General features: G+C 51.4%; 54 protein-coding genes, 1 riboswitch and 1 other annotated feature (1 of these 56 running past the window's edge). Of the genes, 41 read left to right on the top strand and 13 right to left on the bottom strand.

Translation table 11 applies throughout. The features are described from left to right. The 4 genes from BLP63_RS13705 to BLP63_RS13720 all read left to right on the top strand — a co-directional run. Positions 1 to 206: hypothetical protein (locus tag BLP63_RS13705; RefSeq protein WP_139159837.1), on the top strand; the 206-nt coding region annotated here is incomplete at its 5' end. Between the two features lie 335 nt (positions 207 to 541). Beyond that, positions 542 to 1,027 carry an FtsB/FtsL family cell division protein gene (locus tag BLP63_RS13710; RefSeq protein WP_092592538.1) on the top strand — a complete coding sequence of 162 codons (486 nt, stop codon included), beginning with the start codon at positions 542 to 544 and terminating at the stop codon, positions 1,025 to 1,027. Positions 1,028 to 1,372: 345 nt separating this feature from the next. Continuing rightward, positions 1,373 to 3,754 (top strand): N-acetylmuramoyl-L-alanine amidase, encoded by a 2,382-nt coding sequence (locus BLP63_RS13715; protein ID WP_170829465.1) that lies wholly within the window; start codon positions 1,373 to 1,375, stop codon positions 3,752 to 3,754. A gap of 42 nt (positions 3,755 to 3,796) precedes the next feature. Beyond that, positions 3,797 to 5,170: a cobyrinate a,c-diamide synthase gene (locus BLP63_RS13720; protein WP_170829466.1), complete on the top strand. Its 1,374-nt coding sequence runs from the start codon at positions 3,797 to 3,799 to the stop codon at positions 5,168 to 5,170. An 80-nt stretch (positions 5,171 to 5,250) separates the two neighbouring features. Here the strand turns inward: BLP63_RS13720 and BLP63_RS13725 are convergent, their stop codons facing one another. Continuing rightward, a complete protein-coding gene (locus BLP63_RS13725; RefSeq protein ID WP_092592544.1) occupies positions 5,251 to 6,432 on the bottom strand; it encodes a pyridoxal phosphate-dependent aminotransferase in 1,182 nt (393 codons plus the stop codon). Between the two features lie 431 nt (positions 6,433 to 6,863). Here BLP63_RS13725 and carB point away from each other — a divergent pair, with 431 nt between their 5' ends. The 3 genes from carB to BLP63_RS13740 all read left to right on the top strand — a co-directional run bounded on the left by carB (position 6,864) and on the right by BLP63_RS13740 (position 11,776). Next, on the top strand, positions 6,864 to 10,085 hold the full coding sequence (gene carB / locus BLP63_RS13730; RefSeq protein ID WP_092592546.1) for a carbamoyl-phosphate synthase large subunit: 3,222 nt from the start codon (positions 6,864 to 6,866) through the stop codon (positions 10,083 to 10,085). 192 nt (positions 10,086 to 10,277) lie between these two features. Continuing rightward, positions 10,278 to 10,634, top strand: a complete 357-nt coding sequence (locus BLP63_RS13735; RefSeq protein ID WP_330387168.1) for a PadR family transcriptional regulator — start codon at positions 10,278 to 10,280, stop codon at positions 10,632 to 10,634. After that, a complete protein-coding gene (locus BLP63_RS13740; RefSeq protein WP_092592548.1) occupies positions 10,631 to 11,776 on the top strand; it encodes an HAAS signaling domain-containing protein in 1,146 nt (381 codons plus the stop codon). Before BLP63_RS13735 ends, BLP63_RS13740 begins: the two co-directional genes overlap by 4 nt. A 179-nt stretch (positions 11,777 to 11,955) precedes the next feature. Here BLP63_RS13740 and BLP63_RS13745 read toward each other — a convergent pair whose 3' ends face one another. Beyond that, positions 11,956 to 12,690 carry a lysophospholipid acyltransferase family protein gene (locus BLP63_RS13745; protein WP_092592550.1) on the bottom strand — a complete coding sequence of 245 codons (735 nt, stop codon included), beginning with the start codon at positions 12,688 to 12,690 and terminating at the stop codon, positions 11,956 to 11,958. Between the two features lie 378 nt (positions 12,691 to 13,068). On the opposite strand from BLP63_RS13745, the gene BLP63_RS13750 reads away from it, so the two are divergent. From BLP63_RS13750 to BLP63_RS13770, 5 genes are read left to right on the top strand one after another with little or no spacing between them, the layout of a single operon-like run. Beyond that, the gene (locus tag BLP63_RS13750) at positions 13,069 to 14,082 is read left to right on the top strand and encodes a metal ABC transporter solute-binding protein, Zn/Mn family (protein WP_092592552.1); all 1,014 of its coding nucleotides are present in this window, start codon (positions 13,069 to 13,071) and stop codon (positions 14,080 to 14,082) included. Continuing rightward, positions 14,075 to 15,025: a metal ABC transporter ATP-binding protein gene (locus BLP63_RS13755; protein ID WP_242870923.1), complete on the top strand. Its 951-nt coding sequence runs from the start codon at positions 14,075 to 14,077 to the stop codon at positions 15,023 to 15,025. Before BLP63_RS13750 ends, BLP63_RS13755 begins: the two co-directional genes overlap by 8 nt. Continuing rightward, positions 15,022 to 15,846, top strand: a complete 825-nt coding sequence (locus BLP63_RS13760) for a metal ABC transporter permease (protein WP_207646478.1) — start codon at positions 15,022 to 15,024, stop codon at positions 15,844 to 15,846. Before BLP63_RS13755 ends, BLP63_RS13760 begins: the two co-directional genes overlap by 4 nt. Positions 15,847 to 15,881: 35 nt before the next feature. Next, positions 15,882 to 16,376 carry a Fur family transcriptional regulator gene (locus BLP63_RS13765; protein ID WP_170829467.1) on the top strand — a complete coding sequence of 165 codons (495 nt, stop codon included), beginning with the start codon at positions 15,882 to 15,884 and terminating at the stop codon, positions 16,374 to 16,376. Further along, positions 16,373 to 17,320 carry a DUF697 domain-containing protein gene (locus tag BLP63_RS13770; RefSeq protein ID WP_092592556.1) on the top strand — a complete coding sequence of 316 codons (948 nt, stop codon included), beginning with the start codon at positions 16,373 to 16,375 and terminating at the stop codon, positions 17,318 to 17,320. Before BLP63_RS13765 ends, BLP63_RS13770 begins: the two co-directional genes overlap by 4 nt. A gap of 183 nt (positions 17,321 to 17,503) precedes the next feature. Here the strand turns inward: BLP63_RS13770 and BLP63_RS16920 are convergent, their stop codons facing one another. After that, on the bottom strand, positions 17,504 to 17,656 hold the full coding sequence (locus BLP63_RS16920; RefSeq protein ID WP_170829468.1) for a rubredoxin-like domain-containing protein: 153 nt from the start codon (positions 17,654 to 17,656) through the stop codon (positions 17,504 to 17,506). 43 nt (positions 17,657 to 17,699) lie between these two features. Further along, positions 17,700 to 18,629 carry an EamA family transporter gene (locus BLP63_RS13775; RefSeq protein ID WP_092592558.1) on the bottom strand — a complete coding sequence of 310 codons (930 nt, stop codon included), beginning with the start codon at positions 18,627 to 18,629 and terminating at the stop codon, positions 17,700 to 17,702. A 102-nt stretch (positions 18,630 to 18,731) separates the two neighbouring features. On the opposite strand from BLP63_RS13775, the gene BLP63_RS13780 reads away from it, so the two are divergent. Beyond that, positions 18,732 to 19,319, top strand: a complete 588-nt coding sequence (locus BLP63_RS13780; protein ID WP_092592560.1) for a nucleotidyltransferase family protein — start codon at positions 18,732 to 18,734, stop codon at positions 19,317 to 19,319. 46 nt (positions 19,320 to 19,365) lie between these two features. After that, positions 19,366 to 19,938 carry a GNAT family N-acetyltransferase gene (locus BLP63_RS13785; RefSeq protein WP_092592562.1) on the top strand — a complete coding sequence of 191 codons (573 nt, stop codon included), beginning with the start codon at positions 19,366 to 19,368 and terminating at the stop codon, positions 19,936 to 19,938. 129 nt (positions 19,939 to 20,067) lie between these two features. Here BLP63_RS13785 and BLP63_RS13790 read toward each other — a convergent pair whose 3' ends face one another. Beyond that, positions 20,068 to 21,471: a sensor histidine kinase gene (locus BLP63_RS13790; protein WP_092592564.1), complete on the bottom strand. Its 1,404-nt coding sequence runs from the start codon at positions 21,469 to 21,471 to the stop codon at positions 20,068 to 20,070. After that, positions 21,468 to 22,160: a response regulator transcription factor gene (locus BLP63_RS13795; protein ID WP_092592566.1), complete on the bottom strand. Its 693-nt coding sequence runs from the start codon at positions 22,158 to 22,160 to the stop codon at positions 21,468 to 21,470. Before BLP63_RS13795 ends, BLP63_RS13790 begins: the two co-directional genes overlap by 4 nt. Positions 22,161 to 22,322: 162 nt before the next feature. On the opposite strand from BLP63_RS13795, the gene BLP63_RS13800 reads away from it, so the two are divergent. The 5 genes from BLP63_RS13800 (at position 22,323) to BLP63_RS13820 (ending at position 26,645) form a co-directional block, all read left to right on the top strand. Beyond that, the gene (locus tag BLP63_RS13800) at positions 22,323 to 23,345 is read left to right on the top strand and encodes a branched-chain amino acid aminotransferase (protein ID WP_092592568.1); all 1,023 of its coding nucleotides are present in this window, start codon (positions 22,323 to 22,325) and stop codon (positions 23,343 to 23,345) included. Positions 23,346 to 23,552: 207 nt separating this feature from the next. Then, a complete protein-coding gene (locus BLP63_RS13805) occupies positions 23,553 to 24,950 on the top strand; it encodes a D-serine ammonia-lyase (RefSeq protein WP_092592570.1) in 1,398 nt (465 codons plus the stop codon). A 14-nt stretch (positions 24,951 to 24,964) separates the two neighbouring features. Then, positions 24,965 to 25,537, top strand: coding sequence for a DNA-3-methyladenine glycosylase I (locus BLP63_RS13810; protein WP_092592572.1), 573 nt, complete (start codon positions 24,965 to 24,967; stop codon positions 25,535 to 25,537). Then, positions 25,534 to 26,187, top strand: coding sequence for an RNA 2',3'-cyclic phosphodiesterase (gene thpR / locus BLP63_RS13815; protein WP_092592574.1), 654 nt, complete (start codon positions 25,534 to 25,536; stop codon positions 26,185 to 26,187). The genes BLP63_RS13810 and thpR overlap by 4 nt, the downstream gene beginning before the upstream one ends. After that, positions 26,184 to 26,645 carry a COG2426 family protein gene (locus tag BLP63_RS13820; RefSeq protein ID WP_092592576.1) on the top strand — a complete coding sequence of 154 codons (462 nt, stop codon included), beginning with the start codon at positions 26,184 to 26,186 and terminating at the stop codon, positions 26,643 to 26,645. Before thpR ends, BLP63_RS13820 begins: the two co-directional genes overlap by 4 nt. A gap of 280 nt (positions 26,646 to 26,925) precedes the next feature. Here BLP63_RS13820 and BLP63_RS13825 read toward each other — a convergent pair whose 3' ends face one another. Then, a complete protein-coding gene (locus tag BLP63_RS13825) occupies positions 26,926 to 27,126 on the bottom strand; it encodes a cold-shock protein (protein WP_092592578.1) in 201 nt (66 codons plus the stop codon). Positions 27,127 to 27,393: 267 nt separating this feature from the next. Between BLP63_RS13825 and BLP63_RS13830 the strand changes: the two genes are divergently transcribed. From BLP63_RS13830 to BLP63_RS13855, 6 genes are all read left to right on the top strand, one after another. Then, a complete protein-coding gene (locus BLP63_RS13830) occupies positions 27,394 to 27,984 on the top strand; it encodes a GNAT family N-acetyltransferase (RefSeq protein ID WP_092592580.1) in 591 nt (196 codons plus the stop codon). Further along, positions 27,974 to 28,378, top strand: coding sequence for a DUF1667 domain-containing protein (locus tag BLP63_RS13835; protein ID WP_092592582.1), 405 nt, complete (start codon positions 27,974 to 27,976; stop codon positions 28,376 to 28,378). Before BLP63_RS13830 ends, BLP63_RS13835 begins: the two co-directional genes overlap by 11 nt. A gap of 104 nt (positions 28,379 to 28,482) precedes the next feature. Further along, positions 28,483 to 29,112 carry a cobalamin B12-binding domain-containing protein gene (locus BLP63_RS13840; RefSeq protein ID WP_092592584.1) on the top strand — a complete coding sequence of 210 codons (630 nt, stop codon included), beginning with the start codon at positions 28,483 to 28,485 and terminating at the stop codon, positions 29,110 to 29,112. Next, positions 29,109 to 30,332, top strand: coding sequence for an ABC transporter permease (locus tag BLP63_RS13845; RefSeq protein WP_092592586.1), 1,224 nt, complete (start codon positions 29,109 to 29,111; stop codon positions 30,330 to 30,332). Before BLP63_RS13840 ends, BLP63_RS13845 begins: the two co-directional genes overlap by 4 nt. After that, on the top strand, positions 30,325 to 31,032 hold the full coding sequence (locus BLP63_RS13850; protein ID WP_092592588.1) for an ABC transporter ATP-binding protein: 708 nt from the start codon (positions 30,325 to 30,327) through the stop codon (positions 31,030 to 31,032). The genes BLP63_RS13845 and BLP63_RS13850 overlap by 8 nt, the downstream gene beginning before the upstream one ends. Positions 31,033 to 31,172: 140 nt before the next feature. After that, a complete protein-coding gene (locus tag BLP63_RS13855; protein WP_092592590.1) occupies positions 31,173 to 31,772 on the top strand; it encodes a 5' nucleotidase, NT5C type in 600 nt (199 codons plus the stop codon). Positions 31,773 to 31,834: 62 nt separating this feature from the next. Here the strand turns inward: BLP63_RS13855 and BLP63_RS13860 are convergent, their stop codons facing one another. Then, a complete protein-coding gene (locus BLP63_RS13860; protein WP_092592592.1) occupies positions 31,835 to 32,161 on the bottom strand; it encodes a 4a-hydroxytetrahydrobiopterin dehydratase in 327 nt (108 codons plus the stop codon). A 105-nt stretch (positions 32,162 to 32,266) separates the two neighbouring features. Here BLP63_RS13860 and BLP63_RS13865 point away from each other — a divergent pair, with 105 nt between their 5' ends. The 12 genes from BLP63_RS13865 to BLP63_RS13920 all read left to right on the top strand — a co-directional run bounded on the left by BLP63_RS13865 (position 32,267) and on the right by BLP63_RS13920 (position 45,645). After that, positions 32,267 to 32,665 (top strand): RbsD/FucU domain-containing protein, encoded by a 399-nt coding sequence (locus BLP63_RS13865; protein WP_170829470.1) that lies wholly within the window; start codon positions 32,267 to 32,269, stop codon positions 32,663 to 32,665. A gap of 109 nt (positions 32,666 to 32,774) precedes the next feature. Next, a complete protein-coding gene (locus BLP63_RS13870) occupies positions 32,775 to 33,332 on the top strand; it encodes a biotin transporter BioY (RefSeq protein ID WP_092592596.1) in 558 nt (185 codons plus the stop codon). A gap of 84 nt (positions 33,333 to 33,416) precedes the next feature. Further along, on the top strand, positions 33,417 to 33,761 hold the full coding sequence (locus BLP63_RS13875; protein ID WP_092592598.1) for a hypothetical protein: 345 nt from the start codon (positions 33,417 to 33,419) through the stop codon (positions 33,759 to 33,761). Further along, positions 33,758 to 34,672 (top strand): DMT family transporter, encoded by a 915-nt coding sequence (locus tag BLP63_RS13880; RefSeq protein WP_092592600.1) that lies wholly within the window; start codon positions 33,758 to 33,760, stop codon positions 34,670 to 34,672. The genes BLP63_RS13875 and BLP63_RS13880 overlap by 4 nt, the downstream gene beginning before the upstream one ends. Next, positions 34,672 to 35,214: an isopentenyl-diphosphate Delta-isomerase gene (gene idi, locus BLP63_RS13885; protein WP_092592602.1), complete on the top strand. Its 543-nt coding sequence runs from the start codon at positions 34,672 to 34,674 to the stop codon at positions 35,212 to 35,214. The genes BLP63_RS13880 and idi overlap by 1 nt, the downstream gene beginning before the upstream one ends. 541 nt (positions 35,215 to 35,755) lie before the next feature. Then, positions 35,756 to 36,301, top strand: coding sequence for an NADH-quinone oxidoreductase subunit NuoE (nuoE, locus tag BLP63_RS13890; RefSeq protein ID WP_170829471.1), 546 nt, complete (start codon positions 35,756 to 35,758; stop codon positions 36,299 to 36,301). Next, the gene (locus tag BLP63_RS13895; RefSeq protein WP_092592604.1) at positions 36,301 to 38,031 is read left to right on the top strand and encodes an NADH-quinone oxidoreductase subunit NuoF; all 1,731 of its coding nucleotides are present in this window, start codon (positions 36,301 to 36,303) and stop codon (positions 38,029 to 38,031) included. Before nuoE ends, BLP63_RS13895 begins: the two co-directional genes overlap by 1 nt. Positions 38,032 to 38,052: 21 nt before the next feature. After that, positions 38,053 to 41,628, top strand: a complete 3,576-nt coding sequence (locus BLP63_RS13900; protein WP_092592606.1) for an FAD-dependent oxidoreductase — start codon at positions 38,053 to 38,055, stop codon at positions 41,626 to 41,628. 252 nt (positions 41,629 to 41,880) lie between these two features. Then, positions 41,881 to 42,573: a Crp/Fnr family transcriptional regulator gene (locus BLP63_RS13905; RefSeq protein WP_092592608.1), complete on the top strand. Its 693-nt coding sequence runs from the start codon at positions 41,881 to 41,883 to the stop codon at positions 42,571 to 42,573. Between the two features lie 144 nt (positions 42,574 to 42,717). Further along, a complete protein-coding gene (locus BLP63_RS13910; RefSeq protein WP_092592610.1) occupies positions 42,718 to 43,122 on the top strand; it encodes a single-stranded DNA-binding protein in 405 nt (134 codons plus the stop codon). 363 nt (positions 43,123 to 43,485) lie between these two features. Further along, a complete protein-coding gene (locus BLP63_RS13915) occupies positions 43,486 to 44,310 on the top strand; it encodes a histidinol-phosphatase HisJ family protein (RefSeq protein ID WP_170829472.1) in 825 nt (274 codons plus the stop codon). Between the two features lie 72 nt (positions 44,311 to 44,382). Beyond that, entirely contained in the window at positions 44,383 to 45,645 is a 1,263-nt protein-coding gene (locus BLP63_RS13920; protein WP_092592614.1) for an MFS transporter, read from the top strand. A gap of 110 nt (positions 45,646 to 45,755) precedes the next feature. On the opposite strand, the gene BLP63_RS13925 is transcribed toward BLP63_RS13920, so the two are convergent. The 4 genes from BLP63_RS13925 to metF form a co-directional block, all read right to left on the bottom strand. After that, positions 45,756 to 46,508, bottom strand: a complete 753-nt coding sequence (locus BLP63_RS13925; protein ID WP_092592616.1) for an epoxyqueuosine reductase — start codon at positions 46,506 to 46,508, stop codon at positions 45,756 to 45,758. A gap of 182 nt (positions 46,509 to 46,690) precedes the next feature. Then, the gene (locus BLP63_RS13930; protein ID WP_092592618.1) at positions 46,691 to 49,276 is read right to left on the bottom strand and encodes a homocysteine S-methyltransferase family protein; all 2,586 of its coding nucleotides are present in this window, start codon (positions 49,274 to 49,276) and stop codon (positions 46,691 to 46,693) included. A 115-nt stretch (positions 49,277 to 49,391) separates the two neighbouring features. After that, complete coding sequence (locus BLP63_RS13935; protein WP_092592620.1) at positions 49,392 to 50,063, bottom strand: hypothetical protein; 672 nt, start codon at positions 50,061 to 50,063, stop codon at positions 49,392 to 49,394. A gap of 1 nt (position 50,064) precedes the next feature. Next, the gene (gene metF / locus BLP63_RS13940; protein WP_092592622.1) at positions 50,065 to 50,964 is read right to left on the bottom strand and encodes a methylenetetrahydrofolate reductase [NAD(P)H]; all 900 of its coding nucleotides are present in this window, start codon (positions 50,962 to 50,964) and stop codon (positions 50,065 to 50,067) included. 154 nt (positions 50,965 to 51,118) lie between these two features. Further along, positions 51,119 to 51,218, bottom strand: a riboswitch (SAM riboswitch). A 241-nt stretch (positions 51,219 to 51,459) separates the two neighbouring features. Beyond that, positions 51,460 to 51,702 (top strand) — a binding site (T-box leader). A gap of 195 nt (positions 51,703 to 51,897) precedes the next feature. On the opposite strand from metF, the gene ilvA reads away from it, so the two are divergent. Then, positions 51,898 to 53,133: a threonine ammonia-lyase gene (gene ilvA / locus BLP63_RS13945; protein WP_092592624.1), complete on the top strand. Its 1,236-nt coding sequence runs from the start codon at positions 51,898 to 51,900 to the stop codon at positions 53,131 to 53,133. A 135-nt stretch (positions 53,134 to 53,268) separates the two neighbouring features. Here ilvA and BLP63_RS13950 read toward each other — a convergent pair whose 3' ends face one another. Further along, a complete protein-coding gene (locus BLP63_RS13950; RefSeq protein WP_242870924.1) occupies positions 53,269 to 53,991 on the bottom strand; it encodes a coenzyme F420-0:L-glutamate ligase in 723 nt (240 codons plus the stop codon). A gap of 275 nt (positions 53,992 to 54,266) precedes the next feature. Between BLP63_RS13950 and BLP63_RS13955 the strand changes: the two genes are divergently transcribed. The 3 genes from BLP63_RS13955 to BLP63_RS13965 form a co-directional block, all read left to right on the top strand. Continuing rightward, positions 54,267 to 55,019: a response regulator gene (locus tag BLP63_RS13955; RefSeq protein WP_092592626.1), complete on the top strand. Its 753-nt coding sequence runs from the start codon at positions 54,267 to 54,269 to the stop codon at positions 55,017 to 55,019. 128 nt (positions 55,020 to 55,147) lie between these two features. Continuing rightward, positions 55,148 to 56,827: a two-component system histidine kinase PnpS gene (gene pnpS / locus BLP63_RS13960; RefSeq protein ID WP_408605876.1), complete on the top strand. Its 1,680-nt coding sequence runs from the start codon at positions 55,148 to 55,150 to the stop codon at positions 56,825 to 56,827. Positions 56,828 to 57,012: 185 nt separating this feature from the next. Then, positions 57,013 to 57,671, top strand: the 5' portion of a protein-coding gene (locus tag BLP63_RS13965; RefSeq protein WP_092592630.1) for an EFR1 family ferrodoxin. The gene runs 142 nt beyond the window's last position; the window shows 659 of its 801 coding nt (coding positions 1-659); it begins with the start codon at positions 57,013 to 57,015; its stop codon lies beyond the right edge, outside the window.

The raw sequence follows: 57,671 nt of genomic DNA on the forward strand, positions 1-57,671 counted from the left end.
CGTTGGAACAAAAGATTGAAAAGGCCCAATTGGATGTGGTAAAGGCAAAGGCGAAGTACGATGCGGCGCTTGCAACATTAAAAGATTTGATGGACAAACGCGATGGGTTAAAGCGTGATGAACTTATCGCTGCTATTATGAAAAGTGATAAATCCTACGACCAAATCCTTCAATTTATACAACCAACTGATCAAGAAAAAGGATAGGCTGGAAACAACAAAAAACTCCTGCATCGAGACCTGTGCAGGAGTTTTAGTCACATTTTTTCTGGAAGTTGACAATATCATTTCCTCCTATCTTTTACTTTTCCAAAAATTATTTAGATTTTTATTATAAATATAGATATATATTCAATAAATGTGATAAAATATATATGTAAACACATAATAACAAAAATGTTAATAATAACTAAACATTGCCAATTGAGCTATAAATACACATTTAATTCACGTTTCAAAAACCTACATAGTCAAATTGAAGAATAATATCTTATTTCATCTCACGCTTCTTTTACCAGATCGCATCTGAAGGAGGCTTGTCAGTGTCAAATCACAAATCTGAAACGGACTTTATCTTTTATGATGATTATTGGAAATATATCACTGAAAGGAATCTGAAAGAATCTCAAGAGCGTTATAAGATCGAATCAAAGCAGCGTCATGAAATGCGCCGCTTTAGTTCTGCGTTTCAAATTATTGCGTTATGTGCCTTTCTCTGTTTGGGTTTTTCCGGGATGGTGGTTCAAAGCGCAGCAATCTACCAAACTAAATATGAAAATCATGTTTTAAAGAGTGAGATCCGAGACCTGCAGCTTGAGATTGAAGAATTAAATGCTCACATTGATAATGCTGTTTCGCTGCATCACGTTGAAAGCGTTGCGCTAAATGAACTAAAAATGCAATACCCTCAGCAGCATCAAGTCGTCTATATTGCTTTAAATTGGGATTACACCCTGGAAGAAAATTCGGATGAAACTCAAATGGCAGTGGTGGAGAAAGTTCCGGCCTTTGCTGCCAAATTCAATTAAATGGAAATCTATAAAATGAAATAGCGCGGATCTGCCATATCACAGTAATGGCAGATCCGCGCCTTTTATTTGCAAAATAGAGAGAAAAATTGAATGAATTTTGAAGATGACAATCACACTAAGTTTGGCTTAAAGGAATGGTTGTGCTTGGTGGAACCATTACCAGGGTTTGGGCGTCTAAGCATTTGTGCTGCTTTCTTGCAGTGTTCTTTTACAATCTCATGGCACTGACATTAAAACATAATTACAATTGATCAGGATCAGCCCGATTTCGACAAAATACGAGTATAATGAACGTGTGAGACTGACAACGACGTAGCTGCATTGACGAAAGGGGTAATGACTATGAAAAAATTTCGTGCCATTTGGGTACTGATGATAATTATGCTGATGGTAATCGCGCAACCAACTTTAGCTGGTGAAGCGCGGCCGGATTTTAATATAGAAGTGGATGGAAAAGTTCAAAGCTATGAAGCAAAGACAGTGACAATTGAAGTAAAGGACAAGGAAATTGAAATAGGGGATATGCCTGCGATCATCTTGGAAGGACGAACCTTGGTGCCAATCAAGGAGGTCTTTCAAAGCGAAGGCATTGGGGCTGATGTGGCATGGAACCATGAGAAGAAAGAGGTTACGGTTACTTATGATGGGAATACCATCGTCGTCGCGATTAATAGCCCCGTGGCTTATGTGAACGGCAAGAAAATACAAATCGATCCTGACAACGAAAAAGTTGTACCTAAGTTGATCAGGGATACCAAGAAAGAGTATGCTAAAACAATGATTCCACTGAGGTTTGTGTCAGAGGCGCTCGGTTATGAAGTTGCTTGGGATCCTGTCACTTATACAGCTGCTATCATAACGCCTGAAGCAGCACCTGCTCCAGAGCCGGAGCCGGAACCTGTTCCGAAGCCAGTTCCGAAGCCAGTTCCAACACCAACACCAACACCGACACCAGTACCTACACCAGTTCCAACACCTGATCCAGAGCCAGAGCCGGAAGTCTCCGAGCTTCCAGACAACAATTCTGACATCGAGGATGAAATCAACACAAATAATGATTTTTTGCTTGAAACGGATGGGTCAGTGCCTTCGTTACCAACGGCCCTTAAAAGAAATCCAATTCTTTGGACAGATGGAAATCCTGACAATGCGATTACCCTGAAGATGCCGGAAGCAAAGGTCAAATTTGAGGCCATAAAAGGCGAAACGGTCAGGATCCAGTCACTTAAGTATGAAGCAGCTGAAGGTGTCCTGAAATTTATCATCACAGCTTCGGGTCCAATTTCGGACGTGGCGGTTGATACCATGGAGAAGAAGCTTGTGATGGATGTCATAAATGCTGAGAACGGGTTGTCCCAAGTGACTTATAAGGATAACCCAGTGGCGGCCGGCTACCGAACCAGCCAATTTTCACAGGATCCTATGACGACCAGAATAGTCCTTGATCTAAAGAGCAATAATGAGCGTTGCGACGTTAGCTTGAGCGAGGACCGCAGGAGTCTGATCGTTGAGTTTGAGCCAAAGTCAATTCATACCATTGAGCTTGGGCAAAGTCACCTTGGTGATTTTATAAGGATTGCCGGGATGTCGCCTACGTCCATAAAAACATTTAGAATGTCTGATCCGAATCGGATTGTTATTGATCTGGTTGGGACGCGCACGACTATCGGCTGGAAAGAAGCGACAGCGGAGGGGCAGTTCGTGTCGGGGATCCGTACGGATCAATTCAATGCCACTACAACTCGGGTCGTCGCCGTAATGGATGGACTTGCGAATTACGAGGTATATCAAAGTGGTGCGGAAACCTGGGTGCAGTTCACTGCGCCTGACCTGAAAAACCTGGAATACAACGGCAGCAAAACAAATCCAATAATCCGGTTCAACAAACGCAGCCTCGGTTTTGAGAGTGCTGATGTGGAGGTCATTGATGATTATCAGAGCATGACCTATACTTTCGTGCTGCCGGAGGACGTTTCTGCGAGCTTTGGCAAGGGCGAGCTGGTCATTGACGATTACGCGATCGATAAGATTGAGCTCAAGCAGGATAGCCAGGGTCGGACGAATATAGTTATCAAGCAGCTTGAATACTATGAATACCGTTTGAATGTGACCTCAAAGGGCATCATGATTGCAGGCTTTAAGCCTAAGGCGCTTTACGACAAAATTGTCGTTATTGACGCGGGCCACGGCGGCACAGACCCTGGTGCGGTTTCCGGCGGATACCAGGAGAAGGCTATCAACTTGGCTATGTCGACTTATGTCAAAGCCTTATTTGACAATTCCGAGGACTTTAAAGTTTACTATACGCGGACATCTGATGTGAACAAGAGCCTGAAATACAGAACAGATCTGGCGAATACCCTTGAGGCGGACATTTTTGTCAGCATTCACAACAACGCTATGAGCACGCCTGCTTTTGAGGGCATGGAGACGCTCTACATGCCGGGCGGTTCAACGGAGAAGCTCAGCTCTATTTCTATCGCTAAAATTTTCCATGAGACACTGCTTCCAATTGTGGATGTCGCGGACCGAGGTCTGAAGCCGAGGGATGGCTTGTACGTGATCCGGCACACCAAAATGCCGGCGATCATTCTTGAACTGGGCTTCATGACTAATCCTGGTGACCTGGCTAAGATTACGAATCCAGAAGTGCAAGAGCGTGTAGCCAGAGGTATTTACACTGCAACCGAGGCCGTCTTTAATAGATTTCCAACTGAGAGGTAGATTCATCTGCTAATCAACTAATTTTGTAAAATGGGGTGCGACATGGAGGTTATACAAAGCAAGCTGCCACGACTGATGCTGGTGGGAACCGGCAGCGGCGCGGGCAAAACAACCGTGACCTGCGCGGTCATGAAGGCTTTTCAGCTGCGAGGCAAGCACGTCGCCGGCTTCAAATGTGGGCCGGACTTCATCGATCCCATGTTTCACAGCAGCGTCCTTGGCGTCAAATCCCGCAATCTCGATATTGTTCTAAGCGGTGAGGAGGGCGCTCGATTCCTCATGGCCAGAGCCGCGGCTGGTGCTGACCTTTCCATAGTCGAGGGCGTCATGGGGATGTATGATGGACTCAGCATGACCTCGGATGAGGCCTCATCTAATCACCTCGCGCTTCTGACCGGAACCCCTGAGGTGCTCATTGTCGAAATTGGCGGCATGGCCCTCTCTATGGCGGCCATGATCCAGGGCTATCTGAACTTCAGGCCAAACCTGGTAAAAGGCATTATACTCAACCAGTGCTCTGAGGGGATGTACCCGTACTACAAGGAAATGATTGAGGAACAGCTGGGCATCCGTGTCTACGGCTTTATGCCGATGGTCAGGGAAGCCATCATAGGCAGTCGCCACCTTGGCCTGGTCACAGCAGAAGAAATTGAAGACCTTCAGCATAAAATGAACAAGCTTGCAGAAGCTGCTGAAAAATTTATTGACCTGGATGGTCTGGCTGAGATGGCAGCACAATCTGATGCACTGGAATGGACAAACCTATGGGCGCCTTTACTGGCAGATCACCAGATGGAACATAAGAAGCGTATTGGCATCGCAAAAGACAAAGCGTTCTGCTTTTTTTATCAGGACAACCTGGATTTGCTTGAAGCCCTGGGTGCTGAGCTCGTCTATTTCTCGCCTTTGGAAGATGCGCAGCTGCCGGAGAACCTTAATGGCCTGATTCTTTACGGGGGTTATCCGGAGCTCTATGGTGAGCAGCTGGCGGGTAATACTTCCATGCTTGAAAGCGTCAAGAAAGCCGTAGCAGGAGGTCTGCCTACGCTTGCAGAATGCGGCGGTTTCATGTACCTGATGGAATACATGAGGGATGCTGAGGGACGGCGCCATGCCATGGTAGGGGCTATTGAGGGTGAGTCCAAAATGCTGGATCATCTGGTTCGGTTTGGATACGCTAAAATGAGGGCGCTGAAGGACAATCTTCTATGCGGTGAAGGCTCAGAGATTCCCATTCACGAATTCCACTACTCTGACAGCGACAATAACGGCGATGGGTTCTTTGTTGAAAAGAAGCAGCGCAGCTGGCATTGTGTACACGTATCTGAAAGTTTGTTCGCGGGTTATCCGCACCTTCACTATGCAAGCAGGCCGGAGACCATGGTTCGGTTTTTGGAGGCATGCAGTAAAAAGTAGTAATGTTGAGATGAAAAATTTCAAAATAAAAAAAGACAGATCGCAAATGATCTGTCTTTTTGTGGTGGTGCGCGAACGCTCTAAAATGTGCCGGCCGTGAGCTCCTGCAGGGTGGAGACATAGCTGCGGATGCGGCTGAAAGCTTCTCTGAGCATTTCCTCTGAGCCTGCGAAAACGATTCTGAGGTAACCCTCACCCATAGTGCCAAAAGCGGAGCCAGGGACGGTGAGGACTTTGGCGTGGCGGATCAGATCCTCTGCAAAAGTCTGAGAGGATTTTCCGAAGGCTTTTATGTTCACAAAGGCATAAAATGTACCTGGGATTGTATGGCAGGTCATTCCTGGTATTGTTTTCAACTCATTGAGAACGAGATCGCGATTGCTCAGATATTTCTGACGCATTTCTATCACGGCTTCTTCACCATGGAGGATAGCTTCTGCCGCCGCCAGCTGGGTGAATTCCGGCAGGCAGGAGGCAATGCCTTCCTGAAGCTTTGGCATATTGGAAATGATCCTTTGATCCCCCACGACATAGCCCACGCGCCATCCGGTCATGGCATAGGTTTTGGAAGTGCTGTTGACAATCAGGATGTTTTCCCTGATCTCATCAAATTCGGCGAGGCTGTGGTGCTCAACCCCCTCATACACCAGCGCTTCATAGACTTCATCAGATATGACAAAGAGATCATGCCGCTTTACGACAGCAGCTATCTTTTTCATTTCTTCATAAGGGATCACTGCGCCAAGGGGATTGCTTGGAGAGTTGAGGATCATAGCTTTAGTCTTCTCTGTGATGGCGGCTTCAATGTCGTCCGCCTTTATGCAAAATTGATTCTCCTCGTAGATGGGGACAGGGACGGGCTGGCCACCCAGAAGTTGAATTTGTCCTGCGTAGTTGGGGTAACCGGGATCCGGGATTATAACTTCGTCTCCTGGGTTAATGGCACATATAAGTGCAAGCAATATGGCTTCCATACCCCCAAAGGTGACCATAACGTTATCTTCAGTATGCTGGACCTTTAGCTGTTGGGTATATTTTTGGGCGATGGCTTTTCTCAGTGGAAGAATGCCTGCGTTGCTGACGTAATGGGTTCGGTTTTCATCCAGGGCTTGAATTGCAGCAGCCTTGATGTAATCAGGCGTATCGAAGACCGGCTCACCTACGGTCAGACTGATGACATTGTCATACTTGGCAGCGAGTTCAAACATTTTTCGAATCCCTGATGCCGGGTAGTGCTGAACGACTTCTGAAAGTTTTTTCAAGGTGAAACCGCCTCCTGGGTTAGAGTTTTTCTGGGATTGTTGGATGTATAGGGAAGAGGTAAAGCAGGATTTTTATGCTTGAAGAAGGTTGTTAACTTATAGGATCAGACATCCTTGGCTTCAAGTGAAATGAACCGGAAATTGCGCTTCCACTGAATGGAAAAACATTAGGCATTGTTGTTTCGTGCCATATTATACAAGTTCATTTTACGTTATTTAGGAGGCCGAGACAATTTGATTTCACTCAATTTTGTGATTTCTTTATGATTGAAAATTTGTAATTCAAGTTAAATGGGTGTATCATTAAAAAAACATGTCTGACAATAACAAAAACGATTGCATTTTAGCTGAGTCTTTTGTAAAATGATAAATAAATATACAACGGCGCGCATAATTAAGATTGATGCGTATGAACACACAGGAGGTAGACCATGCCAAAACGAACTGATATCCACAGCATTCTCATCATTGGATCAGGTCCTATTCTTATAGGCCAGGCCGGTGAATTCGACTATTCCGGGACTCAAGCCTGCAAGGCCCTCAGAAAGCTCGGTTACAAAATCATCCTTGTCAACTCCAATCCTGCCACGATCATGACGGACCCTGAAACGGCGGATGTGACTTATATTGAACCTTTGAATGTCAAGCGCTTGACTGAGATCATTGAGAAGGAGAGACCGGATGCGGTCCTGCCGAACCTCGGTGGACAGTCGGCGCTCAACTTGTGCTCTGAGCTCAGCGCCCAAGGGATTCTCGACCAATATGGCGTCAAGGTTATTGGGGTTCAAATTGATGCTATTGAGCGCGGTGAAGACCGCATTGCCTTCAAAGAAGCCATGAACAGACTGGACATTGACATGCCAAAGAGCATGCCGGCCTACAGCGTGGAAGAGGCAGAGCAGATTGCCCACGAGCTTGGCTTTCCTGTCGTCATCCGACCGGCTTACACTATGGGCGGCACAGGCGGCGGACTGGTTTACAACGTTGAAGAGCTCAGAACCATAGCGAACCGCGGTATTTCTGCCAGCATGGTGGGTCAAATTCTCGTTGAGGAATCTGTCCTTGGCTGGGAGGAGCTTGAGCTCGAGGTCGTTCGCGACGCGAACAATAAGATGATTACCGTTTGCTTTATTGAGAACATAGACGCGGTTGGCGTACATACGGGGGATTCCTTCTGCTCGGCGCCTATGCTGACCATCAGCGAGGAGCTCCAGAAGCGCCTCCAAGTCGCGGCATATAAAGTCGTTGAAGAAATTCAGGTCATTGGTGGCACGAATGTTCAGTTTGCCTATGATCCTAAGACAGACCGCTTTGTCATTATTGAGATCAATCCGCGGACGTCCCGTTCCTCAGCGCTGGCATCCAAGGCGACGGGCTTCCCAATCGCTCTGGTTTCCGCTATGCTCGCCGCTGGCCTGACTCTGGATGAGATTCCGTACTGGAGAAAGGGTACCCTGGATCAGTATGAGCCATATGGGGATTATGTCGTCATTAAATTCGCAAGATGGGCCTTTGAGAAATTCCCTGGTGCCCAGGATAAGCTTGGGACGCAGATGCGCGCGGTTGGGGAAGTTATGAGCATCGGCAAAACCTATAAAGAGGCGGTTCAAAAGGCAATCCGGTCCCTCGAAATTGGCCGCTACGGCCTGGGCTATGCAAAGAACTTCAATGAGCTCAGTCTCGAGGTGCTGATGTCCATGCTGGCAGAGCCTTCCAGTGAGCGTCAGTTCATTCTTTACGAAGCGATCCGCAAAGGTGCTGACCTGGATGAGCTTTATAAGAAAACCTATATCAAGCCCTATTTCCTTCAGCAGATGAAAGAACTGGTGGATCTCGAAGAAGAGATTCTCACATACAAAGGCAGCAAGCTGCCAGATGCACTGCTGACTCAGGCGAAAAAGGACGGTTTTGCAGACCGTTACCTGGCGCAGCTTTTGGGTGTGGCTGAGGCTGAGATTCGCGAGCAGCGTAAAGCGCTTGGCGTCGTGGAGGGCTGGGAGGCAGTTCCGGTCAGCGGCGTTGAAAACGCGTCGTACTATTTCTCCACTTATAACGCGCCAGACCAAACGACGGCCAGCGACCGCAAGAAGGTCATGGTCCTCGGCGGCGGTCCGAACCGCATAGGGCAGGGCATTGAGTTCGACTATTGCTGTGTTCACACAGCCTTCGCGCTGCGGGACCTCGGCTATGAGACAGTCATTGTCAACTGTAACCCTGAGACGGTTTCGACAGATTATGACACGTCGGACAAGCTCTACTTTGAGCCGTTGACCGTAGAAGACGTTCTGAGTATTTACGAAAAAGAAAAGCCGCTGGGCGTCATAGTTCAGTTTGGCGGGCAGACACCGCTCAATATTGCGGGTGAGCTGGAGGCAGCTGGCGTGAAAATTATTGGTACAACGCCTGCGACCATTGATTTGGCTGAAGACCGTGACCAGTTCAGAAAGATTATGGAAGAGCTTGAGATTCCTATGCCTGAGGCTGGCATGGCAGTGACGGTGGAAGAGGCCCTTGAGGTTGCGGGTGCCATTGGTTATCCGGTCATGGCGCGTCCGTCCTACGTCCTTGGCGGACGTGGCATGGAGGTCGTCTATACGGAAGGCCACATGAAGGATTACATGGAAGCGGCAGTTGGAATTACCAAGGAACGCCCGGTTCTGATCGACCGATTCCTGAACAACGCCCTTGAGGCGGAAGCGGACGCGATCGCGGACGGTAAGGATGCCTTCGTTCCGGCTGTTATGGAGCACATTGAGCAGGCGGGGATTCACTCCGGTGACTCTGCGTGTGTCATCCCGCCTATAACGATTTCCCAGAAGAATCTCGACACCATAGTCGATTACACCAAGAAGATCGCAAAATCACTCAATGTCATAGGTCTCATGAACATGCAGTATGCCATTGCGGATGACAAGGTCTATGTCCTTGAGGCGAACCCGCGGGCTTCCAGAACGGTGCCTTTGGTTTCTAAAATCTGCAATATTCCTATGGCAAAGATTGCTGTACAGCTTATGATGGCGGACTTTACCGGAACAGAGTCCAGCGTCAAGTCACTCAAAACGAAAGAAATTCCACACTATGGCGTTAAAGAAGCGGTATTCCCATTCAATATGTTCCCTGAAGTCGATCCGGTGCTTGGTCCTGAAATGCGATCCACCGGTGAGGTCCTCGGGATGGCGGACAATTTTGGCATGGCCTATTTCAAGGGTTATGAAGCAACAAACCTTAACCTGCCTACAGAAGGCTGTGTTCTGATCAGCGTCAATGACAAAGATAAGGCGGATTCTGTCGAAGTGGCTAAAGCGTTTGTTGAAATTGGGTTCACCATTAAAGCGACTTCAGGCACTAAGGCGTTCCTGGCTGAGCATGGCGTTGAATCCGAACTGATCTACAAAATGAGCGACGGCCGACCGAACATCGCGGATGGCATTGCCAACAAGGAGATCCAAATCATCATCAATACGCCAGCTTCCAAAGTCAGCCAGATTGATGACTCCTACGTGCGAAAATCTGCCATCAAACACAAGGTACCTTATGTCACAACCCTGACAGCAGCTATGGCTTGCGCGAAAGGGATTGCGGCCTTTAAGGCAAACGGCGCGGGCGGGTACAAGCTCAAGTCACTGCAGGAGTATCATGCAGACATTAAGTAAATAACTTTACCTCATCTGCGGGGCTCGAAAGAGCCCTGTTTTTTTGTGCGAAGATCAAGGTCAAATCTGTTTTGGGTTTTACTGTAATGTATCTATGATAAATTTAAGCAAATATAAAGGAATGATTAATATTGAGATATTGACAATAGTGTGTGATGCATAGTATAATGCAAGTATAAGGAGGCGGTATAAGTGACGCAGAATGATGCCTTACAGAATCTGATGCAGGAGCTTCGCCGCGGCACGCTCGTCATTGGTGTTTTAAGCCAGCTCCATGAGCCGGAATATGGGTATTCATTGGTACAGAAGTTAAATGACCGGGGGATGCCTATAGACCAGGGAACGCTTTATCCGCTGCTTCGCAGACTTGAAAAGCAGGGACTCCTGGACAGCAGCTGGGAGGTTGAAGAGCCACGGCCAAGGCGGTATTACAAACTGAGTGATTCGGGTCTGGAGGCCCTTGAAGCTTTAAAAACGGAATGGCAGACGTTAGTCAGCACAATGAACCTTATGCTTTCACTGGAAAGTGAGGAGGCGCAGGAAAGATGAACTGGATGGATCGTTATCTCTATGCTGTCACGCGCAGGCTTCCCAAAAATATGCGGGAGGACATTGAACGCGAACTGCGTTCAAATTTGATGGATGCTCTGGATGAACGGCTTGATGGAAGGGAGCCCACCGAACAGGATATCCTCGATTTATTGGATGCTTTTGGGGATCCGGAGAAAGTCGCTGCTGAATATAGGCCTGAAAACCGTTATCTGATTGGACCTGAGTTGATCGATCTCTACTGGATGATTATTAAAATCGTAGGTGCGGTAGTGATCTTTGGTTTGACGGTTTCACTGGTGATTTCCATTTTGTTGGGAGAAGCACCTCAAAGTGGTCCGTTCAGTGTTATTGGTGGGTTTGTAGGGACTCTGTGGTCCGCGGCCGTAGGTCTGGTTGGGACGATCACAATTATCTTCGCGGTGATTCAGCATACGGCTGCTGGTGAGTCGTTGGGCCGTTCCGAGACGGCCAACGAACTTAGGGAAGCCGGAAAAGAAATCACCGGGATGTTCGAAGACATGCAGCAGTCCCATCGTGAGAAGAGGAAGGCAGGGAAACCATCGGCAGGGTCTGATAAACAGCCTGCAGGGTCAGCACAGCAGCCTGCATGGTCAGCACAGCAGCTGCCAGAAGTACCTGTGCCTTCTGACCGGGTCATTTTGTCAGACAGTATAGCTTCCCTCGTATTTATTGGAATCGCTTTACTGGTATTCAATGTTTACCCGGATAAAATAGGTGTTTATTTCTATGATAAGGCAGCTTCAATATGGGTCACAATTCCACTGTTCAACGTTCTGATCCTCAGTGTTTACGTCATGTTTTACAATGTCGTCTGGATCTTGGAGGCACTGCTCCACCTCAGATTGATTCAAAAGGGGCGTTGGGGCTTTACGGAGCGCATGGCAAAAATCATATTAAGTATTGTTGGGGTGGGAATTTTTATTGCTCTTGTTCAGAATCCGGCCGTCTTTAATACTGAGGGAATCACAGCTGCGCTGGCGCATTATAGTGGAGATTTTGCTGGGATTGCCAAACTTGGAAGCTTGAATCTTAAAATTATTGTCATCATAGTCGTTGTCGCGACGGCCGTCGAGGTCGTAAAACAAGCGTACTACGCAATCAAATCGAAGGCGGCGTGATTCGTAATAGGGCATTGTTTGGTTGGGGACAGGCACCGCTGGTCGGTGCCTGTCCCCAACCAGCGGTGCCTGTCCCCAACCAAAAAAGCTGGAAAGAAGCATCACCGGGCGTCAGCAATCGACGCCTGGTGTGTCTTCTTTCCAGCTTTTTTCTTTGAATTTGATTTTGAATTTTACCTTTATTTCCCCGAAGTCTTCTTTTCGTTCAATGCCGCTTCGATCAGCCCGTGGACACGCTGGCTCAGGGCTATGGAATCCTTGTGGTCACCCTCCAGAAGCTCGACAGGGGGGAGGATTTGAATCTCGACCTCGGCAGGGTGAATGGTCAGGCTGCCTTTTTTCATGATATCCTTCGCCCCGTGAATCACCACTGGGACTATTGCCGAGCCGGACTTCACCGCAAGCCGCATGCCGCCGGGCTTGAATTCCTGAAGCTCACCGGATTCGCTCCGGGTGCCCTCCGGGAACAGCACCAGATTGTAGCCCTGCTTCAAAATCTCAATCCCTTCGTTGATCGCCCGGATGGCTTGCCGGACGTCGTCCCGGTCCATGAAGATGCAGTGGATCAACCTCATCCAGTCGTTGACGATTTTAAAATCCAGCATTTCAATCTTCGCAACAAAACCCTTGTCAGATTTGACATAGCCTAAAAGCAGGGGGATGTCGAAGTGAGATTGATGGTTTGAAACGAAAAGAATGGCGCCATTTGTCGGCAAGTTGTGCTCACCTGTCACGGTGACTTTGCTGCCGGTTTTCTTGACGAGATTTTGCGACCAGATCCTGGCGCGCAGGTAAGCTATGCGGTCCCGGGCCTCGGTTTCCCCGGCTGCGTCCAGCTTTTTCGCTTTCATCAGCTCGGGCAGTGTCGCGAGCAGCGTGATTCCAAAATAAATGTACCAAAACAGAGTCCTCATAACATCGACCTTTCCATGACAGCTTGACGGCGCCCGCAAGATGCAGGCGCGGACCTATGATTAAATATAACTGTTTCTGGCGGAGAAGACAAGGGGGTGAGTCGGAGACCATCGGCAAAAAGCGTTTAGGAATGTGTATTGATTTTTAAGATTCGGATGAAAAAACATTAAATAGCAGGTTTGAAATTGCGGTGAAAGAGGTATATAATGTAAATGCAAATGCGAATGATTCGCATTTGAGATATGCCGATGGTCACACGCCCCCAACCCAGTCGCCCACTCGGCAAAGCACAGCACGCAAAAGTTCTTAAAAGACGCTGACACTTGAGCAACTGTCTTCCATAACAAAACATTTTCAAACGAAATGAGGGGAACGCTATGACAAAATCAATCAAATTCCGCGTCGTCCTGAGCCTGCTGCTTCTGACCGCGCTGATCTTCACAGGCTGCGGCTCAGCGGCACCGGCGGGTACAGAGCCAGCCGGCACTGATACGGCGCCTTCTGCAGAGCAGTCGGCAGACAAACCGAGGCTGGTTGCGACACTGTTTCCGCAATATGACTTTGTCAGAGTCCTGGCAGGGGACCTGGTCGAAATAACGCTGCTGCTGCCGCCTGGGGTGGAGTCTCACTCCTATGAGCCCACACCCAAGGATATTGCAGGCATAACCGAGGCGGACGCCTTTCTGTTCACTGGGGAGGCCATGGAGCCCTGGGCAACGAAGCTCGTAGACAACGTTAAGGGCGCTGAAGTCAAGGTCGTCGACTTGAGTCAGGGCGTGACGCTGTTGGCGGCGGACCATGATGACGAACACGAAGAGGAAGGGGATCATGCAGAGGAAGGCCACGAAGAGGGCGCTTATGACCCGCACATCTGGCTGGACCCCAACAATGCAAAGATTATGGTGACAACGCTTTTGGAGACCCTGATCGAGATCGATCCGGAAAACGAAGGCACTTACCGAAGCAATGCGGAAGCCTACATTGCAGAGCTTGAGTCGCTTGACCTCGCGTTCAAAGATTTGTTCGAAAAGTCCGAGACTCAGACGATCTATTACGGCGGGCATTTCGCATTTGGCTATTTTGCGGAGGCCTATGGTCTTAGCACCGTGTCGCCTTATGATGGGTTCTCTCCTGATGCGGAACCGACGCCCAAGAGAATCGCGGCGCTGATCGATGCCATGTCCGGGGCGAAATTCAAATATATTTACTATGAAGAGCTGGTGGATCCAAAGATCGCTAAGCTCGTCGCCCAGGAGACAGGGGCGGAGATGCTGCTCCTGCACGGTTCCCACAATCTGTCGAAGGATGAGCTGGAAAGCGGCATAGGCTATCTCAGCATTATGCGCGAAAATCTCGAAAAATTGAAGCTGGGGATGGGGTATAGTGGATAATACAATTAAAAAAAACGCAGCGGCTTCGGACGCTGAGCGCTCAGCTAAGACCGCAGCGGAAAGCCACCCGTCAAAAGACATCATCCTGAACGCGGAAAATATCACCCTGAAATACGGCAGACACGAGGTGCTCACAGAGGCCAGTTTTGTTGTTGAGGCTGGGGACTACATTGGTATAGTTGGTCCAAATGGATCCGGAAAAACCACGCTGATGAAAGCCATGTTGGGTCTGATCACACCCTCCTATGGGAAATTCACCTATGCTGGTGAAGTGAAGGACAACCGTTTTATTGGGTACCTGCCCCAAAAGGTCATCAGCGGGGACCCGCTGTTTCCGGCAAAAGTCCGGGAGGTTGTAGCTATGGGCCTTCTGTCCTCAAAGCGTTTTCCAAAGCACCTGAGCCAGGAGGACTATCAGAAGGTGGATGGCACGCTTGCCAGACTTAAGATTTCAAACCTGGCGGAGAAGAAAATTGGCAATCTTTCCGGCGGGCAGCAGCAGCGGGTGCTGCTGGCCAGAGCCCTGGTTTCATCCCCCAGGCTGCTGATTCTGGATGAGCCTACCAGCGCCTTGGATCCAAAGGTCAGGGAGAATTTTTACGGCATATTGAAAGCGCTCAATGAAGAGGACGGCGTGACCATTCTGCTGGTGTCTCATGACATAGGCTCCATAGGCCAGTACACCAAAAAGATGCTCTATCTGGACAGAACCGTGGTTTTCTTTGGCACCTATGAAGACTTTTGCCATTCCCAGGATATGACACATTATTTTGGACCCCTCTCCCAGCACAAATTCTGCTGGCAGCACGAGGAGATCTCGGCACTGGAAACAGCAAAACCGAGCTTCCATTTTCATGCGCCTCATATTCATGTGGACCACGTCCATGCGCACGGTCAGTCTGTAGAGCATTCCCATGAACCAGACGAGGAGGTGCAGCCATGATGACCTTCATTGAGTCGGTTCAGCAGGCTCTCCAGTATGATTTCATCCTCAAGGCCCTCCTGGTAGGCTCCCTGATCGCGGTCAGCGCTTCGGTCCTGGGACTGTTTCTCGTCCTGAAAAAGTATTCTATGATAGGCGACGGCCTGGCTCACGTGTCATTTGCGACAGTGGCAATTGCCCTCTGGATGTCTGCTTCACCCCTGCTGGTGTCGATTCCAATTGTGATCCTGGCGTCTTTCTTCATCCTCAAGCTCAGTGAAAAGGCCAGCATGCACGGAGACGCCGCCATCAGCCTCGTCTCTTCCTTTTCCATAGCTATGGCTGTCTTGATTGCCAGCATGGCGCGGGGCTTCAACGTGGACCTGATGAGCTATCTTTTTGGCAGCATTCTCGTGATCAGCAACTTTGATGTCGTCATCTCAGCAGTGCTGTCGCTCGTCGTCATTGTGACTGTGATATTTTTCTACCACGACCTGTTCGCCGTCACCTATGACGAGGAATATGCCCAGGCCGTCGGCATGAATACGAAATTTTATAATTATCTGTTGGCAGTTCTGACGTCCATCACCATAGCCCTTGGGATCAGAATTGTGGGAACCATGCTGATTTCAAGTCTGATCGTCTTTCCTACGGTGACCGCGCTGCAGGTATCAAGGGGCTTCAGGACCACGATTCTGATCGCGACACTGATCTCTGTAATTTGCGTCATCTTGGGCGTTTTGTTCTCCTTTGCCTACAATCTCCCAACGGGGGCCGTGATCGTCCTTATGAACGCCATAGCGTTCGGGCTGGCGTTTCTGGCGAAGCTTCTCCGCCGCTGATGAACAAGCGTCTCGAGCAGAAAGAGGTGTATGACATGAAAACAAATAAAACGACAGATACGAAAGCCATGCTCGAACACTGCGGCATCAAGCTGACCCGCCAGCGCCTGGATCTCCTGGATCAGCTGGTTAAGGGGAGCGGTCCGACGACCGCCGAGCAACTCTTCCTGAGCCTTCGTGAAGAGGCTTCAGCCATCAGCCTCTCCACGGTCTACCGGATCCTGGACGCCTTTGAACTGAAGGGCCTCGTGGAAAAGGTCGTCAGTACAGACGAAAATAAGGCGGTCTATGAGCTCAATCGTCACGAGCATGGCCATCACCTCATATGCACATCATGCAAATCCCGAATGACCATTACGGGCTGCCCGCTGGCGGGGTATGAGGAAGCGCTGGCTAAGTCGACAAACTACAAAATTACCGGACACCGGCTCGAGGTCTACGGCCTGTGTCCCAAATGTCAGTCTGAGCTTGAAATGCCCCCTGTGGAAATAACCCCAGATAGGACTGAAGGAAAGGTGGGAACGCCGTGAAGAAAGTCATCACCGTGATAGCGACCTTTTTTATGCTGGTCATGCTCAGCCTGGCGGTGGATCAGGTGCTGACCTGGGGCCGTCTGCTGGATGGCATTGTGGACTGGCTGGACATTGTGCTTTACGTTGTCCTGGGGCTTTTGTTCCTGATCTATGTCCTCCTGCCCATCCTGCGCTGGCAGGCTTATCCGACGCCGGAGACCCTCAGCGCTGCCCTCAGGGGCAGCCTGAAGCAAAAGCGCAAGCTCCTGAGACAGGTCCGGCGCCATGTGACTGAGGAAACTGAGCGGGCAGAAGTGGACGCGCTGCTGAAAAGTCAAGATGAAGCCGCCGTTCAGACGTATCTGGAAGGCTATTACAAAAAGCGCAGCGCGGCAGCCAAAGCCGCAGCAGGCGCCTCGGCCACACAGTGCTTTGCCGTCGTCGCCGCCAACCAGAATTCTGTCCTGGACGCCGTCATGATCCTGATCTTCAACATCAGCATGATTCACAAGATTTACTCATCTTTCAGGATGCGGGACTCTTTCCTCAACATAGGCCGCTATTACAGAAACACTGTGCTGCAGGCTTCGGTCACCGGCCTCTTCGAGAGCCTGGACGACGAGATTGTGGAGATCCTCAGCAGCCGCAGCCTGGAGCTGACCAGAAAAATCCCTTTCGCGGATGTCATCATGTCCTCCATCCTTCAGGGGTTTGCCAACGGCTACATGACTTACTACTACGGCTACCTCTCCATCCTCTCCTTCGAGCGCACCCTCTACGGCACCGACGAAAGCGATGTCACCCTCAGACGCCGGGCACGCCGGGATACCCGCAGCTTCATGATGTCCATGGTCGGAAAGCCCCTGGACCAGCTGGCGAAGAGAATGAAGCCTTCCTTTGGGACCTTCTTCAACTTTGGCAAAAAGTCGCCGGATGACCTGGATGGCGAACCGGAATTTTAAGTGGCTATAAGAAAAAAATCCCGCAGCTGGCGGCGCTGCACCGCAAATTCTGCGGTCAGGCCCCTCTGCGGGATTTCAGTTTTGTGGGGCGCAGTGGATCTAAAAACCAGGATTTTGCCGATGGTCACACAAACACCAACCCTGCCTCCACGCTTAGTCTTCTTCGCTTCGTAAATTTGTGCCTTAAAATGCGTCAACGAACAAGTGACGGTACTTTTCTTCATTCTCCGGCGTCATTTCGACGAATTTGGTTTGGTCTGCCATGCAGATAGGGCAGAAAGCAGGGGGCTCGTCTCCTTTGTGTCGGTAGCCGCAGACGGTACAAAGAAATTCCATGGCGTTTCCTCCTTTGCTGGGGTATGATTTAGGTAAGCGCTGACTATGATATTTCGTCAGACTTTTGCAAAACTGGCTTTCGCCTCAAGCTCGCCGTCTGAACCAAAATGACACCGGACAGGATGACGACCATGGACAAAAGAATACTTGGTGTGACAGGCTCGCTAAGCACAAGCCACCCCAGAAGCACCGCGATTACAGGGTTAATATAGGCATAGGTGCTGGCTCTGGAAAGCGGCCATGCCTGGATGATGTGAATAAAGGCGCTGTAAGCGAGGATTGACCCAAAGATCACCAAATAGAGCAGCGCCAGCAGACTTGAAGTTGAAGCCTGGAGGGAGTGGCTTTCACCGGCTGCAAAGCTGATCAGCATGATGCCAACCCCTGCGATCAGCATTTGGAGTCCAATTTGGACCACCACGTGACATTGCGGCTTGACGGTTCTTGAGTATAGAGTGCCAATGGACCAGAGGGTCACAGCCGTGAGAACCAAGGCGACACCGCGGGGATCGAGACTCATTTCGCCGCCCCCGGAAAAGATCAGGAGACCAACGCCGCCAAAGCCCACCAACAGTCCAAACCAGACTCTCCAGTCATTATTTCTAAGCTGCGGGTACAATATCATTTGAAATACTGCCATGATTAAAGGGGATGATGCAACGATCAGGGAGGTCGACCCAGAACTGATATACCGGGACGCCAGTCCCACAAAGCCGGTCCCGCCAAAAAGCAGCAGAAGGCCTATAACGCCCAGCTGGATGTATTCTCTAAGCACTGTAGGGAAAGCAAAGCCTCTGAGTTTGGCAAACAACACCATTATAGTGCCAGCCGTTAAAAATCTCAGGGAAGTGAAAAACAGGGGTGCAATGCCGGAAACGCCAATATTAATGGCTAAATAGGTGGAGCCCCAGACCACACAAACCGTCAGGTAGGCAATCCAGTTGAAGATCTCTTTGCTGTTGTATTTTGACATTGTTGAAAGACTCCCTCGGTGTGAAATGATCTTGACAAGTTATTATATCATAGATGGGAAAAACACTATATTATTGTTCTTATAGAAAAGGGGGAATTTTATTTGAACGCTGCAGCATGGTCAGAGCATCTCAGCCGCCTGGCAGAAAAATTCAATCAGCTGGACGTGGTATGGGCCGCGGGCGCCTCTTCAGTTTTGTATGAGCACGGCCTCACGTCAACCGTTAATGACCTTGATATTATGGTCCGTCTGGAGGATGCCGCAAAACTAGACGCTTTCCTTGAGCCATATGCCGTCAAGCCGCCGGAAACAGATCATCCTAAATATAAAACGGCCTTTTTCAGGGAGTATGTCGTGGACGGTGTGGAAATTGACTTGATCGCCGGTTTTGCGATTGCCCATGAACAAGGGGTGTACTATTACCGGTTTGATCATGATGCCGTGGACCGGGTGGCTATTTTAAACGGAGCAGGCGTCCCCATAGCCGCCCTTGAGGATTGGTATGTGCTTTATATGCTTATGGACCGAAAAGAAGACAAAGTCGAGCTCATAGAGTCCCATTTCCTTGCAAACGGCATTGAAGCCCCAGGGAGACTTGAAGGGGCACTCACACAGCCGCTGCCCGAAACGGTCAGAAACAGGATTGTCGCGCTTATGAACAACCCGGCTATTTCCATGCCGGGGGTGTGATTGAGAAAGGGATGCCAGTGGTGATAACTATTAGGGGAGGGATGGTATGCGTTTGACAGTCAACCGGGACTTGATGCTGCGTCCAATCGCGCTGCATGACGCGACGGCCGTTCTCGAGCTGATTCTGAATAATGAGCAGCACCTGAAGCAGTGGCTTCCATGGGTGACAAGGCCCTTTACCATACATACGGTTCTCAGCTATATTGAGATGTCAGACCGAAAGCGCCTTCAACAGGCCGGCTACGAATACGTCGTGATTTACCGGAACCAAATTTGCGGCATCGTGGGGCTGCAGCAAGTGGATTGGCAGAACCGGAAGGCCAGCATAGGCTACTGGATTGGGAAAGAATACGAAGGGAAAGGCCTCATGCTGCGGGCCGTCAATACCGTGGTTAAAACGGCTTTTGAGGATCTCAAGCTGAACCGCCTGGAGATGTACTGCGCTGAGCAAAATTTAAAATCCAGGGCCATACCGGAGAGACTATTTTTCAGAATAGAAGGCATTTTGAGACAAAATGAATGGCTTTACGACCATTATGTAGATCATGTCTTATACGGGCAATTGAGAGCGGAGTACGACCATAGACCAAGGGCACAGAGCTTTGAAAACGACTATTAATTGATGAAAAGAGAAGAAGCCGGAGAGGGTTAATTAAACCACCCTTCCGGCTTCTTGGCATTATTTATTCTTATCACTTCAGCATGGGAAATGGCGTTGGGGATAAGGTGCACTGCTTCCCCCAAACGTTTACAAAGGCGGCTGGAGCGGCAGAGTCACCGTGAAGGTTGTCCCTGTTTGCGCGTCGCTCTTCACATCAATACTTCCTTTATGGGCGTCCACGATAAGCTTGACAATAGTCAGGCCAATGCCGCTGCCGCCGGTTTCCCTGTGCCGGGAAACGTCCGCCCGGTAAAAACGGTCGAAGAGAAAGGGCAGATCCTCCGGCAAGATCCCGGCGCCGGTGTTGAAGATCTTTAAAAGGGCGGTGCTGCCGATGGTTCTGGTCTCAACACGTATACGGCCGCCATCCGGTGTGTACTTAACAGCATTTGACAGGAGGTTGACCAGGACCTGTCTGAGACGGTGGGCGTCACCGACCATCGGCAGAACGGGTGACAGATCCGAGGTCAAGGTCTGGCCCCTGGTCATGGCGTCCGCTTCGAAGAGCGTCACCGCATCCTGGACAATGGCGCTGAGGTCAATGTCCTCATAGGTGAGCGCTACGGTGTCGTCCTCAAGGTCGGCGATTTCCCGCAGGCGTTCCACGAGGCCAATGAGCCGCTCAGTTTCACTCCGGGCAACGATCAGACGGTCCGGTGTGGCTTCAAAAATGCCTTCAAGGATGGCATCCAGCTGGCCCTGAATGATGGTCAGCGGGGTCCGCAGCTCATGGGCGAGGTCTGAGGTCAGACGCTTGCGGATTTCGCTTTGATGGGACAGGGTCTGGGCCAGGTCGTTGACAGCCCCGGAGAGTTCCGTCAGCTCACGGACGGATTGGCGTTCCTCAGCCCGGCGGTTCAGCTGGCCGCTGCGGATGCTCTTGGTGACCTCCGTCAGGTTCACGATTGGCCGGGAGAGGAGCTTGGACAAATAGGCGGAGAGCAGCCCGGAGATGCCCAGGGCAATTGCCAGGGACATCAGCAGGGAGCGGTTGACCCCTGAAGTGAAGTCGAGTTCAGCGGTGTCCACGGAGAAGGTCGAAGGATAAACGAGCTCAACGGTGCCTATGGTTTCGCCATTCACTACGATTTCCTCAAGGATTTCGGTGCCGTCATAAAACCTTTTTTGGAAGAAAATGGCATTTCTGCCCATCCGGCGCATCATGCTCTGATGAAAGCTGACGCGGTCCGGCAGAAGTTGGCTGTTCAGGACCATATAGTCCTGGGTATCGTAGATTCTGAAGCCAAATTGGTCTGTACCCGGGTATGCCAGGAGCATGGCCTGGGTCTTCCCGGTCCAGCCGCCGTTGATCTGATAAATGCGCGAGGTGTACTCTGAAAAGTCCCGGGCACTCTCCAGCTGAACGGCTTCCTTGTAATTATAGAAGGTGTCGTACAGGGCGGCGTTGGTCAGCAGCAGTGCTGTAAGGCCGCTGACAAGAGCGGAGGCCAGGAGGAACCGCGTCAGGCGTCCTCTGAGGGTGTGCTTCACTGGGAGCCCCCCTCAAACCGGTAGCCCAGGCCATAGACAGTGCGGATATACTTGTGCGTGGGGTCATCGATTTTTTGACGGATGTTTTTGATGTGCACGTCAATGGTCCGGTCGCTGCCGTCGTAATCATAGCCTATGGCACGCATGATCAGCTCTTCCCTTGAAAACAGGCGGCCGGGATGGCGCGCCATCAGGCCCAGAATCTCGAATTCCATTGGGGTGAGCGTGAGGGGGAGGCCAAAGCGGGAGGCGGTTTTACGGTCCAGGTCGACTTCAAGGTGACCGCCTGAAAACACAAATTGCTCTGCAGGGATGGCTTGATTGGACTGGCGTCTCAGCAAAGCCTTTACCCTGGCCACCAGAATCTTGCCGTCAAAGGGCTTGGTGACATAATCGTCCGCGCCTAAATTGAGGCCTTGGACAATGGAGTCCCGGTCGACCTTGGCAGTCAGCATCAGGATGGGCGTGCTGTTTTTCAGCCGGATTTGGCGGCAGATTTCCTCGCCGGTGAGGTCTGGGAGCATGAGGTCCAGAATCACCAGGGCTATTTCTTCTTCCTGGAAGATTTCAAGGGCTTCTTGGCCCCGCGTGGCACGGCGGGTCTGATAGCCTTCTTTCTCCAAGTAGGCGCAGACAATGTCTAAAATCCGGGGTTCATCATCAACCACCAGTATAATTTCAGGTTTCAAAAGGTTCGCCTCCTTATGGACTACAATTCTTAGTTCGATTATAGCACGAAATTATGAGCGAATTGTGTGGCAGGTGCCTCTGACATTTGGCAATTTTTAGAGCTTGACGTATGGACAGATGCCGCTTGCAGCGGTATGATAAAGGCAAAAGGAGGCGTATCTATGAGACCAAATGAAATCAATTGGAGCCAGCTGGGCTTCGGATATATGAAAGCGGACTGGCGGTTCCGCTCGTTCTGGAAAGACGGCAAGTGGGACGAGGGTGGTTTGTTTGACAACGACAGGATCACCATCAGCGAAGCTTCTACGTCGCTTCACTATGGGCAGGAGTGTTTTGAAGGCCTGAAGGCTTATACCGCAAAGGATGGCAGCATTCATCTCTTCAGACCGGATGAGAACGCGAAGCGCATGCAGGCGACCTGTGACCGCATTCTTATGCCCCATTATGAGACGGAAAAATTCATCGAGGCCTGCAAAGAAGTCGTCAGGGCGAACCGCGAGTGGGTGCCGCCATACGGTTACGGCGCAACGCTTTATATGCGTCCTTACATGATTGGCATAGGCGACAACATTGGGGTCAAGCCTGCGCCGGAATATCTCTTCAGTGTCTTTTGCATGCCAGTGGGCGCTTATTTCAAAGCGGGCCTGGCACCGGTAAAATTTATAGTGACGGATTATGACCGCGCAGCACCACATGGTACGGGTGCGGCAAAGGTTGGCGGCAACTACGCTGGCAGTTTGATGCCTCACGAGCTCGCAGCTAAGCAAGGTTATGCAGACTGCATTTATCTGGATCCTGAGACCCACACAAAAATTGAAGAAGTCGGCGCAGCCAACTTCTTTGGGATCACCCATGACGGCGTATTCGTTACGCCAAAATCCCCATCTATCCTGCCAAGTATCACAAAATTCTCGCTGATTCAGATCGCGAGGGATTATCTTGGCATGAAGGTTGAAGAACGGGATGTATTTGTGGATAACCTCGACGAATTTGCTGAGGCGGGGGCATGCGGTACGGCGGCGGTCATCACGCCAATCGCGTCAATCACATACAAAGGTAAGGAAAAGGTCTTCTTCAGCGAAACCGAGGTTGGACCTGTGACTCGAAAGCTTTATGATACCTTGACAGGGATCCAGTTTGGCGAGATAGAAGCGCCGGAGGGCTGGATCTTTAAGGTCGACTAATTGGATTTTTATGCAGCCAACTTTCACGAACCCGTGAGCGGCTAATGCCGTCCACGGGTTGTGTCTGTGAGGGCTTAATGCGTGAAAGCGGCAATGGCTTATTGTACTAAGTTCATTGATATCTTGCAATGAAGGCTTTGGGTTTACGGCAGGTAAAAAAGCAGGCATAAAGGCAGGCATGACTGAAGCTTGGAGGCGTATGTGATTATGTCAGAAAAGGATCAGAGGAATCTGCTGCACGCAGCAGCGGTCGAGGGGGAGATCCTCGGAAAGTCTGTTCAGCAGTGGGAAGAGGAATTCCCAATGATAAAGCAAATAAGAAGCTATGAAGAGGTCTTTTGGTCGAATTCAAATCTGAAGCCGGTGGATGCGGCACTTCGTGAAACCGGCGTTACCCTTGAGGAAGTTAAGTCGGCTGAAAGCAGATTAAAGCGCTTTGCGCCATTTCTCATGGAAGCTTTCCCGGAAACAAGGGCTTCGAAAGGGATTCTGGAATCTCCGCTGCGCAGGGTAGAAGCGTTTCAGGAAGCGGTGGAGGACACGCTTTACGGGGTTCCCTTTGGCCGGTTGATGCTCAAGCTGGACAGTCACCTTCCTATTTCTGGTTCCATCAAAGCCCGCGGAGGAATTTACGAGGTTCTGCAGCATGCTGAGCGTCTGGCGGTGGAGGCAGGGCTTGTGAACCCTGGCATGAATTACAGGGCTTTCGCGGAACCAAAATTCAAGGAATTTTTCTCCGAATACAGCGTCGCCGTAGGTTCAACAGGAAACCTGGGACTCAGTATAGGGATCATCAGCGCCGCACTTGGATTCAAAGCCCAGGTCCATATGTCAGCTGACGCAAAAGCCTGGAAGAAGGCGCTTCTAAGGAAAAAGGGCGTCGAGGTCATAGAATACGCGTCGGATTACAGTGTCGCGGTGGAAGAAGGCAGGAGAGAAGCTGAAAAGGATCCCAAGACCTACTTTGTGGACGACGAAAATTCCATTCATCTGTTTTTGGGCTACGCGGTGGCGGCCCTCAGGCTGAAGGCGCAGCTTGACGGAATAGGGTTTACCCCGTCCCAAACTTCGCCGCTGTTTGTCTATCTGCCTTGCGGTGTCGGCGGCGGCCCTGGCGGGGTTGCTTTTGGCCTTAAGCTGATCTTTGGCGAGCACGCTCACTGCTACTTCGCTGAACCGACCCATTCGCCCTGCATGCTGATTGGCATGATGACCGACCGTCATGATGCCGTCAGTGTCCAGGACTTTGGCCTCGACAACCGAACGATTGCAGATGGACTTGCCGTTGGCCGTCCGTCCCTGTTCGTTGGAAAAGTTCTCAGACATCTACTGGAAGGTGTCTTCAGCGTCAGCGACGACCACATGCTTGCGGATCTCTCTTTGATGGCTGACCTGGAAAGTCTCAGGCTTGAGCCTTCAGCCCTGGCCGGCCTCAGCGGCCCTTCCTGGCTGAAGCGCAGTACACCGGTCTATGAATCCCTGCAAAAGCAATATTCTCCGGAAGCGCTCAGTCAAGCTGTCCACCTCGCATGGGCGACCGGTGGCAGTATGGTCCCTGCGGAGGTTATGGATCAGGACATTGAAAACGGAAGGAAACTCAGATAGGGGGGAAAGCTCTTATGTCGCGTTGTCCATGGTGTTTGTCTGATCCTATTTATATTGACTATCACGACCACGAATGGGGCGTGCCGGTTTATGATGACCGTGTCCATTTCGAGTTTCTCGTGCTGGAGTCTGCTCAGGCTGGCCTCAGCTGGCTGACCATTCTGCGCAAGCGCGACCATTACCGCCGACTCTACGAGGGGTTTGATCCTGTAAAAGTGGCGGCATTTGGTCCGGAAAAAGTAGAGGCCATGCTTCAGGATCCGGGCATTGTTCGAAACCGCAAGAAAATTGAGGCTTCAATTACAAATGCGCGAATCTTCCTTGAGATTCAGCATGAATTTGGAAGCTTTTCAAACTATTTATGGCGCTTTGTGGATGGCAGGCCTTTGATCCATTATCCCAAAACGCTGGAGGAAGTACCTTGTGAGAATAGCGTCTCGGATGCCATCAGCAGGGATTTGAAGTCCCGGGGCATGAAATTCCTGGGTACGAAAATAATCTACGCGCATTTGCAGGCAACCGGGCTTATTAATGATCACCTGGTATCGTGTTCAAGACACGAGATCGTACAAAGGCTTTCAAAATGAGAATGCAAGAGGGTAAGGTCATCAAGGGGCGGGCAGTGGATTCTGGAGGGACAGGTGCGGAAGGTGCTGTGGTGCTCAAGAGGCGGCTCTTTATTGGCATAGAGCTGCCTCCGGCGGTTAAGTCGAGGATTTATAAGGCGGCGAGACCAGCCCTTGACAAAATTAAGAAGGGTAAGCTGACGGATAAGGATAACTTTCATCTGACGGTCTTCTTTATAGGCGAGGTGCCGGCTGAAGAGGTTTCTGAATGGGAAGACTGTGTAGCCCGGGCCGCTGCTGAAAACCAGGGCTTTGATATAACGCTGTGCCATACTGGTTATTTTTCAAGGAAAAACAGAAAAATCCTCTGGTTTGGTTCAGAGGATTCTGTGCCGCTGGAAATGTTGTATAAAAGTGTGCTGAGTGCGGCAGACAGCGTTCTTCTGCGTCACGAAAAACCCATGGCATCCGCCCAGCCTGGCGCGAACCGTCCCTTTAAGCCTCACGTCACCCTTGGCAGGGAGATCAGTGCTGAGGATGAGGCGGTCGTTGTTCGTACTGAGAAGATCAAGCTGAAGGTTGAGGCCTTGACATTATTTGAAAGCAAGAGAGCAACCGGCAGGCTGGCCTATATGCCAATAGCCAGATTCCGGCTTGGGGAGCGCGTATGACGTTTATAGAGCAAATTCCAAATGAGCTTTACGTACTGGCTATGTCCATGATGCCAATTGTGGAACTGAGAGGCGCGATCCCACTCGGGGTTTCCCTGGGATTTTCAACCCTGCACAGCACGGTACTCTCGGTGATTGGCAATGCGCTGATTGTTCCTGTGCTTCTCGCCATCATAGAGCCGCTGTTTTCTCGTATGAAGCGCCTCGAGCAGTTAAGGGGCTTTGTGGAGCGCCTGGAGGTACGGGCAGCTTCAAAAGTCCAGAACTATAGGAAGTACAGGCTTCTGGGCCTCTTTTTACTGGTGGCGGTCCCAATTCCCACAACAGGGGTCTATACGGGCTGCATTGCTGCTGTGATTTTAAGGATTCGACCGAGAAATGCCGCTGCGGCAATCATAGGCGGGGTTGTGGCGGCCGGTGCAATTGTATTTATGGTGACGGAGCACATCCTCTTTTGAGGATGTGTTTTTTTTGGAAGCGTGTTGGTTGGGGACAGTCACCAACCAAAGAAACAAGGCTTTGCAACAATTTAATCAAAAAAAAAGACCCGGGCGCCTTTCACATATTCATGAGGCGTCCGGGTCTGTTATTATAAACAATTACAAACAAAAAAGAAAAAAGGGCGTTAGCCCTTTGATCTGAGACTCAATTTTTTAAATCAAGGTGCTATTCCAAGCAGAACAAGGAACAGACTTTTGTCTCAAAGTTGAAATAAGACGAAGTGTGGTAATTCGGAAATTAGAGTCTGCTGACGTTAGCAGCTTGAGGACCCTTTTGGCCTTGAACGATTTCGAACTCAACTGCTTGGCCTTCTTCAAGAGTCTTGAAGCCTTCGCCTTGGATCGCAGTGTAGTGAACGAATACGTCGTTACCACCCTCAACAGTGATGAAGCCAAAGCCTTTTTCCGAGTTAAACCATTTTACTGTTCCTTTTTCCATTTCAAATTCCTCCAATGAATTAAAATTTACAAGTATGATTCTATCAGTGTGTGTCGGAAATGTCAATGGAGTATTCGAAAATATTGGAAAATTCATTTCTCATTTAATTGGAGCCCATTCCGTGATAAGATAATCTAAAAGAATACTTTGATAGAATTGATTTGTGGTAAATGTGCCTAATAACACTATCACAATTTCTAAAATTGGAAATCTGTAACAACTCACAGCTATGTCATTATATTATCACAAAAGGAGGGACGTGGTGAATTGGAACTGGAAATTCATCGCGGTATCATGAAGAGACGACTGCATGGAAATTTGACCTATTTGATTCCGCTGACCCTTCAGGACTTGGAAGATCAGCTCATCAATCCAAAGATAACTGCAGAGAGATATGATCTGAAGGGCGCTTTGGAGCCCCCGGATGATCATATGAAGAAAATATTGGAAATTAAGCTTGCGAAGATGAAAGCTGCACCCGAGCTATCTGTATTTTCTACTTATTTTCTTATCGTTGAGATGGAAAGTCATGAAATTTTGGGGACCATTGGTTACAAAGGTGCTCCGGATGAGGATGGCACCATAGAGGTTGGCTATGGGATCCGTCCCGGTTTCAGAGAAAAAGGGTTTATGACGGACGCTTTAAAAGCTTTTACAGAATTTGGTCTCACATTGCCTGGTGTTTTGAAGATTGTTGCTTGTACAAACAAGGACAACGGCGCTTCGATACGCGTCCTCGAAAAATCAGGTTACAAAAGGATCTATACGGCCCAAGACCTCTTCGTCTGGCGTTACCCAGCTCAGCCGCCTGTGGAAATGGATATGGGACTGGGACAGGAGCTTGGCAATGAAGCTTAACAGCATTAAGAAAGAGCATAAAGGCAGCAGCGACGTTCAAAAAATCATCTGTAAGTCCTGTACGGCAAAATGTGACATGACCTATGAGTTTCAGACCGGACAAGTTGCCGGCAATAAGTGTCCCAGAGGAGAGGTTTACGCGAAGCGCTACCGGCCAGATGCAGTTAAAATCAGAACGTATCAGCTGCCGGTGAAAAACGGGCACATGAAGCGCTTGGCGGTGCGTACGGATTCGCCTATAAGTGAAGATCTTTCGGGCGTAATCGAAGCCGAGCTGAAGTCTGTCGCTCTGACGGCCCCAATAGAGGCTGGCGAAGCGGTCCTCACCAATGTTGGAGGAACGGGTGTGGCTTTGGTCGCGACCAGGAAAATGCCCGCCCGGCATTCTGTATAATCAGGCGTTAAGTCAAACAAAACTATAGTCATTCATGGCCCGTCTGGCGAAGTACTTCGTTAGACGGGTCTTCATTTTGGGTATGAAAAAGCCGAGGTGAGTTTATGACCCAACTGGAAGCGTTTTACAGCTCTTTGGATGAAAAAGACTTTGTCAGTTCAATCCGAACGGGATTATGGTTTACTGAGACAGAAGCGCGTCTTGAAGCTTTTCTGCGGGTCGGAATGGCGGACAGTGCCGCAAACCTGGATTATTCCGGCTCAGACGACAGCGCAATCTGGAGAGAGCACTGCCGCAGTGAGCTTTTGAATGTGGTGCTCGCTAATCTCAGGCTCAGTATTGAAGCCTACTACGTAAAAAACAAAAAAGGTGCGGCGCCTGTGGTTGTGACGACACCAGCCGGTGAAAAACATGATTTGGGCGCCAAAGTTACCACAGCGCTTTTGAGGCTCAAGGGCTTCAATGCGCGATTCACAGGCGCAGATCTTCCCGCGAAAGCTCTCCTGTCACTGGTAGACAGTGTCAATCCTGCAGCCGTTGTTTTCAGCGTAGCCCATCATGTCAACCTCGTGGCTTTAAAGGACACCGTTTCGCTTTTGAGGAAGTCCCATCCGCAGCTGTTAATTGCAGTGGGTGGCGCGCCTATAGCCCAAAATGCGCAGGCGTTTAAAGAGGTTGAGGCAGTGTTTGATCATGAAGTCCTCTATGAACTGATTCGGGGTGAGCTTAGGTGAATTTGTCGTCCTATTACGCGGTTAAGTTTATTAAAAGATCCAAGGTTCAATCTTTGGTTATTATCTTGGGGTTGGCCCTTGGTGTGGCAGTTTTGGTAGTCATGACCTGGCTGGTCAGTGGAATAGGGCTCGCTTTGGATGAAGCTTATGCGGGCGGACTGCCTCACGTTGTCGTGAGAGGTGTAGGAGGGCTCACGCAGGAAATTGAAAGAGTTGAGGCGCTGACAAATACTTTGAAAGAAGAACTCTCAGGGCTTGAGGCCATAACGCCGGTACTGGAACTGCCGGTGGTAATTAGCGTGCCGGCGACGGGGATGGGTCCAGCTTCACGTGAAGCGGATGAGAACGCACTGAGACTTCATACGTTAGTGCGGGGTATTGAACTGGAACGTGCTGGGCGCTTATATCCTCTGGGAGGGGCTATGGTCCGTGGACGAACCTTCCTGCAGGCCCGGGAAACCGTGGTTGGACTGGAGCTCGCCGAAGCTATGGGTTTGAGGGTGGGCGACACTTTGGTGATGGATAACGAAGAGGGCAGGACAGTGCAGTTTGCTGTGGTTGGCATTTATGACCTGAAGCATGAAGCGCTTAACACGTCTCAGATTTTCACGGGACTTTCAGCGCTGCAGGGCGCTTTTGGGAAACCGGGTGAGGCGCAGAGCATTGAGCTGCAGCTTAAGGACAGCTTCGCAGAAGAGGTTGCCGCAGACCAGATTGGGACCATTGCAAAGGCAATGGGACTTGAAATTGGGACGGATCTGGAAGTGCGCAGCTGGCAGCAGACCCACAGCGCGATCTACAGTGCGGCGGTATTGGAACGACGTTCGGTCAGCCTCCTTGTAGGGGCTGTTTCACTCATCATATTGATTGGTTTTGTGCTGGTGCTGTCGTTGGCGGTACGCCAGCTTCTGCCACGGCTTGCTGTCTTTGAGACCATGGGGCTCAGTAAGACCCACAGCGCTATGGTAGCGGTGCTGTATGCGCTTTATTTATCCCTGCTTGGGGTTTTGGGCGGAGGCGTTTTGGGCAGCGGCCTTGTGTCCGTTTACAATCGTCTGGCAGTTGCAGGCGTTGAGGTCTTCAGACCGCTGCCCGACCCGGCAGTGTCGGAGTTGGTGCTGATTTTGACGGCGCTGCCGCTGGTAACTGCATTTGCGGCTTGGATGCTGACGTGGCGGGTTCTGGATCACGCTTCGGCGGAGGTGATTTATCATGGTTAGCTATCAGCCGCCTGCGATCAAACTTTTGGGTGTTGAAAAGCGTTTTGGGAAATTTAAGGACCGCGCAGCCCTCGCAGGGATTGATCTGTCCATTGAGGATGGGGCGGTCGTCAACATTTCAGGTCCTGGCGGCGCTGGCAAAAGTACGCTGCTTCTGATTGCCGGTTTGGTATTAAAACCGGACTTGGGAGAGGTGATGTTAAGGGGTCAGAGCACTTCGAAGCTGTCATCCCATGCCCTCAGCCGCTTTCGCAGACAGGAGATGGGACTGGTCTCTCAAAGGCCTGCTTTGATCCCGGAATTCACAGTCCTCGAAAATTTGCTGCTGTCAAGTCAGATCTCAAACGGCACAGTAGAGACGCCACATTTGTCTTTGGTCAAAAAATTCATTCTGGACACGGGGTTGAGCGGCTGTGAGGCGCTTTTCCCAGCGGCACTGTCAGAGACACAAAGAAAGCTTGTATCCCTTATTGGCGCGTTGGTCAACATGCCCTCCATCTTACTCGTGGATGAGCCTGCAGCCGGCATGGACAACGAAACGGCTGAGATCGTTTCCCAATTGATTTTTGAAGCAAACGACAAATTTCGTACGACGTGCGTCGTGGTATCCAACGACAGGCGGATTGCTGACAGGGCGGACCGTGTGATCGAACTCAGGGAAGGGCGCATGGCAGTGGATTTCACAAGGAAAATGGATTGAGCGGATGGCGCGAGTTGTGCGGGTTAAAATGAGCCAGCATAACTTCTTGTTCCATCTGCTTTCTTTTGTGTGTTGATCAGGGTATAATATATAGAAATGCATTTTTGAATCAACGACCGCATTTAGGAGGACTTAAAGAAATGAAACCAACACTCTATCTGGATTTTGATTCAACTATAGTGAACTCTGAGCGCGCTTTTTGCGAGGTATATAACCAGGACTACAAGAACCATGAAGGCTTCGTGCCAGCCCATGAAGAGCACGCTGGCGACTGGGTTTTTCGCCATGCTTGCCCCTTGATCCACCAGCACTGCGCGGATCCAGTGGCGGAGGTTCGGAGGATCTTTGGCCAGGAAGCATTTTTTAATCACCTTGAATTTTATGAGGGCGCTTATGAAACCATTCAAGCCCTTAAAGAAGAGTATGAAATAGTGATTTGTACCTCCGCATCACCTGAAAATGGTTCCAAAAAAGTTTTGTGGATTGAGCAGCACATGCCCTTCGTGGATGAGATCATTATTTTGGTCAACAAGTCCAACAATGGCGTGGGCAAGGGCCGTGTCCACATGCTGGAGCCAGGCGCGGTTTTTGTGGACGATCACCCTGCAAACCTGCGTTCAACGGAGGCGGAGAGAAAAATTCTCTTCACCTACAACGACAGGATTACAGATTACAACCGCGGTTGGGAGGGCGAATCCGTCAACAGCTGGATGACGCTTCACGGGCTGCTGAAGCGTTAGGGCAGACGTAAAAAGCGCGCTTCCCGAAGTTTTCCGGGAGCGCGCCTTAACTGTGAACTGTGTTACAGTAAGTCGATTTTGGCAGCCAAAATGAAGTCGTTGTAAGACAGGCCTTTTATTTTATGGGTCATGAGTTTGACGACGACTCGACCCCAGCCTAATTCAAGATCCGGGTGGTGGCCCTCTTCCTCGGCTAATTCCCCAATTTTGTTGACGAATTCAAGGGCACTGACAAAGTCCTTGAATTTGAAGCGACGCTCCAGTTGGCGGTCGTCAATGACTGTCCAGTCTGCATGCAGCTGCTGCCGCAGTACCTTGATCTCATCCGCTTCAAGGGGCGGGGTGTCGATAGTGCAGGGAATACACTGCTTGGCTAATAATACTTCCATGAGGAACCCTCCTCGTCATAATCAAGTTGGAATGACTAAGCTATACATTTCATTTATACACTTTTGAGACAGCAGAAAACAAAAATGTGAAAAAGGAGTATGTCTATGAGTCGAAATCCTATTCTAAACGCTGAACTCAATGCGGCGCTCAGCAAAGTTGGCGCTGGTGACCGGGTGGCACTGATCGCCGCGCGCTTTCCCGCGCCAGAGGGTGTCGAAGTAATCGATTTAGCCCTTTGTGACGGTGTACCCTCTTTTAAAACCGCTTTTGAGCTGCTGGTCATGCAGCTTGACGTGGATCAGGTCACCAGGACGGAGGAGCTTGAAAAGCAAAGTCCTGAGCTTCAAAAGCTTATTGAGGCGCAGACCGAGGCTGTAGGGGCAAAGCTGGAGGCACTGACCTACAGGCAGTTTAAAGTGCTGGCCAAAACCGCGCGCTTTGCTGTGAGGGTCGGTGAGACCGAGGTTCAGGCCAGTGTGATAATCAGAGAGAGAGAAGTATAATTTTAAGAAAAACGTCTACGTTAACCACAAATAAATTATGGTTGACAATAAATGAGGCTGTCCTTTATACTCTTATTGTCAACTAAATTTATTCTGGAGGTTAACAATCATGACAACTTCAAATACGATCAACCGTTCTGGACTTTCTCTGAGAGATATGATGCTGGTCTCTATGTTTACGGCAATTCTCGCTGTGCTGGCGTATGTGGCTGTGCCGCTCCCGTTTTCGCCGGTACCGGTGACGGGTCAGACCTTTGGGGTCATGCTGATTGGTTTGCTCCTTGGGAAAAGGCGCGGGGTCATGAGCATGGTTCTGCTGCTTTTACTTGGCGCTGTCGGGGTGCCCGTGTTTTCCGGCGGTCGGGCGGGGCTCACAGTGCTGGTCGGACCTACGGGAGGCTATCTTTTCGGTTGGATTCTTTCTATCGTTGTCATTGACGCGGTGAAGTCAAGGATTCATGGTTTCAAGGGTGCCGTGGCAGCAGGGCTTGTAGGCGGTGTTTTCGTAACGTATTTGGTAGGGGTACCTTGGCTTGCGGCATCGACTGGGATGAGCATGAGCGCGGCTATTGCTGCTGGCGCGCTGCCATTTCTGCCAGGGGATCTGTTCAAGGTCGTGATCGCGGCGCTGACTGCAGAGCGTATGCCGAAACAATTGATGCGGTAATCCCCGAGGCAGTCATCAACATTTTTCAATGAAAAGTAACAATGTTTTACAAACGACTAATCGGTCATTCTTATGAGGTGAAATATGGGCAGAATATTATTAGTGGCCGCGACTGCGGCCCTTGGGTTTTGGATGTGCTATATAGCTCTGCAAATCAAGCAGGACGGAAAGGTGCGCTACGGCAGCACAGGCCAGCGGGTTCGTTACGAGGACGCTCTTGATCCGGACAGGTTCCTTGAATTGACGAGACGTTACCATTTGCTGATAGGGTCCGGCTTTATTGGCATCGCCATAGCGGCTTGGCTTATAGCCAGTCCTGTGATCGTTATGTTCCTGTACCTGATCTACGCCGCGGGGATCAACTTTGCGAGAGCCGCTGTAGAAAACAGGCTCATGACGCCGGTTCAGGAATCGGAGGGCAACGAATGAACAAAAATCAATTAAAGGCAGACCTTGCGCTCCTGTTTGTGACCGTTTCCTGGGGCGCGTCGTTCCTCCTGACAAAAAATGCCCTGGATGGCCTGGAGACCTTCAACTTTCTTGCCGTGCGCTTTGGCATTGCCACATTGATCTCCGTGTTGTTCTTTTTTAAGGATATGATCCGTATGAGCCGTAAGACCCTGGTTCTCGGCATTGGCGTAGGCGCGTTGATGTTCACGTCATATGGTTTCCAAACGGTTGGCATTACCATGACCACTGTTTCAAAATCCGCTTTTATAACAGGCACCAGTGTGCTGATGGTCCCTATGTTCGCGGCGCTCTTTCTGAAGCGCATGCCGGACAGGTCGTCGCTGCTCGGTGCTTTCATGGCGTTTGTCGGCCTCGGACTTATGACATTGACTGGGGCCAGTGCTGAAGCCGGCTCTGCAAGCGGGCTCAACCTTGGGGACTTCCTGACACTGCTATGCGCGGTAGGCTTTGCGCTATACATCCTCGCGGTTGGCAAATATACAACACAGGTGGATTCTGTGCCCTTTGCCATAGTCCAGCTTGGCACGGTAGCGGTGTTCAGCGCTGTGACGTCCCTCGCTTTTGAGACACCCATTGTCCCTTCAGGCGGCAACGCGTGGTTCGCCATTTTGTTTCTGGCTATAGTCTGTACGTCCATGGCGTTCATTGTCCAAAACGTGGCGCAGAAATATACAACTTCGACTCATACCGCACTTATTTTTTCGGGTGAACCGGTCTTCGCGGCCATGTTCGCATATGTTATGATAGGCGAGGTGCTGGGCATGAATGGGATCCTGGGCGGCGGGCTCATCCTGCTGGGGATGCTTGTGGCGGAGCTTAATGTCCTCGAACGGTTAATGCCGAAAAAGCGGCCCTCGGAGGCAGCGTGATGGCAGAGAAGGTGAAGGACACATCGACCATCGGCACAGACTTCGTTGTTCTGGTAGATGAGGACGACCGCGTTCTCGGGACCATGGGAAAGATGGAAGCGCACGAAAAGGGTCTTCTGCACAGGGCCTTTTCGGTGTTGCTGTACAACGATGCCGGTGAAATGCTGATCCAGAAGCGCGCCGCAGGGAAGTACCACACACCGGGCCTTTGGGCAAACGCGTGCTGCAGTCATCCCAGAGCGGGGGAAGGCGTTTTGGACGCAGCCTCAAGGCGCCTGAGGGAGGAGCTCGGCATAGAGATCCCTCCTGATGCCCTTCGCAGTGGCGGGTCCTTTATTTATAGGGCAAGCTTTGACAATGGGCTCACGGAGCATGAGTTTGATACTATGGTCATTGGGCGTTTTAACGGCGATGTTATAAGGTTCAATCCGCAGGAAGTTGACGCCGTCAACTGGATCTCCATGGAAGCACTGAAGGCTTTGGTCAAGGAGAAACCAGAGAGGTTTACACCTTGGTTCATGGAGATTCTGAAGCGCCTTTAGAGCCTGTCAAAACGACTTTGGATAAAGTTCGAAACCACAACCAAATTAAAGCAGCACAGGACGGGGGCAGCAAGCGGGTAAATTGACGCCTTCGTTTTTAAAGAAGACGTTTGGTTGGGGACTGTCACCAACCAGACGTCTTACTTCGTTTTACACGAGATTTCTGTGAAATTTGACAAGAATGCTGACGTCTTTCACTTAAGGGTATTTATTTCTCATGCACAAAAAAAATTGCAAAACCATTGCAAATACAAGCGGGACAAAAAAAGTCCCAACAGAATTTAAACGTGTTTATGAAAATCGAATTATTCGACAATTTGTATTAATTACACAAAGTGTTGATTTTATAAGATAAGAAGCAATAATAAGCAAGTTTTATGATAAAATAGTCTTGCAATTGCCTTGGAGGCTGGATTTGACATTTTTGAAAGAAATCCTGCGATAAAGACCATCGGCATAAACAATGGGAAATTGAGCTGGGGTTTTATAAAAGTTTAACAAGGTAAAGAATTGCTTACATATCAAGAAACGGGGTGCCAAAATGACATGCAGCTGCAAACAGGATCCCATGGGGATTCAGGATCAGGTTGAGGATCGAGCGCCTGTGGATCTCAGTCTGATTGATCCAATTATTGAAAAGTACGGTAAGGTCAAAGGCAGCACAATTACCATTCTTCAAGGTGTGCAGGAAACCTACGGGTTTTTGCCGCCGGAAACACTCACTTACATAGCCGCGAAGACGGGTATGAAGGAAGCCAAGCTTTATGGCGTAGCGACGTTCTACACGCAGTTCAGGATGGAGCCAGTGGGCAAAAACCTGATCATGCTGTGTCAGGGGACGGCGTGTCACGTCAACGGCGCGTCCACCATTGAGACGGCAATCGTCGAGGAGCTGGGCATCTGTGAGGGAGAGACGACGCCGGACGGCGTGTTTACTTTCACTAATGTGGCTTGTCTCGGTTGCTGCAGCCTGGCGCCGGTCATGATGATCAACGGGGAAACCTACGCTAAGCTGACGCCGGAGAAAACCGTAGGCGTTTTAAGAGAGCTCAGGGCACAGGCCCAATCTGAAATGGAGGTCAGCTGATGAAAGTGTTAGTCGGCGCGGGCAGCTGCGGTTTCGCGGCGGGCGCGCATAAAGTGATGGACGAACTCGAAGCCATCCAGGATCTTCAGATCGACTACGAGATCACGGGCTGCATAGGCATGTGCCACCTGGAGCCTATCATGGAGGTTCACGAAGGGGACGAGGTATTCCGCTTCGTCAAGGTCATGCCGGAGGATGTCAGACCAATCCTGGAGGATTTTAGAAACTACGAAAACAACCGAATCAGTACGGAGGATGCCGATAGTCTTGTGAAGCAGCCCCGTGTCGTCCTTAAAAACTGTGGGGTCATCAACCCGGAGGACATTGAGGATTACATAAAAATAGGCGGCTACGAGGCGGTTCGCGCGTGCTACACGTCGAAAACCCAGGAAGAGGTCATTGACGAAATCAAAGCTTCAGGCCTCAGGGGCCGCGGCGGCGCGGGCTTCCCGACCTGGTTCAAATGGGACGCGGCGAGAAAGTCACCGGGACCTAAGAAATACGTCGTCTGCAACGCGGACGAGGGTGACCCGGGCGCGTTCATGGACCGCTCGGTGCTCGAGGGTGACCCGCACAACCTGATCGAGGGCATGATGATCTGTGGCTACGCTATTGGCTCAGATGAGGGTGTCGTATATGTCCGCGCGGAGTATCCGCTGGCGATCCGACGTCTTGAAAAAGCAATCAAAGACGCGAAGGCTAAAGGCTTCCTGGGCAAGGACATCTTTGGCATCAAGGGCAGGAATTTTGAAATGCGCATCAAAGCCGGCGCGGGCGCTTTTGTCTGCGGCGAGGAGACAGCGCTGATCGCTTCCCTTGAGGGTGAGCGCGGCATGCCAAGGCTGAAGCCGCCGTTCCCGGCGCAGAAGGGCTACTGGCAGCTGCCAACCAACATCAACAACGTCGAAACCTTTGCCAACGTCCCGTGGATCATCAACAACGGCGGCGCGGCGTTTGCCAAATATGGCAATGAGAGCAGCAAAGGCACAAAGGTCTTTGCGCTGACAGGGAAGGTCAAAAAAGGCGGCCTCGTCGAGGTGCCTATGGGGATATCCCTTCGCGAAGTCATTTATGACATAGGCGGCGGCATTGTGGGCGACAGGCCTTTTAAAGCCGTTCAGCTGGGTGGACCATCAGGGGGCTGTGTACCGGCCAGTTTGATTGATACCACCGTCGACTACGAATCCATTACCAAAACGGGCGCCATTGTCGGTTCCGGCGGTATGGTCGTCATGGACGATACCACTTGTATGGTGGACATGGCCCGCTTCTTCCTTGACTTCACCTGCAAAGAGTCCTGCGGAAAATGTACGTACTGCCGTATGGGCACCAAGCGCATGCTGGAAATTCTCGAGCGGATTACGGAAGGCAAGGGCAAGGATGGCGACATAGAGCTCCTGGAAGAACTCAGCTACAAGGTCAAGGACGGCTCCCTGTGTGGCCTCGGCCAAACGGCGCCAAACCCTGTCCTGACAACCATTAAATACTTCCGAAACGAATATGAAGACCACATTTACAACAAAACCTGTACGGCGAAGCAATGCACCGCGCTGATCCGCTATGAAGTGGACGCAGAGAAGTGTATTGGCTGTACCGTGTGCGCGAAGGCGTGTCCGGTTTCCTGCATCAAGGGTGAGCTGCGGAAGGTCCATGAGATCGACCAGGAGGCCTGCATCAAGTGCGGCCAGTGCTTCCAGAAGTGTAAATTCGACGCGATTCGTGTCTATTAACGGCGAAAGGAATGTGAACGAATGTCAATCATTAGAGTCAACATCGATGGCCGTGAAATTCAGACCTATCGCGGTCATACGATCTTAGAAGCCGCGACTCAGGCAGGGGTCGACATCCCAACCCTGTGTCACGACGAGAAAATACAGAATTATGGCTCCTGCGGCATCTGCGTCGTGGAAGTCGAGGGCAACCCTAAGCTGGTGCGCTCCTGCTCCACGGAGATCATGGACGGCATGGTCATACGCACCATGTCCGACCGGATCCGGGAGAGCCGCAAGACGACCCTTGAGCTCCTGCTGTCTGACCACACAGGGGACTGTAAAGCGCCTTGTACCCATGGCTGTCCGGGTCACGTTGACGTCCAGGGTTATGTAGGTCTGATCGCCAACAAACAGTATCAGGAGGCGTTGAAGCTCATCAAGAAAGAGCTGCCGCTTCCGGCGTCAATAGGCAGAGTGTGTCCGCATCCTTGTCAGACGGCATGCCGCCGGGGTCTGGTAGACGAGTCCATCACCATTGCATGGCTGAAGTATTTTGTCGCGGACCTGGATCTGAAGAGTGGCAACCCTTATATGCCGCCAATGCTGGGAGATACGGGCAAGAAGGTCGCTATTATAGGCGGCGGCCCAAGCGGCCTCTCCGCAGCGTATTACCTGCGTACCCAAGGCCATGCGGTGACCATTTATGAAGCTATGCCGGAGTTTGGCGGCATGCTCAAATACGGCATTCCGCTTTACCGTCTGCCAAAGGACGTACTGAAGTCTGAGGTAGAGGTCATTCGCAGCATGGGCGTCGAGCTGAAGCCTAACATCCGCGTCGGTACAGATGTTTCCCTGGAATATCTCAGAGAGAAATTTGATGCAGTTTACGTTGGCATAGGCGCGTGGACGAGCATGGGCCTCGACTGCCCGGGACAGGACCTGGACGGCGTCATAGGCGGCATTCAGTTTCTGACGAAATTTGCTGTCAATGAACCCATCAAGACGGGCGAGCGCATTGCGGTCATAGGCGGCGGCAACACGGCTATGGACGCCGCGAGAACGGCGATCCGGCTTGGCGCAAAGGAAGTCTACACGATCTACCGGCGCACCCAGGAAGACATGCCGGCAGTAGATATTGAGATTGAAGAGGCTATGGAAGAGGGCGTTGTCTTCAAGTTCCTCCTGAGCCCAATTGAGATCATTGGTGATGAGCATGGCCGCGTCAAGCAGATCCGCCTTCAGAAGATGCAAGTCGTTGGCGGCGGCGCGGACGGACGCAAAAAAGTGGTGCCGGTAGAAGGCGAAGAGGAAATTCTAAGTGTGGACTCGGTCATTATGTCCGTAGGCCAGCGCCTTAAAGGAGACGGCTTTGAAGAGCTTGCCCTGAATAAGCACGGCTACATTGTGGCGGATCCTGAGACGTTCATGACCAACCTGACGGGTGTCTTCGCAGGCGGCGACGCTACGAACAAGGGCGCGGACATCGCGATCGCGGCCATTGCTGAGGGCAAGTGGGCAGCGCGCGTCATGAATACCTATCTCCACGGGGACATGAAACCACATAAAGAGCCTTACTTTGTCAAGCGAGAGGATCTCACCAGTGAGAGCTTCCCGGACGTGGTTCGCGAGCTTAGACCTTACATGGCACATGAGCATCCGGAGCTGAGAAAACATAATTTTGAAGAGGTCGTCAAGGGCTACACGGAAGAAGCGGCTGTGAAAGAGGGCAACCGCTGCCTCGAGTGCGGCTGCCATGACTATTTTGAGTGCGACCTGATCAGGCACTCGCAATCTTATGACGTGCATCCTGAGCGTTTTGCCGGCGAAATGCACGCGCGTCTGGACAACGACGACCATCCGTTTATCAAACGGGATCCTAATAAATGTATTCTCTGCGGACAGTGCGTGCGGATCTGTGACGAGGTCATGGACAACACAGCGCTGGGCCTTGTCAGCCGCGGCTTCGACACCATTGTCAAGCCTTCCATGGAGAAGAACCTGAAGGAGACGGAGTGTATCTCCTGCGGGCAATGTATCAGCGTTTGCCCTACAGGGGCGCTTCAGGAGCGTACTCCAATCCATAAGCCAGTGCCGGTTCGTACGACATTGACCACGACAGCTTGCTCCTGCTGCTCCGTAGGCTGTACCAGAGACCTGGAGAGCCGCGGTGACATGCTGCTGCGCTCGCTGCCAGTCAGCGGTGAGGAGACGGTCAACAACGGCCTGCTGTGTTCGAAGGGACGTTTCGGCTTCTCGGCTTACATCACTGAAAACCGGATTACGAAGCCACTGGTTCGCAAAGATGGCGAGCTGGTTGAAACCACGTTCAAAGAGGCATTCCTCTTTGCGGCGAGACGTGCTCAGAGCCTGCACCTGCTCCATGGCCCGAGTTCCGTGGGCATCAGCATCTCTGACCGCTATACGAACGAAGAGCTTTATATGGCGAAGAAGTTCGGCGTCGAAGTCCTTGGCACCAATGAAATTTTCTCCCTTGGCAACAAGAAGAGCGGCCTGAAGGACGTTCTGCCGTATGACGCTTCACCAAACCTTCTGGATGAGCTGACCAGAACAGATGTGATCATTTCTGTGGGCGGCGACATGATGGCGGATTACGCGATCGCGGCACTCAAGGTGAAGGAAGCGGTTGGAAATGGCGCGAAGCTGATCCACCTCAACAACAAAAAGAACAAGCTGGATGACTGGGCGTCCCGCTCTGTCAACCTTGAGAATAACCTCGATTTCCTCCGGGAGATCGCGAAGTATCTGGTGGAGCACAGCGCCAAAGCAGTCCACGCTGCGGGTTATGAAGACGTCAAAAAAGCTTTGGCCGATGTTCGCGTATCCTCCGAAGCCGCAGAAGTCGCAGAGCTCTATCTCAATGCAAAAAAAGCCATGATCATCTACGACGGCCGCGAAATCAGCCTGGAAGGCGAGCAGCTGATCGCTTCAATTTGCATGCTGTCCGGCCACATTGCCTCAGCCCGTGAAGGCTTCATTAAGCTTCGCGCCAACGCGAACGGCCAGGGCCTCGTCGACATGGGCATTGACCTCGACAGCGCATCAAAATTTGCCAAGATCGCAAATGGCGAACTCAAGGGCCTCATGGTCTTTGGCGAGGACGTCCCTGTGGACGCGGTACGCGGTCTGTCCTTCCTGATGGTTCAGGATACCCACATGACAGAGCTCGCGAAAATTGCGGACGTGGTCATTCCTGCCACGGTCATGGTTGAGTCAAATGGCACCATCACTTCCGCGGAGCGCCGGGTTCACCGTGTCAGCGCGGCGGTAGAGTCTCCTACGGGCCTCAGCAACTGGGAGATCTTCAAGGAGCTCATGAACACCTACAGCACGAACTGCTATGTGGGCAGCCACGAAGATATTACAGCGGAGTACAGCCGGGATATGTTCGGATATGTTGGCCTTGCCAATGTGAAAGCTTCTGATGGCCCTGTGTACTGGCCAATTGGTCAGTCGCCGCAGCTCTATACTAAAGAGCAGCTGAAGGCGCATGCGCGTTACGTCATTCCTCAGGAAGGCAAACTCTTCGATGATGTCGAGGAGACCAACTACCTGAAGCGGCTTTTTGGAGCGTTTCTCAAGGAAGCAACGGCGTAGGGCGTTGCAGGATTAAGGCATAGAGCGTAAAGATTAAGAGCGTAAGAGATTAAAGCTTTTAATTAAGAAGAAATGGTGGAAGGTCGATTGAGTGGCGCGGTGCGCCCCTTGATCGACCTTCTTTTCTTTTGAATTTTATTGGTCTGCCCGGAAGGCGCGGGGAATTTTCAGAAGGGGTTATAAATGTGTATGGCAATGGCCTTTAGGTGGTATAATGGCAATATAGAGGACAAATGGCAGGAGGAATGACTAATGATCAGATTGATGGACGATAAACTGATTGATTATTATATTGGGAAGCTCAACGTAAACGCTTGCTTTTCCAAAGACTTGCGCCCTGATATGACCTTGTATCAGATCGAGAGAGGGGAAGAGGTCTATGAACTCAATCAGCCGGTGACCATGTTTTATTTTCTTGCCACCGGGACTCTGAAAGTATCCTACGCACTGGATAATGGAAAAGTCGTCCTTCTAAGGTTCATAAAGCCCCCTGGCGTTTGTGGGGATGTTGAGATTGGCATTAACAGGCCTGTGAGAACATCTGTCAGCGCGGCGACAGATTGTCATCTGATTGGCATCCGCCTTGAGGTCATCAAGGAAAAAACCGCGAATGATCCCGTGTTCAAGGATTTTATCATTGAGAGCCTGAGCCATAAAGTCATGGCCGTTTCCAACGCTATGGCGATCAACTTGAGTTATCCGCTGGAAAACAGGTTCGCGGGCTATCTGCTTTCAATTTCTTCCCAGGTCAATGACAGGCGTGTTCAGGAAATCAAGACCTTTGACCTCAAGGAAATTGCCACTATGCTGGGGACCAGCTACAGACACCTTTGCAGGGTTATCAAGGACTTTACCGAGCAGGGATTGATTGAGAAACGGCGAAGTCAGATCATTATTAAAGATTTTCAGGGATTGGAAGCGCTGTCAGCAGGTTTTTATGAGTAGGTGGCTGTGTGGGGTGCCCCAGCGCAGCGAAGTGGAATTGTAGCATAAAAAGTGGAAATAAATGTATGGTTTTTAAATGTTAAATATTGACATTTGTCGTCTGGTTTGGTATTGTAAAAATATACCAAACACAGGAGGGTTTCTATGAACAATGTCAGTTTGATCGGTCGTCTTACGCATGAACCGGAGTTGAGATTTACCCAAGGTGGTCTGGCAGTCAACAAGCTGATCATCGCTGTTGACCGCTCCCTTGGTCGGGAAAAACGGGATGAGCTCCGACGCCAGGGGAAACCCACCGCGGATTTTCCCAGAGTGGTCGCCATGGGAAAGCTGGCTGAAACCTGTCAGCTCTATTTGAAAAAGGGAGACATGTTCAGCGTGGAAGGCCGGGTTTCGACGTCATCCTACGAAAACAAGGATGGCGGGAAGGTCTTTACCACAGATATTATCGCGTCTCATATCAGATTCCTGTCAAACAACAAACACGCTGCTGAGTCCGCGGCAATAGAGCTCGTTGCAGAAGAAACCATTGAAAGCGCGCCGTTTTAGTGGATTGACCATGAAAATTATAATAAGATGAAGCGCGGCCGCTGAATAAATAGAGCCAAATACATAAACACCTGCATGACGCTTGGGTTGAAGCGTTGTGCGGGTGTTTTTTTGGTGGGGGACAGGGACTTGTGGTGAGGGACAGGGACTTATGGTGGGGGACAGGGACGACCTGAGAGGTGCGCGTCAGTGCTGAAATACAAATCAAGAGACCCAGATTCCTCATGCCACTCTTATAATTTCAACCAAAGTTTCTCCTTATTTTGAGAGTAAAAATTAATCAATGTGTGACTTTTGACCATATAAAGTTTGGGAAGATTTGTTATAATGTATACAACAAGCGATCTGCAAAGGAGACTTAAAATGTACGATTATCATATGCATTCTTATTTTTCAACGGATTGCGCGATTCCAGTCAAAGAAATGATTGAAGGCGCCATTGCAGCCGGTATGAAGGAAATCGCGATCACGGATCACATTGATTATGAATATAATTCCACTGAAATTCAGTTTGACTTTGACGTTGAAATGGGGCTTGTGGAATATGAAGCCCTCGCGGAACAGTATGCCGACCGCATTAAAGTGCGAAAAGGTCTGGAGATAGGCATCCAGCCACACGTTCTCGGCCGTTGCTCCATCCTCGTCAATATGCACGCCTTTGACTTCGTCATTGCCAGCGTCCATAACTCAGGAAAGCAAGACCTCTATAATGGCGATTTTTACCGCGACCGGACCCCGGAAGAGGCGCTTCTCTTTTTTTACGAAGAGCTCTATGAAATGCTGAAGGATTACAAGGATTATTCCGTCATTGGGCATTTTGATATTGTCAAACGTTACAATGACGACGTCAAAGCCCTGTCATTTGAAAAATACAAAGAGGTGATAGAGAAGCCTCTGAAAGAAGTCATCAAAGCAGGCAAAGGCATCGAGATCAATCTCTCCGGCATCAGGCAAGGCCTTGGTGAAACGCTGCCTTCCCTTGATGTTCTGAAGCTGTATAAAGAACTTGGCGGTGAAATCGTGACCCTTGGTTCGGACTCCCATGTTCCTGAAACCATAGGCGACCAGTTCCGCCTGGGCATTCAAATGCTCAGGGAAGCCGGCTTCGACAAAATTTACCGCTTCGAACGCATGCAGCCTATCCCGGTACCCCTTGAAGTGCTTGAAACGTTTTACGCTCGGGACTAAGGCCGTGATACTAAGCTTGAACCGAATTGAATAAAATATTCCAAGAATTTATATACGGGTGAGGGATTGACCTTGCGTTTTCGAAAATTATCAGCCGGCAAGACGGATTACAATACGCGTATGTTTGCCCTTTACGGCATCCTCTATGAGACCGCACTGAACTTTTACAAACCCTTTTCTGTCAAATTTCTGGAACGCATAGGCGGCACTGAGCTGGAGATTGCATTGATCAATGCGCTACCGGGACTGGTGACGCTTATTGCCATTCTTCCAGGGGCCTTGTGGCTTAGACGCTCTGAAGATACACAGCGTACGACCGCCCGCCTCATTCTGTCTGGCCGATGGTTCCTGTTCACCATGGCTTTCATCCCATTCCTCCCGCCGCAATACCGCGCCTTTGGCTTCCTCGCCCTATTCACGCTGATGTGTGTACCGGACGCCATTTACCAGACCAGCTATCAGAGCTTTATAGGCGCTATATTCGAGCCAAGGGCCAGGGCAAGCGCCATAGGTATGCGCAACAAGCTGACCGTGCCCGCCTTGACTGCGGTGACGCTGATCAGCGGAAACGTTCTGACGCTTGTGCCAAAAACAGATGCCCAGCGGCTCATAATCTACCAGATCTTTTTTGTCCTTGCATTTCTCTTTGGGATTATGGAGTATAAGGCCTTTAAGAAATTCAAAGTTGCGAAGCGAGATGCCGGTTTTGCGAGAACCAAACACAAAGAACCTTTCATGCCCATGATCACTGGCATCATAAAAAACAAAACCTTCCGCTTTTTCGCGCTGTGCAGCCTGGGCTTTCACTTTGGCTGGCACATGGGTTGGCCGCTATTCAATATTTACATGATCAAGAACTTGGGTGCCAACGAGCTCTGGCCCGCCATCATCTCTGTAGTCTCTGCCATTACCATGTTCTTTGGCTATAGTTTTTGGAGCAAGCAAATCGAAAAGCACGGCAACAGTGTCGTCCTGCCCATTTGCTCTTTTGGAATGGCGCTCACACCACTAATGTACGCCTGGTCCCCCAATCTCTATATTTTGATTCCAACAGCCCTGGTCGCCGGCTTTTTCACCTCTGGAACCCTCAGTGTCACTTTGGGTGCGCTCCTTGAGGCGACGCCGGATGAAAACCGGGTGATGTATATAGCTGCGTATAACGTGCTTATTAACCTGAGCCTTGCGACTGCTCCGCTGCTTGGACACTATTTCTTCGAGCTGAAGGGCATTGTGTTTGCCCTTTACATCACAGGTGCATTTCGATTCGCTGGAAGCCTGCTCTTTTTCTACAGAGACAGAAGGATTGCCCGGGAGCGCTTGATTGAAGTGATCTGAAAAAATAAGAAAACAAGAAAATAAGAGAAGAAAAAAGCCGGTCTGAGCCGCTGCCAAAAGCCCACTATAATGAGGGCTTCAGCAGTCGGTTCAGACCGGCTTTAGTTGTTTCAACCTTTAAACGCGCAGGGCATGCCTGCGACACATTTACCACAAACATCCGCAACGCCAAGATGCTTAAGGTGCTTGGCATTTTCCAGACACATCTCATGGCAGCGGTGGCGGTCAAAATGGTCAAAGAAAAGGGCGTTATGTACACACGCGCTGACACAAACACCACAGGAACCGTCCCTTTTGTATGCGCAGCGCTCTACCCCCTGGCGAGGCGTTGCAGGCAAGACCAGGTTGGTAATGATGCTGCCAATCCTTCCGGCGCATCCGGCTTCTGTAATCAGCATATTGTTGAGCCCAAAGGTACCAAGACCTGCAGCGTAAGCCGCGTGTCTATGGGACCAGTCGCTCATAAGCTGCTCCTCGTCAAAATTGTGGGTCGCGGGCATATTGGTGCTGACATAGCCTTTTTCAGACAAGACTTTAGCCACATGGGCGTTTATTTCACCTATTAACACATTGGTTTCAATGTACGCCCGGCCCCAGACCTCGGAGCTTAGCCGGCCGCCCACATTGCTATTTACAATAGAGGCTTTGAACGGAAGGAAATAAGTGATGACACTGGCGGCATCAGGAATGAAGTCCTCTGGCATGCAGTGCGTAGGGCTGACAACCTCCTTGAAAAGTTCAAACAGAGGGTCTTTTGCATCCGCATAAGCGTACAGCGGATCTTTCCAACGGGTTGTAGTGTCAGTCCGCGATTCAAAGCTGCGAACATAAGCTGTAATAGTGTTTTCAAGCCAGGTTTTCAAAGAGGGTGGCCTCCTTTGTGTTTAAATCAAGATGGTAGATGGGGACAGGGACTTGTGGTGCGGGACTGGGCCGCGTGGTGGGGGACAGGGACTGACTGCGCGGGAGTGGGCCACCCTGCGCGGATGCCCATTCCCCCGGGAAAATAAGGGAACCCTGCCACCACCATCCCAGTCAGTTAAAGCTAAGCGAAAACCCTGGCGGCGACGCTGACCCCCGCACGGGCGTCACGACAATATTCATCCGCCCCTATGGTCTTGGCGTAGCTTTCCGTGAGGACGGCGCCGCCTACCATGACTGTCACAGGCATCCCGGTCGCCCGCAGCGCCTGGATCGTCTCCTCCATGCTCGACACCGTGGTCGTCATGAGCGCGCTGAGGCCCACAAGCTTGATCCCCTCGGCCACCGCTGTGTTCACGACCTTCTCCACCGGCACATCCCGGCCCAGGTCAAGCACCTCATAACCGTAGCTTTCCAGCAGCACCTTCACCAGGTTCTTGCCAATATCGTGGACATCCCCTTGCACCGTGGCCAGCAGCACGCGCCCCTTCGCCGTCATGGCCTCCGAGGACTCGGACAGCTTCCCGCGAACCAGCTCAAACGCCGCCGTCACCGTCTCCGCCGCCCGAATCAGCTGCGGCAGGTAGATGATCTTCGCTTCATATCGCTGCCCAATCGCGTCCAGCGCCGGGATCAGGTGCAGGTCCACCACATCCAGGGGCGGCGTCGTCTCCAGCAGCGCCCGGGTACGAGACATAATAGCATCCTTTTGCCCCTCCAGCAGCAGCCGCTCAAAACTGTCCGCAGGCAGGGCAGCTGCCGATGGTCGCCCGCCAACACCCTCTCCGCCCGCAGGGCGGACCACATTCTGAGCCGGCCCAGTCCCCGCCTGCACACTGACCGCCGCGACGCTGCCGCCGCCATTCGTCAGCTGCCCAAGCAGTGACGCCGCGTGCGCCGCGGAGGCCTGCGCAGAAGCCAGCAGCTCGTCTTTTGCTGACGCCTCCAGCTTCGCCTGATCCGCCTTCTCGTTCTGGTAATCAATGTAGGCCACGGCCCCCTGATCCTGGTTCGCCAGTACTCTGAACGCCATCAGCGTGTCCATGATGCCCTCGGCGCCCGGATCAATGATGACTGCATCCAGGCCGCTGGTCAGCGCCATGGCGAAGTATGTCCGGTTGATCAGCGCCCTGTAAGGCAGGCCGTAGGACACGTTGGAGAGTCCCAGGGTCGTCAAGGCCCTGGTCGTCGCCTTGACCGTCTGGATGCCCTTTAAAGTCTCCATGACCGCCGCCTGCTGGGCGGAGGCCGTCAAAACGAGACAGTCGATCATCAGACGGCTTTCATCAATGCCGTAGGACGACGCAGTGCTTATGAGCTTGTGGGCGACGGCCATGCGACCATCGGCAGTTTCTGGGATCCCGTTTTCATCTAAGCAGAGCGCAACGACGTAGGCGCCATATTTCTTCGCAATTGGGAAAATCTTTTCCATGGAGGACGGCTTCCCGTTGACCGAGTTGATGATGGCCACACCGCTGTAAAGACGCAGCGCGCGCTCAAGCACCGCCGGCTTCGTGGAATCGAACTGAAGGGGTGCCTCAATCAGGCCGTTGAAAGCTTCAATGATTTCGCCCATGACGGCCATTTCGTCCACCGCCGGCAGGGACGTGCAGACGTCCAGCACCTCAGCACCGTGGTTGATCTGGTCGAAGGCTTCCTTGATGGCGGCGGAGGAATTCCCAGCCAGGAACTGAGCCTTGAGGCCTTTGTTGCCGGATGGATTGATCTTCTCACCCACCAGCGTGAACTTACCCGTCAGCGCCACCTTTTGCTGGGCGGAGCAGACGTAATCCCCTCGTGTCACGGCAGGTGCCGGGCGGTAATCCCCCCGCAGGGCTGCCAGGGCCTGGATGAACTCCGGCGTCGTGCCGCAGCAGCCGCCTATGATCTTCACGCCACTCTGGACGAAGCGCTTGCCGTAATCCGCAAAGGTCGGGGCGTCCACGGAAAATTCCGTCCGGCCGCTGACTGAGACTGGCAGGCCCGCGTTAGCCTGGACCATCACCGGCACCTTGGCAAACGCCAGGATGCGCTGGATGATGGGCTCCAGCTCTTCAGGGCCCAGGGAGCAGTTGACGCCGAGAGCATCTATCCCAAGGGCCTCAAGGGAAAGGATCATGATCTCAGGGTCGGTCCCCGTGAGGGTCCTGCCGTCATCTGCAAAGGTCATGGTGGCGAAGACCGGCAGGCTTGAATTCTCTTTGGCCGCCAGAACGGCCGCCCGGGTTTCCCCAAGGTCGGACATGGTTTCAATCAGGATGAGGTCCGCCCCGGCCGCCACGCCAGCGACGACTTGCTCTTTGAAATAGTCATAGGCAGCGTCAAAATCCAGGTTGCCAATGGGCTTCATCATCTTGCCAATAGGGCCAAGGTCCAGGGCGATCAGCGCCTTGAGGTCGCCACGGGCAGCCTTGGCGTTTTCCACCGCCGCCTCAACGACCTGAGCCACCGTATAGCCGCTGGTGGAGAGTTTGTAAGCGTTGGCGCCAAAGGTATTGGTGGTGATGACATCCGCGCCGGCCTCCAGGTATTCCCGGTGGATCCGCTGGATCAGCGCCGGATCCGCGACGTTCAGGGCTTCCGGAAGCGTCCCGGGCTTCATGCCATAGCGCTGGAGCATGGTGCCCATGGCACCGTCAAAAATCATGAGCCGGTTCGCTGCGAAAAGCTCTGTGAAAGCAGAAGAGAAAGCTGTTTGTGGTTCACTCAAAAGAAATCACATCCTCAGTTTATTTTGATAGTTGCCTTATTATACCTCAATTTGCATGGGGATTCACTACTGGACGACCCCGGAGGACGCCTGCAGACTTATAAAATACGCCCGCTCAGCGGCGGCGCGTACACGTCTCCTTGAGCGGGCAGAGGTCGCAGCTTTCCAGGCCGCAGCGGTGAGGCTTTGCCGATGGTTCCTGTTCCAGCCCCTTCACTTCCGGCAGCACCCCCAGGATCGCCACAACGCTTTTTCGGGGCGTCAGAAGGTAACTGTCGCTCAGGGAGAGCCCAATGCGCTTATGGGCCACCAGGGCCTCCAGGATGGGCTTCTGGATCTTCAGGGACAAGTCACCGTAACCGGGGCTGTAGCGGAAGGTCAGGTTCCCGGCGCGGCTGCGGATCTCAGCTTCGCATTTGTCGCACCAGGCCTCCGTCAGGGCGGAAGCGCAGGCGTCCGCAATCAGGCCGGCGGTGGGGGACAGATGGCTTTTCAGGGTTATAAGCCGCTCCGCTTGAGGGCCTAAGGTGCAGGCCATGAGATAAACGGTGTCGCAGGGGGCCAGGAGCTTCGCGATGTCTTTTCCCATAAGGGGCTCGGACAGTCCCTGGAGCCAGACCCCGTCGGGCGTGTGCTTTTCGACGGGGAAGGGGTTGTAAATCCATCGGCCACTAAGCTTGGCTTCGAGCTCTGACGAGAGGGCCTCGACTTCAGCGAGGGTTTGTGGGTCCGCCTGGGCCTTATCGCGGACGCCCAGGTAGCGCAGGACTTCGTCGCGGTCGATCATGTTATCCCTCTCTTCTGGTGCTGAGGGCCCTGCGGATGGTGCCTATGCTTTCCATGATGCGGCGGGTCGGCTCCGGGCGGTTCATGGTGTAGAGGTGGATGCCGTCGACGCTGCCGCTGGACATGAGGTCAATGATCTGGTCGACCGCGTAGGCAATGCCGGCTTCCTGGAGGGCTTCCGGGTTGTGCTCGTATTTGTTCAGGATGCGCATGAACTTGGGCGGCAGGTTGCAGCCGGACAGCTCCTGGATTTTGATGACCTGGTTGATGTTGAGGACGGGGAGGATGCCCGCGAGAACCGGGGTTTTGATGCCGAGGAGCTCCATTTTCTCGCGGAACTGATAGAAGAGCTCATTGTCGAAGAAGAGCTGGGTGATGAGAAAGTCGAGGCCTTTTTGCGTTTTGAATTTCAGGTTTTTCAGGTCGTCGATCTTGTTTCTGGATTCAATGTGGCCCTCCGGATAACAGGCGCCGCCTATGGAGAAGTTGTCGAACTTATGGATATCCTCTATGAGTTCGTAGGCGTAGCGGTATTCCGGTGTCCAGGTCTTGTCATCGAGGAGGGCTTGTGGGATGTCCCCACGCAGGGCCAGGATGTTTTCTATGCCGCTGGAGCGAATCTTTTCCAGAGTTTCGATCATGCTGGATTTGGAGGAAGTGACGCAGGTCAGGTGGGCAATGGAGTCGATCCCGTAAGTGTTTTTAATTTTTGATGCGATCTCAATAGTATTGTCCTGGCTCGTGCCGCCTGCGCCATAGGTGACGCTGATGAAATCCGGGCGCAGGTCCTTCAGGGCCTCAATGGTCTCGTAAATGGTTTCGATAGGGTAGTTGGCCTTTGGCGGAAAAATTTCAAAGGAAACCGTGGGCCGTGTGGCGATGAGCATGTCTTTGATTTTCATTGGGGGTGTCTTCCTTTCGTCTCTCTCTTTTATCTCAATTAAGGTCTTAATTTGTGGCCGGGTGTTTCGATGTCAGCTGTTTCAGTGTGGTTACAGTACGCCGACTTTCAGGCAAAAAACAAAGCTCTACCGAAGTAGAGCTACGCTTGTCGTGATCTCATCTCCCGGTTAAACCGCTGGACTTAGCACCACGCCCTCAGGGGCAGGTTGCCGGACTTCACAGGGCCAGTTCCCTCCGTCACTCTGGATAAGTGCCATCCCGGACGGATGGCGTCTATTGAATTGAACTAATTATAAAAAGTAAGTGTGAAGATGTCAAGGCAAATTTCCGAATTTTCGGTTGGTTTTCACGTCTTTTTGCCTGTACAACAATAAAGTCATTGAATATAGGCTGGAGCTGCTCAGCGTCAATGCATTGAAAAAAATAAAAAAATTTTCTAAAACCCTTGAAATCGATCGAAAGTTCTGATAATATTCAAAACAATAATTCGATATTTAACCGCTAAGATGGGAAACGGAAAAAGTAAACGGTTGCCACAGAGAGTCGGCATTTGGTGAAAGTCGACGCAATATCGTGCCTTTTCAAATCATCCCTGAGCAAAAACGCTGAACACCCGTCCTTTTGGGAAGGGCATGTAAGCGTTTTCGACTGGCCCCGTTAGAGGCCCAGGCTTGATCGAGCTGAGTGAGTGGCATTCGTGCAAATAAGGTGGTACCGCGGAATATTCCGTCCTTTCATAGTGAAAGGACGGTTTTTTGTATTTAAAGGGCGGGTGTTCAGGCGGGCCCAGTCCCGCACCACGCGGCCCAGTCCCGCACCACGCGGCCCAGTCCCGCACCACGCGGCCCAGTCCCGCACCACGCGGCCCAGTCCCGCACCACGCGGCCCAGTCCCCAACCAACACCCGCAAAAATGAAACGGAGGTCTTTATAATGGCACTGCATATGGTCAATGAAAAAGTATCTTATCTGGATTTTGTGAATTTCAAAGAGGCACAGGAAACGCTGAAGCCCGTGATCCGCGAAACGCCGCTGCTGTTCAGCGAAGCGTTCAGCGAGGAGTGCGGCAACCGCGTCTACATAAAACCTGAAAACCTGCAAGTCACCGGCGCGTTCAAGATCCGCGGCGCCTACAATAAAATCAATAAGCTCACGGAAGAGGAAAAGGCACGGGGCGTCATTGCGTCCTCCGCCGGCAACCATGCCCAAGGTGTCGCCCTCGCCAGCGCACGCCTCGGCGTCAGAGCGACCATAGTCATGCCTAAGACCACGCCTATCATCAAGGTGGAAGCGACCAGAAACTTTGGCGCAGAGGTTGTCCTGGCCGGCGACTGCTATGACGAAGCCTATGAAGAGGCCATGAGACTCCAGAAGGAGCAAGGTAGCGTGTTTATCCATCCATTTGATGACCTGGACGTCATAGAAGGCCAGGGCACCATAGGCGTTGAAATCGTCGAAGAGCTTGAGGATGTGGACGTGGTGCTGGTGCCAATTGGCGGCGGCGGCCTGATCGCGGGCATTGCCATGGCCATCAAGCAGCTCAAGCCGTCGGTCAAGATCGTTGGCGTTGAGCCTGAGGGCGCTATGGCCATGAAAGCCTCCGTCAAGCAGGACGAGCTGGTGTGCCTCAGCTGTGTGGATACCATCGCGGATGGCGTCGCCGTTAAAAAGCCTGGCAAGCTGACCTTTGACATCATCCGACAGTACGTCGACGAGATTGTCACCGTCAGCGACCGCGAAATCATGGAATCCTTCCTGATGCTGCTCGAAAAGCACAAACTCATCACTGAGAACTCCGGCGCGGTCTCCCTGGCCGCCCTGAATAAGCTTCACGTCTTCAACAAGAACGTCGTCAGCGTCGTCAGCGGCGGCAACATTGACGTGGTCACCATCTCCACCCTCATCAACAAAGGCCTCGTTTCCAGGGGCCGCCTGTTCTGCTTCAGCGTCGAGCTTCCGGACAAGCCCGGCGAGCTCCTCAGAATCTCCGAAGTCCTGGCCCGCCTCAACGCCAACGTCATAGGCCTCGACCACAACCAGTTCAAAAACACAGACCGCTTCATGAACGTGGAGCTCGAGGTCACCTGCGAGACCAGCGGCCACGCCCACATTGACGAGATCCAGCGGGAGCTCGCGAAAATGGGCTACAAGGTGAGAAAAGTCTACTAAAAAACAAAAGCTTTTGCCGATGGTCCCTTAAACCCACCACAAAACCGCCAACCAAAACCTCAAAAGGAGAGGCAAGCTGGGGATACGCCCAAGCTGCCTCTCCTTTTATTTGTCTTTGTATGTACCGGCGCCTTTTTAAAGGTCGCTGGAAATCTTGCGGATGATGCCCATAGGCGTTTGCTCAAGATCTTGTCCAAGAGGATTGTCCTTCAGGATTTTTGCGATCTTAAGCCGGTCCATGCCCGGATGGGAGGTGCCTAAGATCACGCCGCTGATATCATTGATATCCGCTATGGCGACTTTGATCCCCCTGAGATGGGCGCTGATCTCCCTGGCAACTTCGTCCGGCCTGTCCGGGCCCAGTACCACACACTGGTTGTACGGCGGGAGGGTGTTGAGGGTCGGACCGTCAATGGAAGAAGCCTTGTAGCCCGCAAGCTGGTAAAAGACACCTTTCTTGCCAAGGGGCTTCGTAATGGCGCTCGCTGCCGCCGCCATCATGATGCGGGGAACGCCGCACTCCCTGAGGGCCATCTCCATGGTCTCAGGAATACCTAAACCAATCCCCGCGGGGGTCTTCGTGACATATTTTGAGAGCACTTTGGCCAGCTTCCGGGGTTTGATGTCCTTCATATAATAAGCGCGGCCCTGGGTGATGGCGACAATTTTTTCCGTGATAAAAAGGATGTCATCCTTTTCAAGATGCTCCCTGGCATATTGGTCGACAATGTCTTTCAGCTGATCACCGAACATGACGACATGGGTCTTGATTGGAATCCTCAGGTAGCGCTCATTATTCAGGTCAATTTCAGGATATTTAACTTTCTTTGGCTTTGCCGGTTTTGTCATGTCTGTCATTGTCAAAAACCTCCATTAAATTTATCGAAAACGCAGTCGAAGCTTATTCGGGATTCTATGAGAAAGTTTGATGGTTCGTTGGTATTTATTATAAACACAGGAAGTGTGGATGACAACATATTAACGAAACTTCTCTCTAAAACACAATCCTATCTTAACATAGATGGTGCATCAGAATAAGGACTCTCAAAAAGAAGGCAAAAAATTTTACCCTCATAATGTGAATTTAACAATTATCGGGTATATTAGAGGAGATAACTTTGGAGGTGCTTTTGATGAATTCTGATGGAACAGGCAAGGGGAACGCTGTAGCGGCGGGACAGACAAAATCCGCGTCGAATACTAAAATATTGATTATTGAAGACGATCAAAACATTTCTGAGCTGATCCGCTACAACCTGGAGGCGACGGGGTACAGCGTCCTGACCGCCTATGACGGCGAAGCCGGCTTCAAGCTGGTAGGCGAAGAAAAACCTGACCTGGTGGTGCTGGACCTCATGCTCCCCAAAATGGACGGCATTGAGATCTGCACAAAAATCCGGAGGACGGAAGAGCTCAGCCATACCGCAGTGATCATGGTCACGGCCCGGGCCAGTGAGACGGACAGAATCGTTGGTCTCGAAATTGGCGCGGATGATTACATGACCAAACCCTTCAGCGTCAGAGAGCTTGAGGCCAGAATCCGTACTGTTCTAAGACGGGCGAAGCCACTGCAGGAAGAAGCGATCCATACCGGCGTTATCAAAGTGGAAGATATAGAAATCGACCTGGATAAGCATGAGGTGCGCCGGGGATCCAAAATTTATACCCTGACCCTGAAGGAGTTTTCACTGCTGAAAATGCTGGCGGAAAACCGCGGGAAGGTATTGACCCGCAATCTTCTTCTGGATGAGATCTGGGGGTATGACTATTTTGGTGAGACGAGAACGGTGGATGTCCATATCAGGCATCTCAGGAGCAAAATTGAAGATGAACAGTATGGCAATTTGATTGAAACCGTGCGGGGTGTGGGATACAAGCTTAAGTAAGTCAGCTGCGCCGTAAAAAGAGAGGAGTGCTTATGCAGAAAAGACTTTTTGGCATATTTTCATTTATTATAATTTTGACAGTGCTCTTTATGGCACTGATGTCCAATAGCTTGATCCGCCAGAGTTATATGAATGGCGTGGAGGAGCGGCTCAGCTCAGATGCCAGGTATATTTCACGGCTGATTGAAATGGAGGGCGGGCGCCTTGAGCTTATGACAGAGGAATTCAGGTCCCTCTCAGAGGATCTTGGTTTCCGGATTACGCTCATAGCGGCAGACGGCCGGGTGCTTTATGATTCGACGGAGCCTGCGGAGACCCTTGAAAATCATGGTGGGAGACCTGAAGTTGAAATTGCCCTGGCGGGGCAGGTTGGGCGCAGCAGCAGGGTATCTGCGACCATCGGCCAAGAGCTTTTGTATGTGGCAGTGCCGAATCTTACAACTGACAGTGACGTGGCGGTCATTCGACTGGCGGTGCCGTTAAAGTCTGTGGATCAGTACACTCGAAATCTGATTCAAATCGTGGTTGGGGTGGCGCTTGTTGGGCTCGCGGCGGCGCTGATGCTGGGGTATCGCTGGATCGTTTCGCTGATGCGGCCTATTAAGGAGCTCAGCAGCGCGACCAAGCGCATTGCTTCCGGTTACTACGGCGAAAAGATTTATACGGGTACGGAGGATGAATTCGGGGAGCTCGCCCGGAGCTTCAACACCATGAGTGATGAGCTTAAGGGCAAGCTGGAGGAGACCAGTGCCCAGAACACCCAGATGAACGCCATCCTGTCCAGCGTGCTGAATCCAGTGATTGCGGTGGACCGGGAGCTGAGGATCCTCTTCATCAACGGGTCTGCGAAACGCATTTTTGGCGCGGAGGGGCTGGACCCAAGAGGTCGTTTCATTCTCGATTTTGTGCGAAGCTCAAGTGTTCAGGAAGCGCTGACGGCGCTGATGAAGACCAATGAGCCAACGGTTCGGGAGATTGAGATGACCGCGGCGGGACGGGACGTTTACAATGTTTACGCGAACCCTATCCGGGAGTTTAAGGAGGGGGGCCGCAGCCTTGGGGTCGTGATGATTTTTCAGGACATCACGGAGATCAGGAAGCTGGAGATCATGCGCAAGCAATTTGTGGCGAATGTGTCCCATGAGCTCAAGACCCCGCTCACGAGCATTAAAGGCTTTGTAGAGACCCTGCGGGGTGGGGCAGTTGAGGATGAGCGGGTGCGGGACAGATTCCTCGAGATTGTGGAAGTGGAATCGTCGCGCCTCAGTGAGCTCATTGACGATTTGCTGGTACTGACGGACATTGAACGCAGGACAGAGGATGGGATTTATGAGCCTATTGATATGAAGAAGACCATCGGCGATGTGGTGCTGATGCTGGAGGACAGCGCTGCGTCCAAGGAAATCGCGATCCAGAGCATCCTGCCTGAGACGCTGCCGACGCTGCACGGCAACCCGAACTGGTTCAAGCAGATGCTGATCAACCTGGTGGACAATGCCATCAAGTACACACCAGGGGGTGGGCACGTGACGGTGAAGGTTTCTTTTGACATGAAAGAGATCACAATTTCAGTGCGCGATAATGGCATTGGGATTGAGCGGGATCACCTGGGGCGGCTGTTTGAGCGGTTTTACCGGGTGGACAAGGCGCGGTCCAGAGACGTGGGTGGCACGGGGCTTGGGCTGGCCATCGTGAAGCACATTGTGCTGTCCTTTGGGGGCGCCATTTCAGTGAAGTCTGAGCCCGGGAAAGGCAGCGAGTTTACGGTGCTCCTCCCGCGGACAGATGTGGGGCAGCGGGTGTTGTAAAGGACTGAGGTACTGGTGACAGGGAATGGGGAGCGCTTTGTTTTCAAGGTGCTCTCCATTTTGTTTTTGAAAGGGGCTTGACAGAAGGTCTGCTTTGGGTGAATAATTATAACATATGTCAATAAAACGGAAAACGAGTTCACAGAGTGAAAATATTATGAAGCATAACAGGAGGCTAATTCAAAATGAAGCAAAAGAACCTATCTCTGATCTATTTCAGCCCCACGGGGAATACAAAGAAGGTCGTTGAAGCCGTGGGTGCTGGCCTTGGCAACGCGGAGAACGTTTACGACCTGACGCTGGTGAAGGGACGGGCGGCGGCGCTGGCGTTCGGATCAGAGGATGTGGTCGTTTTTGGCGCGCCGGTGTACGCTGGCCGTATTCCAGAGCTTATGGAACACTGGATGGAGAAGCTCAAAGGTGAGGGTACCCTGGCAGTTCCTGTGGTGGTTTACGGAAACCGGGATTATGAGGATGCGCTGATTGAGCTCAGAGACCTGATGGCAGCACGTGGCTTTCAGTGCGTCGCGGGCGGGGCCTTTGTGGGTGAGCATTCCTATACAGAGCTGGTGGCGACGGGGCGGCCGGATATTGAGGACCTGGACGGCGCTAAGGCTTTTGGACGTGAAACCGCGGCTTACATAAATTCGCTGATGACTTCAGGTGGCCAGGTCAACATAAGCCTTAACGTCAGCGGCAGCCTGCCATACAAAGAGCGCAAGGCGACGCCGCCTATGGCGCCTGTTACAAGTGACGCTTGCACCAGCTGTGGTATTTGCGCGTCCTTTTGCCCAACCTCGGCTATAGATTTTATGGACTTTTCCAAAATTGAAGCTGAGAAATG

The organism is Acidaminobacter hydrogenoformans DSM 2784 (assembly GCF_900103005.1).
In the GTDB taxonomy this organism is placed as follows: Bacteria; Bacillota; Clostridia; order Peptostreptococcales; family Acidaminobacteraceae; genus Acidaminobacter; species Acidaminobacter hydrogenoformans.

What these genes read in the sequence shown, in the direction of transcription:
- BLP63_RS13715 (WP_170829465.1), top strand. Translation starts at nt 1,373, where the DNA reads ATGAAAAAATTTCGTGCCATTTGGGTACTGATGATAATTATGCTGATG.
- BLP63_RS13720 (WP_170829466.1), top strand. Translation starts at nt 3,797, where the DNA reads ATGGAGGTTATACAAAGCAAGCTGCCACGACTGATGCTGGTGGGAACC.
- carB (WP_092592546.1), top strand. Translation starts at nt 6,864, where the DNA reads ATGCCAAAACGAACTGATATCCACAGCATTCTCATCATTGGATCAGGT.
- BLP63_RS13740 (WP_092592548.1), top strand. Translation starts at nt 10,631, where the DNA reads ATGAACTGGATGGATCGTTATCTCTATGCTGTCACGCGCAGGCTTCCC.
- BLP63_RS13745 (WP_092592550.1), bottom strand. Translation starts at nt 12,690, where the DNA reads ATGAGGACTCTGTTTTGGTACATTTATTTTGGAATCACGCTGCTCGCG.
- BLP63_RS13750 (WP_092592552.1), top strand. Translation starts at nt 13,069, where the DNA reads ATGACAAAATCAATCAAATTCCGCGTCGTCCTGAGCCTGCTGCTTCTG.
- BLP63_RS13760 (WP_207646478.1), top strand. Translation starts at nt 15,022, where the DNA reads ATGATGACCTTCATTGAGTCGGTTCAGCAGGCTCTCCAGTATGATTTC.
- BLP63_RS13765 (WP_170829467.1), top strand. Translation starts at nt 15,882, where the DNA reads ATGAAAACAAATAAAACGACAGATACGAAAGCCATGCTCGAACACTGC.
- BLP63_RS16920 (WP_170829468.1), bottom strand. Translation starts at nt 17,656, where the DNA reads ATGGAATTTCTTTGTACCGTCTGCGGCTACCGACACAAAGGAGACGAG.
- BLP63_RS13775 (WP_092592558.1), bottom strand. Translation starts at nt 18,629, where the DNA reads ATGTCAAAATACAACAGCAAAGAGATCTTCAACTGGATTGCCTACCTG.
- BLP63_RS13785 (WP_092592562.1), top strand. Translation starts at nt 19,366, where the DNA reads ATGCGTTTGACAGTCAACCGGGACTTGATGCTGCGTCCAATCGCGCTG.
- BLP63_RS13800 (WP_092592568.1), top strand. Translation starts at nt 22,323, where the DNA reads ATGAGACCAAATGAAATCAATTGGAGCCAGCTGGGCTTCGGATATATG.
- BLP63_RS13805 (WP_092592570.1), top strand. Translation starts at nt 23,553, where the DNA reads ATGTCAGAAAAGGATCAGAGGAATCTGCTGCACGCAGCAGCGGTCGAG.
- BLP63_RS13810 (WP_092592572.1), top strand. Translation starts at nt 24,965, where the DNA reads ATGTCGCGTTGTCCATGGTGTTTGTCTGATCCTATTTATATTGACTAT.
- thpR (WP_092592574.1), top strand. Translation starts at nt 25,534, where the DNA reads ATGAGAATGCAAGAGGGTAAGGTCATCAAGGGGCGGGCAGTGGATTCT.
- BLP63_RS13820 (WP_092592576.1), top strand. Translation starts at nt 26,184, where the DNA reads ATGACGTTTATAGAGCAAATTCCAAATGAGCTTTACGTACTGGCTATG.
- BLP63_RS13825 (WP_092592578.1), bottom strand. Translation starts at nt 27,126, where the DNA reads ATGGAAAAAGGAACAGTAAAATGGTTTAACTCGGAAAAAGGCTTTGGC.
- BLP63_RS13835 (WP_092592582.1), top strand. Translation starts at nt 27,974, where the DNA reads ATGAAGCTTAACAGCATTAAGAAAGAGCATAAAGGCAGCAGCGACGTT.
- BLP63_RS13840 (WP_092592584.1), top strand. Translation starts at nt 28,483, where the DNA reads ATGACCCAACTGGAAGCGTTTTACAGCTCTTTGGATGAAAAAGACTTT.
- BLP63_RS13850 (WP_092592588.1), top strand. Translation starts at nt 30,325, where the DNA reads ATGGTTAGCTATCAGCCGCCTGCGATCAAACTTTTGGGTGTTGAAAAG.
- BLP63_RS13855 (WP_092592590.1), top strand. Translation starts at nt 31,173, where the DNA reads ATGAAACCAACACTCTATCTGGATTTTGATTCAACTATAGTGAACTCT.
- BLP63_RS13860 (WP_092592592.1), bottom strand. Translation starts at nt 32,161, where the DNA reads ATGGAAGTATTATTAGCCAAGCAGTGTATTCCCTGCACTATCGACACC.
- BLP63_RS13865 (WP_170829470.1), top strand. Translation starts at nt 32,267, where the DNA reads ATGAGTCGAAATCCTATTCTAAACGCTGAACTCAATGCGGCGCTCAGC.
- BLP63_RS13870 (WP_092592596.1), top strand. Translation starts at nt 32,775, where the DNA reads ATGACAACTTCAAATACGATCAACCGTTCTGGACTTTCTCTGAGAGAT.
- BLP63_RS13875 (WP_092592598.1), top strand. Translation starts at nt 33,417, where the DNA reads ATGGGCAGAATATTATTAGTGGCCGCGACTGCGGCCCTTGGGTTTTGG.
- BLP63_RS13880 (WP_092592600.1), top strand. Translation starts at nt 33,758, where the DNA reads ATGAACAAAAATCAATTAAAGGCAGACCTTGCGCTCCTGTTTGTGACC.
- idi (WP_092592602.1), top strand. Translation starts at nt 34,672, where the DNA reads ATGGCAGAGAAGGTGAAGGACACATCGACCATCGGCACAGACTTCGTT.
- nuoE (WP_170829471.1), top strand. Translation starts at nt 35,756, where the DNA reads ATGACATGCAGCTGCAAACAGGATCCCATGGGGATTCAGGATCAGGTT.
- BLP63_RS13895 (WP_092592604.1), top strand. Translation starts at nt 36,301, where the DNA reads ATGAAAGTGTTAGTCGGCGCGGGCAGCTGCGGTTTCGCGGCGGGCGCG.
- BLP63_RS13900 (WP_092592606.1), top strand. Translation starts at nt 38,053, where the DNA reads ATGTCAATCATTAGAGTCAACATCGATGGCCGTGAAATTCAGACCTAT.
- BLP63_RS13905 (WP_092592608.1), top strand. Translation starts at nt 41,881, where the DNA reads ATGATCAGATTGATGGACGATAAACTGATTGATTATTATATTGGGAAG.
- BLP63_RS13910 (WP_092592610.1), top strand. Translation starts at nt 42,718, where the DNA reads ATGAACAATGTCAGTTTGATCGGTCGTCTTACGCATGAACCGGAGTTG.
- BLP63_RS13915 (WP_170829472.1), top strand. Translation starts at nt 43,486, where the DNA reads ATGTACGATTATCATATGCATTCTTATTTTTCAACGGATTGCGCGATT.
- BLP63_RS13935 (WP_092592620.1), bottom strand. Translation starts at nt 50,063, where the DNA reads ATGATCGACCGCGACGAAGTCCTGCGCTACCTGGGCGTCCGCGATAAG.
- metF (WP_092592622.1), bottom strand. Translation starts at nt 50,964, where the DNA reads ATGAAAATCAAAGACATGCTCATCGCCACACGGCCCACGGTTTCCTTT.
- ilvA (WP_092592624.1), top strand. Translation starts at nt 51,898, where the DNA reads ATGGCACTGCATATGGTCAATGAAAAAGTATCTTATCTGGATTTTGTG.
- BLP63_RS13950 (WP_242870924.1), bottom strand. Translation starts at nt 53,991, where the DNA reads ATGACAGACATGACAAAACCGGCAAAGCCAAAGAAAGTTAAATATCCT.
- BLP63_RS13955 (WP_092592626.1), top strand. Translation starts at nt 54,267, where the DNA reads ATGAATTCTGATGGAACAGGCAAGGGGAACGCTGTAGCGGCGGGACAG.
- pnpS (WP_408605876.1), top strand. Translation starts at nt 55,148, where the DNA reads ATGAATGGCGTGGAGGAGCGGCTCAGCTCAGATGCCAGGTATATTTCA.